The sequence below is a fragment of the Sphingobacterium sp. HJSM2_6 genome (assembly GCF_049316305.1).
Lineage (GTDB): Bacteria > Bacteroidota > Bacteroidia > Sphingobacteriales > Sphingobacteriaceae > Sphingobacterium.
This window is the reverse complement of record NZ_JBMOXB010000013.1, coordinates 57,672-115,342: the sequence shown is the minus strand read 5'-3', so window position 1 is coordinate 115,342 and position 57,671 is coordinate 57,672. Positions and strand designations below refer to the sequence as shown.

General features: G+C 37.5%; 52 protein-coding genes and 1 tRNA gene (1 of these 53 only partly in view). 33 read left to right on the top strand and 20 right to left on the bottom strand.

Translation table 11 applies throughout. The features are described from left to right. Positions 1-28: 28 nt before the first annotated feature. Positions 29-1,273, bottom strand: a complete 1,245-nt coding sequence (locus tag ACFRAE_RS12510; RefSeq protein ID WP_422797500.1) for a glycosyltransferase family 4 protein — start codon at positions 1,271-1,273, stop codon at positions 29-31. Positions 1,274-1,353: 80 nt separating this feature from the next. On the opposite strand from ACFRAE_RS12510, the gene ACFRAE_RS12505 reads away from it, so the two are divergent. The 5 genes from ACFRAE_RS12505 to ACFRAE_RS12485 all read left to right on the top strand — a co-directional run bounded on the left by ACFRAE_RS12505 (position 1,354) and on the right by ACFRAE_RS12485 (position 6,423). Beyond that, positions 1,354-1,935: a tRNA-(ms[2]io[6]A)-hydroxylase gene (locus ACFRAE_RS12505; RefSeq protein ID WP_422797499.1), complete on the top strand. Its 582-nt coding sequence runs from the start codon at positions 1,354-1,356 to the stop codon at positions 1,933-1,935. Positions 1,936-2,010: 75 nt separating this feature from the next. After that, positions 2,011-3,048, top strand: a complete 1,038-nt coding sequence (locus ACFRAE_RS12500) for an LLM class flavin-dependent oxidoreductase (RefSeq protein WP_422797498.1) — start codon at positions 2,011-2,013, stop codon at positions 3,046-3,048. A 109-nt stretch (positions 3,049-3,157) separates the two neighbouring features. After that, positions 3,158-4,036, top strand: a complete 879-nt coding sequence (locus ACFRAE_RS12495; RefSeq protein ID WP_422797497.1) for a DUF4349 domain-containing protein — start codon at positions 3,158-3,160, stop codon at positions 4,034-4,036. A 101-nt stretch (positions 4,037-4,137) separates the two neighbouring features. Next, positions 4,138-5,202 carry a 23S rRNA (adenine(2503)-C(2))-methyltransferase RlmN gene (gene rlmN, locus ACFRAE_RS12490; RefSeq protein ID WP_422797496.1) on the top strand — a complete coding sequence of 355 codons (1,065 nt, stop codon included), beginning with the start codon at positions 4,138-4,140 and terminating at the stop codon, positions 5,200-5,202. A gap of 522 nt (positions 5,203-5,724) precedes the next feature. Further along, positions 5,725-6,423: a ComF family protein gene (locus ACFRAE_RS12485; RefSeq protein WP_422797495.1), complete on the top strand. Its 699-nt coding sequence runs from the start codon at positions 5,725-5,727 to the stop codon at positions 6,421-6,423. Positions 6,424-6,541: 118 nt separating this feature from the next. On the opposite strand, the gene ACFRAE_RS12480 is transcribed toward ACFRAE_RS12485, so the two are convergent. Then, positions 6,542-6,928, bottom strand: a complete 387-nt coding sequence (locus ACFRAE_RS12480; protein ID WP_422797494.1) for a VanZ family protein — start codon at positions 6,926-6,928, stop codon at positions 6,542-6,544. Positions 6,929-7,118: 190 nt separating this feature from the next. On the opposite strand from ACFRAE_RS12480, the gene ACFRAE_RS12475 reads away from it, so the two are divergent. The 4 genes from ACFRAE_RS12475 (at position 7,119) to ACFRAE_RS12460 (ending at position 12,498) form a co-directional block, all read left to right on the top strand. Then, positions 7,119-7,460 (top strand): PadR family transcriptional regulator, encoded by a 342-nt coding sequence (locus ACFRAE_RS12475; RefSeq protein ID WP_422797493.1) that lies wholly within the window; start codon positions 7,119-7,121, stop codon positions 7,458-7,460. 22 nt (positions 7,461-7,482) lie between these two features. Continuing rightward, complete coding sequence (locus tag ACFRAE_RS12470) at positions 7,483-9,216, top strand: PspC domain-containing protein (protein WP_422797492.1); 1,734 nt, start codon at positions 7,483-7,485, stop codon at positions 9,214-9,216. A 75-nt stretch (positions 9,217-9,291) separates the two neighbouring features. Continuing rightward, positions 9,292-11,712, top strand: a complete 2,421-nt coding sequence (locus ACFRAE_RS12465) for an outer membrane beta-barrel family protein (protein WP_422797491.1) — start codon at positions 9,292-9,294, stop codon at positions 11,710-11,712. Between the two features lie 198 nt (positions 11,713-11,910). Then, positions 11,911-12,498 (top strand): TIGR00730 family Rossman fold protein, encoded by a 588-nt coding sequence (locus ACFRAE_RS12460; RefSeq protein ID WP_422797490.1) that lies wholly within the window; start codon positions 11,911-11,913, stop codon positions 12,496-12,498. Positions 12,499-12,503: 5 nt separating this feature from the next. Here the strand turns inward: ACFRAE_RS12460 and uxaC are convergent, their stop codons facing one another. Continuing rightward, positions 12,504-13,907 carry a glucuronate isomerase gene (uxaC, locus tag ACFRAE_RS12455; protein WP_422797489.1) on the bottom strand — a complete coding sequence of 468 codons (1,404 nt, stop codon included), beginning with the start codon at positions 13,905-13,907 and terminating at the stop codon, positions 12,504-12,506. A gap of 132 nt (positions 13,908-14,039) precedes the next feature. On the opposite strand from uxaC, the gene ACFRAE_RS12450 reads away from it, so the two are divergent. Then, a complete protein-coding gene (locus tag ACFRAE_RS12450) occupies positions 14,040-14,861 on the top strand; it encodes an SMP-30/gluconolactonase/LRE family protein (protein WP_422797488.1) in 822 nt (273 codons plus the stop codon). A 109-nt stretch (positions 14,862-14,970) separates the two neighbouring features. Here ACFRAE_RS12450 and ACFRAE_RS12445 read toward each other — a convergent pair whose 3' ends face one another. Continuing rightward, entirely contained in the window at positions 14,971-15,636 is a 666-nt protein-coding gene (locus tag ACFRAE_RS12445; protein WP_422797487.1) for a peroxiredoxin family protein, read from the bottom strand. Positions 15,637-15,899: 263 nt separating this feature from the next. On the opposite strand from ACFRAE_RS12445, the gene nagB reads away from it, so the two are divergent. Together nagB and ACFRAE_RS12435 are read left to right on the top strand one after the other, a co-directional pair. Then, a complete protein-coding gene (gene nagB, locus ACFRAE_RS12440) occupies positions 15,900-17,822 on the top strand; it encodes a glucosamine-6-phosphate deaminase (RefSeq protein WP_422797486.1) in 1,923 nt (640 codons plus the stop codon). A gap of 241 nt (positions 17,823-18,063) precedes the next feature. After that, entirely contained in the window at positions 18,064-20,481 is a 2,418-nt protein-coding gene (locus ACFRAE_RS12435; RefSeq protein ID WP_422797485.1) for a TonB-dependent siderophore receptor, read from the top strand. 109 nt (positions 20,482-20,590) lie between these two features. Here the strand turns inward: ACFRAE_RS12435 and ACFRAE_RS12430 are convergent, their stop codons facing one another. Together ACFRAE_RS12430 and truA are read right to left on the bottom strand one after the other, a co-directional pair. Next, complete coding sequence (locus tag ACFRAE_RS12430; RefSeq protein ID WP_422797484.1) at positions 20,591-22,354, bottom strand: ABC transporter ATP-binding protein; 1,764 nt, start codon at positions 22,352-22,354, stop codon at positions 20,591-20,593. A 4-nt stretch (positions 22,355-22,358) separates the two neighbouring features. Continuing rightward, positions 22,359-23,120: a tRNA pseudouridine(38-40) synthase TruA gene (gene truA, locus ACFRAE_RS12425; protein WP_422797530.1), complete on the bottom strand. Its 762-nt coding sequence runs from the start codon at positions 23,118-23,120 to the stop codon at positions 22,359-22,361. A 184-nt stretch (positions 23,121-23,304) separates the two neighbouring features. On the opposite strand from truA, the gene ACFRAE_RS12420 reads away from it, so the two are divergent. Next, positions 23,305-23,778, top strand: a complete 474-nt coding sequence (locus tag ACFRAE_RS12420; protein ID WP_422797483.1) for a DUF4293 domain-containing protein — start codon at positions 23,305-23,307, stop codon at positions 23,776-23,778. Positions 23,779-23,788: 10 nt separating this feature from the next. Further along, positions 23,789-24,259: a hypothetical protein gene (locus ACFRAE_RS12415; protein ID WP_422797482.1), complete on the top strand. Its 471-nt coding sequence runs from the start codon at positions 23,789-23,791 to the stop codon at positions 24,257-24,259. A 76-nt stretch (positions 24,260-24,335) separates the two neighbouring features. Here the strand turns inward: ACFRAE_RS12415 and ACFRAE_RS12410 are convergent, their stop codons facing one another. Then, the gene (locus ACFRAE_RS12410) at positions 24,336-24,743 is read right to left on the bottom strand and encodes a hypothetical protein (protein WP_422797481.1); all 408 of its coding nucleotides are present in this window, start codon (positions 24,741-24,743) and stop codon (positions 24,336-24,338) included. A gap of 222 nt (positions 24,744-24,965) precedes the next feature. Between ACFRAE_RS12410 and ACFRAE_RS12405 the strand changes: the two genes are divergently transcribed. Beyond that, positions 24,966-26,018 carry a sugar phosphate isomerase/epimerase family protein gene (locus tag ACFRAE_RS12405; RefSeq protein WP_422797480.1) on the top strand — a complete coding sequence of 351 codons (1,053 nt, stop codon included), beginning with the start codon at positions 24,966-24,968 and terminating at the stop codon, positions 26,016-26,018. A 94-nt stretch (positions 26,019-26,112) separates the two neighbouring features. On the opposite strand, the gene ACFRAE_RS12400 is transcribed toward ACFRAE_RS12405, so the two are convergent. Further along, on the bottom strand, positions 26,113-26,652 hold the full coding sequence (locus ACFRAE_RS12400; protein WP_422797479.1) for a DUF2892 domain-containing protein: 540 nt from the start codon (positions 26,650-26,652) through the stop codon (positions 26,113-26,115). A 96-nt stretch (positions 26,653-26,748) separates the two neighbouring features. Here ACFRAE_RS12400 and ung point away from each other — a divergent pair, with 96 nt between their 5' ends. Continuing rightward, positions 26,749-27,420: a uracil-DNA glycosylase gene (ung, locus tag ACFRAE_RS12395; protein ID WP_422797478.1), complete on the top strand. Its 672-nt coding sequence runs from the start codon at positions 26,749-26,751 to the stop codon at positions 27,418-27,420. Here the strand turns inward: ung and ACFRAE_RS12390 are convergent. Both ACFRAE_RS12390 and ACFRAE_RS12385 read right to left on the bottom strand, forming a co-directional pair. Next, positions 27,417-28,481 (bottom strand): DUF6695 family protein, encoded by a 1,065-nt coding sequence (locus ACFRAE_RS12390; protein ID WP_422797477.1) that lies wholly within the window; start codon positions 28,479-28,481, stop codon positions 27,417-27,419. The two genes, ung and ACFRAE_RS12390, sit on opposite strands and share 4 nt — an antisense overlap. 7 nt (positions 28,482-28,488) lie before the next feature. Beyond that, a complete protein-coding gene (locus ACFRAE_RS12385; protein ID WP_422797476.1) occupies positions 28,489-28,959 on the bottom strand; it encodes an Lrp/AsnC family transcriptional regulator in 471 nt (156 codons plus the stop codon). Positions 28,960-29,288: 329 nt separating this feature from the next. On the opposite strand from ACFRAE_RS12385, the gene sufB reads away from it, so the two are divergent. From sufB to ACFRAE_RS12365, 4 genes are all read left to right on the top strand, one after another. Then, a complete protein-coding gene (sufB, locus tag ACFRAE_RS12380; RefSeq protein ID WP_422797475.1) occupies positions 29,289-30,740 on the top strand; it encodes a Fe-S cluster assembly protein SufB in 1,452 nt (483 codons plus the stop codon). Between the two features lie 67 nt (positions 30,741-30,807). Further along, complete coding sequence (sufC, locus tag ACFRAE_RS12375; RefSeq protein WP_422797474.1) at positions 30,808-31,566, top strand: Fe-S cluster assembly ATPase SufC; 759 nt, start codon at positions 30,808-30,810, stop codon at positions 31,564-31,566. Positions 31,567-31,611: 45 nt separating this feature from the next. Beyond that, positions 31,612-32,919, top strand: a complete 1,308-nt coding sequence (gene sufD / locus ACFRAE_RS12370; RefSeq protein ID WP_422797473.1) for a Fe-S cluster assembly protein SufD — start codon at positions 31,612-31,614, stop codon at positions 32,917-32,919. A gap of 263 nt (positions 32,920-33,182) precedes the next feature. Continuing rightward, a complete protein-coding gene (locus ACFRAE_RS12365) occupies positions 33,183-34,400 on the top strand; it encodes an MFS transporter (RefSeq protein ID WP_422797472.1) in 1,218 nt (405 codons plus the stop codon). 41 nt (positions 34,401-34,441) lie between these two features. On the opposite strand, the gene ACFRAE_RS12360 is transcribed toward ACFRAE_RS12365, so the two are convergent. The 3 genes from ACFRAE_RS12360 to ACFRAE_RS12350 form a co-directional block, all read right to left on the bottom strand. Continuing rightward, complete coding sequence (locus ACFRAE_RS12360; RefSeq protein WP_422797471.1) at positions 34,442-34,879, bottom strand: PH domain-containing protein; 438 nt, start codon at positions 34,877-34,879, stop codon at positions 34,442-34,444. A 43-nt stretch (positions 34,880-34,922) separates the two neighbouring features. Then, positions 34,923-34,995: transfer RNA gene (locus ACFRAE_RS12355), tRNA-Gly, on the bottom strand. An 88-nt stretch (positions 34,996-35,083) separates the two neighbouring features. Continuing rightward, positions 35,084-36,625 (bottom strand): NAD(P)/FAD-dependent oxidoreductase, encoded by a 1,542-nt coding sequence (locus ACFRAE_RS12350; RefSeq protein WP_422797470.1) that lies wholly within the window; start codon positions 36,623-36,625, stop codon positions 35,084-35,086. Between the two features lie 147 nt (positions 36,626-36,772). On the opposite strand from ACFRAE_RS12350, the gene ACFRAE_RS12345 reads away from it, so the two are divergent. From ACFRAE_RS12345 to ACFRAE_RS12330, 4 genes are all read left to right on the top strand, one after another. Beyond that, positions 36,773-37,351: a LemA family protein gene (locus ACFRAE_RS12345; protein WP_422797469.1), complete on the top strand. Its 579-nt coding sequence runs from the start codon at positions 36,773-36,775 to the stop codon at positions 37,349-37,351. 80 nt (positions 37,352-37,431) lie between these two features. Next, positions 37,432-37,866 carry a TPM domain-containing protein gene (locus tag ACFRAE_RS12340; protein WP_422797468.1) on the top strand — a complete coding sequence of 145 codons (435 nt, stop codon included), beginning with the start codon at positions 37,432-37,434 and terminating at the stop codon, positions 37,864-37,866. Positions 37,867-37,870: 4 nt separating this feature from the next. Further along, positions 37,871-38,701 (top strand): TPM domain-containing protein, encoded by an 831-nt coding sequence (locus ACFRAE_RS12335; protein ID WP_422797467.1) that lies wholly within the window; start codon positions 37,871-37,873, stop codon positions 38,699-38,701. Positions 38,702-38,749: 48 nt separating this feature from the next. Continuing rightward, positions 38,750-39,877, top strand: coding sequence for a redoxin domain-containing protein (locus ACFRAE_RS12330; RefSeq protein WP_422797466.1), 1,128 nt, complete (start codon positions 38,750-38,752; stop codon positions 39,875-39,877). 68 nt (positions 39,878-39,945) lie between these two features. On the opposite strand, the gene radA is transcribed toward ACFRAE_RS12330, so the two are convergent. Beyond that, complete coding sequence (gene radA, locus ACFRAE_RS12325; protein ID WP_422797465.1) at positions 39,946-41,334, bottom strand: DNA repair protein RadA; 1,389 nt, start codon at positions 41,332-41,334, stop codon at positions 39,946-39,948. 69 nt (positions 41,335-41,403) lie between these two features. Between radA and ACFRAE_RS12320 the strand changes: the two genes are divergently transcribed. Together ACFRAE_RS12320 and ACFRAE_RS12315 are read left to right on the top strand one after the other, a co-directional pair. After that, entirely contained in the window at positions 41,404-41,910 is a 507-nt protein-coding gene (locus ACFRAE_RS12320; protein WP_422797464.1) for an RNA polymerase sigma factor, read from the top strand. After that, positions 41,910-42,560 (top strand): hypothetical protein, encoded by a 651-nt coding sequence (locus tag ACFRAE_RS12315; protein WP_422797463.1) that lies wholly within the window; start codon positions 41,910-41,912, stop codon positions 42,558-42,560. The genes ACFRAE_RS12320 and ACFRAE_RS12315 overlap by 1 nt, the downstream gene beginning before the upstream one ends. 434 nt (positions 42,561-42,994) lie before the next feature. Here the strand turns inward: ACFRAE_RS12315 and ACFRAE_RS12310 are convergent, their stop codons facing one another. After that, positions 42,995-45,124 (bottom strand): M3 family metallopeptidase, encoded by a 2,130-nt coding sequence (locus ACFRAE_RS12310; RefSeq protein WP_422797462.1) that lies wholly within the window; start codon positions 45,122-45,124, stop codon positions 42,995-42,997. Between the two features lie 158 nt (positions 45,125-45,282). Between ACFRAE_RS12310 and ACFRAE_RS12305 the strand changes: the two genes are divergently transcribed. The 6 genes from ACFRAE_RS12305 to ACFRAE_RS12280 all read left to right on the top strand — a co-directional run bounded on the left by ACFRAE_RS12305 (position 45,283) and on the right by ACFRAE_RS12280 (position 51,639). Further along, on the top strand, positions 45,283-46,371 hold the full coding sequence (locus tag ACFRAE_RS12305) for a DUF4407 domain-containing protein (protein WP_422797461.1): 1,089 nt from the start codon (positions 45,283-45,285) through the stop codon (positions 46,369-46,371). A gap of 50 nt (positions 46,372-46,421) precedes the next feature. Next, positions 46,422-47,600 (top strand): P1 family peptidase, encoded by a 1,179-nt coding sequence (locus ACFRAE_RS12300; protein ID WP_422797460.1) that lies wholly within the window; start codon positions 46,422-46,424, stop codon positions 47,598-47,600. Then, on the top strand, positions 47,569-48,717 hold the full coding sequence (locus ACFRAE_RS12295) for a serine hydrolase domain-containing protein (protein ID WP_422797459.1): 1,149 nt from the start codon (positions 47,569-47,571) through the stop codon (positions 48,715-48,717). Before ACFRAE_RS12300 ends, ACFRAE_RS12295 begins: the two co-directional genes overlap by 32 nt. 13 nt (positions 48,718-48,730) lie before the next feature. Further along, entirely contained in the window at positions 48,731-49,480 is a 750-nt protein-coding gene (locus ACFRAE_RS12290; RefSeq protein ID WP_422797458.1) for an aspartate/glutamate racemase family protein, read from the top strand. Positions 49,481-49,636: 156 nt separating this feature from the next. Beyond that, positions 49,637-50,137 (top strand): ecotin family protein, encoded by a 501-nt coding sequence (locus tag ACFRAE_RS12285; RefSeq protein WP_422797457.1) that lies wholly within the window; start codon positions 49,637-49,639, stop codon positions 50,135-50,137. Between the two features lie 92 nt (positions 50,138-50,229). Further along, complete coding sequence (locus ACFRAE_RS12280) at positions 50,230-51,639, top strand: aldehyde dehydrogenase family protein (protein WP_422797456.1); 1,410 nt, start codon at positions 50,230-50,232, stop codon at positions 51,637-51,639. Here the strand turns inward: ACFRAE_RS12280 and ACFRAE_RS12275 are convergent. The 4 genes from ACFRAE_RS12275 to ACFRAE_RS12260 all read right to left on the bottom strand — a co-directional run bounded on the left by ACFRAE_RS12275 (position 51,636) and on the right by ACFRAE_RS12260 (position 55,849). After that, positions 51,636-51,980 carry a Rieske (2Fe-2S) protein gene (locus ACFRAE_RS12275; RefSeq protein WP_422797455.1) on the bottom strand — a complete coding sequence of 115 codons (345 nt, stop codon included), beginning with the start codon at positions 51,978-51,980 and terminating at the stop codon, positions 51,636-51,638. The genes ACFRAE_RS12280 and ACFRAE_RS12275 overlap by 4 nt on opposite strands. Before the next feature lie 101 nt (positions 51,981-52,081). Beyond that, complete coding sequence (gene typA / locus ACFRAE_RS12270) at positions 52,082-53,887, bottom strand: translational GTPase TypA (RefSeq protein ID WP_422797454.1); 1,806 nt, start codon at positions 53,885-53,887, stop codon at positions 52,082-52,084. Between the two features lie 126 nt (positions 53,888-54,013). Next, the gene (gene kbl, locus ACFRAE_RS12265) at positions 54,014-55,204 is read right to left on the bottom strand and encodes a glycine C-acetyltransferase (protein ID WP_422797453.1); all 1,191 of its coding nucleotides are present in this window, start codon (positions 55,202-55,204) and stop codon (positions 54,014-54,016) included. A gap of 234 nt (positions 55,205-55,438) precedes the next feature. Further along, a complete protein-coding gene (locus tag ACFRAE_RS12260) occupies positions 55,439-55,849 on the bottom strand; it encodes a DUF2147 domain-containing protein (protein WP_422797452.1) in 411 nt (136 codons plus the stop codon). A gap of 150 nt (positions 55,850-55,999) precedes the next feature. Between ACFRAE_RS12260 and ACFRAE_RS12255 the strand changes: the two genes are divergently transcribed. Beyond that, positions 56,000-56,347 (top strand): phage holin family protein, encoded by a 348-nt coding sequence (locus tag ACFRAE_RS12255; protein ID WP_422797451.1) that lies wholly within the window; start codon positions 56,000-56,002, stop codon positions 56,345-56,347. 122 nt (positions 56,348-56,469) lie between these two features. Here the strand turns inward: ACFRAE_RS12255 and ACFRAE_RS12250 are convergent, their stop codons facing one another. Beyond that, positions 56,470-57,671, bottom strand: partial view of a PepSY domain-containing protein gene (locus tag ACFRAE_RS12250; protein WP_422797450.1) — the 3' portion only. Its footprint extends 301 nt past the window's final position; 1,202 of the gene's 1,503 nt are visible here — the last part of the coding sequence; its start codon lies beyond the right edge, outside the window — the gene reads right to left on this strand; the stop codon is at positions 56,470-56,472.

The following is a 57,671-nucleotide window of genomic DNA, read 5'->3' as shown; positions in this document are numbered from 1 at the left end:
GACTGAAAAACCTATCCCTAACCCACACCTATCCCCTCGCATCATCATTAGATTTATTTTTCTCCTCAATCCATTGAGACATATATTTTGTGGCTAAGAATTGATTGGACCACAATATTTGGCCAGTAAAATTTAGATTTCGATGGGCTCCCAATTCCTGCCTTACAGCATCCAATTGATCGATAAACGCGCTACCCCAATCGTCATGAAGAAGGTCCATTAATAGCTTCTTCCCTAGGGTGACCTGCTCATTCCAAACGACAGGTTCTAGGTAAAGCTCGCAGGCTTTTTCGACAATCTCCTCCTCATTTTCCACAATAAACCCTTGCCATTCGGCCCGATTATTTAGCATTCCTTCAGCACCTATTTTGCTCGTTACAGAAGGTGTTTGTGCATACAGGGCATCAATAAACTTCCCCTTCAATCCAGCGCCAAAAGGAATCGGCGCCAATAATACCCTATATTTGGATAAAGTTTCCACCGCATGTTCTGCGCGACCCTTAATTATAAATCCTTCATTCGGTTTATTCAGCTCCCAAACTTTCTGACTTGGATAGGCTCCATAAATATGTACTTCTGCCTTCGGAATCTGTTGCCTAATCTTAGGCCAAAGGCGCTTAATTTCTAATACTGTGCGCCAATTAGGCTCATGCAAGAAGTTACCTATAAAGACAAAATCCTTTCTATCTTCAAAATCTAGAAAATTCGAATATAAATTATCCTTTGACACATGAAAACTCAATAAGGTTAAAATATGCGCTGGAATATGAAACTGCTTAGTTAGTATTTCCCATTCTACTTGAGAAATTATGAGCGAGAGATCTGAACGATAAATGGCTGCCAGTTCACGCTTTGCCATAGCTGAATAATACAACTCATCCTTCCATGGTCCTTGCTTTTTAAAGGCTTCCTGTCTTGCCTGCCTAACAAAATGCAGGTCTTCTGTATCTAAAACTCGGATCGCATTCGGACAAACTTGAGCCACTCGCCAACTGTATTGCTCTTCAATCATAAAACGATCAAACAGCACGACTTCTGGCATCAAATCTTCCAGATACGAATCAAAAGAACTATCGTTTAATTGAATTTGTACTTCTTGGATTCCCATCCCTTGCAAATCAACTGAGTAAGCCGATTTACTAGCTGCAGAAGCAAATGAAATGAGGTAGCCCTCCTCTTTAAAAAGAGCAAGGAGTTGCAACATACGCCAGCCAGCAGCTGATGAGCTTGGCTCTGGCCAAACTAAACCTATCACAAGTAAATGCTTTCCCATGCTACAAAAGTGCACAATTTAACTATATTCCATCACATGCTTTTGATTTGTTACCTTTGTATAAAATTCATTGATTAACTATGTTAGGTTTAAAATTATTAACAGATCCCCGTTGGGCAAATATTGCAGAATCAAATTTAGAAGAGATTTTAACAGACCATGCTTGGTGTGAACAAAAAGCAGCATCTAATGCGATTTCGTTGATTACTCAAAATTCAGAACATGAAGATTTAGTACATGAACTTACTGCCATAGCCATTGAGGAAATGGAACATTTTAAAATGGTCATTGATATTATTCAACAACGTGGATATACTCTTGGACGTGAGCGAAAGGATGACTATGTAGGCCAATTAATGAAATTTTCCAAAAAAGACGGCTCTAGAAACCAAGCATTTATTGATCGTCTATTATTTGCCGCGATGATCGAAGCGAGAAGTTGTGAACGATTTCGTGTTCTTTCGCAAAATATAAAAGACGACACATTGGCTCAATTTTATCATGATCTCATGGTATCAGAAGCCAATCATTATACAACCTTCCTAAACTTCGCTCGTAAATTTGCACAAGATGTGGATGTGGACAAACGATGGAAAGAATGGTTAGCCTTCGAGGGAGAACTTATTCAGTCCTATGGAAATAAAGAATATATTCACGGATAAGGACATTCTTATCATACATCAATAAATGAGTAATTCTTCCAACTTACCTTTGTGCTAAATAAAAAAGGAAATATTATGATGGAATTAGGTATAGGAATGTTTGGAGATTTACAAATTGATCCTCAAACTGGTAAAATTCAATCCAATCAACAACGCATCCAAGAGATCATCGAAGAGATTAAATTGATGGATGAAGTTGGGGTTGATTTCTTTGGAATGGGCGAGCATCATCGCGAAGATTATGCGGTTGCATCCCCAGAAATTATCTTAGCCGCTGCTGCAACAGTAACCAAACGTATTAAATTAGGAAGTGCTGTTTCTGTATTGAGTTCAGCAGATCCCGTAAAACTATATCAAGATTTCGCTACGGTAGATTTGTTGTCCAATGGTCGTGCAGAAATCATGGCTGGACGTGGTTCATTTATTGAATCATTCCCATTATTTGGCTACGATTTAAAAGATTATAGCACTTTGTTTGAAGAAAAATTAGATTTATTAATCCGATTAAATACGGCAACCACTGTTAACTGGACAGGAAAACACCGGGCTAGTTTAATCAATCAAAACATATATCCTCGCCCTGAATCGGGCAGCATGCCTATTTGGATTGCGGTAGGTGGTACCACAGAATCCGTTATACGTGCAGGAAAATTGGGTCTTCCAGTGATGTTTGCTATTATCGGTGGATCCCCAATAAACTTTAAACCTTTGTTTGAAGTATATGAGCAAGCCTATACCGATCATGGGCACGATTTGAGTAAATTTCAAGTGGGTGTACACATGCATTCCTTCTTTGGTCAGAATAGCAAAGAAATTGCAGATTGGTATTATCCATTTTACTCCAACCAAATGAATCGTATTGGAGCATCAAGAGGATGGCCTCCATACCAACGCACACAATATGATTATGGCCAATCTAGACATGGGCATTTAGTCATTGGGGATGTCAATGAATCGGTAGACAAAATCTTGCAAATACAAGAAACATTTGGTTTAACCCGTTTCTCCGCTCATATGGACGTTGGAAGTCCTGACCACAGCAAAATGATGAAAGCCATCGAGCTTTATGGCAATGAAATCATTCCACAAGTGAAAAAAGCATTACAAAAATAAAAAAGGGACTTAAGTCCCTTTTTTATTGCACTAAATTTCCAAAAACAAAAGTAGTCCAACCCTTATGGAATTATTAAGATTCAAGCATCATGCAATAAATTGATATCATATGAAAAGAAGATCCATCCTTTATGCTTTATTACTTTTGTCGTTAGTTTCTTGCAGTTCATCAAATACCTCCAAAGACTCCAACGCTTTATCAGCAGAACAAGCTGCCGATGCAGCATCTCCAGTTCATCTGAATGACTATTCGGAATCATCGGCGCAAGAGACCAAAACTGCGGCTCAGGAAGCCCCACAACCACAACAGAACCCATTAAAAATTATTAAACAAGGGAACTTATCCATCGAGTCTAAAGACATCAAAAAAAGTAAGCATGCCCTCGACAAAACCGTTCAAGAATATCAAGCCTATTATCAGGAAGAGTCTTCTAGTAATCATGAAGGCTTTACCTCTTATCAGCTGACGATCAGAATTCCGTCCAATAAATTTGAACCATTTATTAAGCAACTCGAACAATGGACTGACAAACTCACCGAAAAAAGTATTCGAGCAGAAGATGTTTCTATTCAATATTACGATGTGGAATCCCGACTAGCGAGTAAACGCGCATACTTGACGCGCTATCAGCAAATGGTTAAGGATGCCAAATCTGTAAAAGATTTGCTAGAAATCCAGGAACAAATCAGAACCCTTCAAGAAGAAATTGATAGCAACGAAGGGGTCTTAAAAAATTTAAGTGGACAAGTAAACTACAGTACACTAAGCATCAATTTATTTGAATACCAATCAAATGATCGTATGGGAAGCAATCCATTTTGGGTTCGAGCCAAGGAATCCATTGGCTTAGGCTGGACCATGGTAGAGCATATTTGCTTAGTACTTATTGGCCTATGGCCAGCATGGATCATGCTTGGTTTAGGAATCTATCTTGTCAAAAAAATTAGAACGTTTAGAAGAAAACGAAACTCGAAAGAGCGTAACTAAGTAGGTTTTACTTCCTCCCATTTGGCCCTTCGAGATCCGTTTTCGAAGGGCCTTTTTTCAAAACTAATGGAAGCTAATTTTTTTTGCTGTATCTTTGCCCTGTGGAAAAAGCAATAAAATTGGTCGATATCAGGAGTTTGAGTTTAGCTCAATTGAAAGATGCATTGGTTGAAATGGGTGAGCAAGGATTTCGTGCTAAACAAATTTTCGAATGGTTGTGGCAGAAATCTTGTACGAGTTTTGATGAAATGAGCAACTTGAGTAAACCCCTTAGAGATACATTAAAAGCTCGTTTCACGATCAATGCGGTCCAAGTTAGGCAATCCCAAATCAGTAATGATAAAACTATAAAAAGCAGCTTTACCTTATATGATGGAAATGTGATTGAGGGGGTATTAATTCCTGCCGATGATCGCATGACTGCCTGTGTGAGTTCTCAAGTTGGCTGTAGTTTGACTTGTAAATTTTGTGCAACGGGATATATGGATCGTAAACGCAATTTAAATGCGGATGAAATTTATGATCAAGTGGTCTTAATTGCCAAGCAAGCAGAAGAAAAATATGGCCATCCCCTCACCAATATTGTCTATATGGGTATGGGTGAGCCCTTATTGAACTACAGTAATATGATGAAATCGGTAGAACGTATTACGGCAGCTGACGGTCTAAACATGGCAGCAAAACGTATTACGGTTTCCACTGCAGGTATTGCAAAAATGATCAAAAAATTAGGCGATGATGAAGTTCGTTTTAACCTAGCCTTATCTTTGCATGCGGCCAATGATAAAAAACGCAATGAAATCATGCCCATCAATGAGCAGAATACGCTATCTGCTTTAGCCGATGCTCTAAAATATTTTTATGCCAAAACTAAAAGTCCGATTACCTTTGAATATATCGTCTTCCATAATTTTAATGATGAGCTAGAAGATGCCAAGGAATTAGCCAAGTTCTGTAAACATGTTCCTTGTAAAGTAAATATCATCGAATACAACCCCATTTCCTTAGCGGATTTTATTAATGCAGACGCCGATAAAATCGAACAATTTGCAGAATACCTTCGTAAACAAGGAATAATTACCAATGTTCGTCGTAGTCGTGGTAAAGATATTGATGCCGCTTGTGGACAATTAGCAATTAAAGAGGAAGAAAGCAGCAGTCTTTAATTTTCATTCTACATTTTTATCGCCAGCTAAGAGCCTGATGAACAGACAACTGCGAATCAAGGGCTTCGAATAGCTTGCTATCCCAACAGCTGCTTTAAGTGGATTGAATAATCCGTACCTGTTTATCTGATCCTCGTTAAAAAATACCCGCTCAAAAAATAGCCCTTCATTCCATTTGATATTAAATATCGAGTGCTAAGTCTCTTCCAACTTCACTGGATTTAACACGGATCTTGTTCGGATTTCTTCGAAACATTTCCAAATGAAATCCGAACAAGATCCAAAGAAGATCCAAATCAATGGCTTTGGAAACTAAAGCGCAGGAATTAAATTCCGTTGAATAAATCCTCCTAAACTATCCTTCAAATTATTAAGCAGCAAGTCAGCCTATCCTACGTTTAAACCGCTGAACCATCCTTGGCAAATTACGTAGAAATACAGCCGCTATTTTAACTATTTAATAACAGGATCGCAGGTTCTAGGACATAGACATTTACTTAATTAGGGTACAAATCATTTGGCATGTACTGGATCAGCCTTTTATGGAAAAATATACCGCAATTGATTTATCCCGCATTGTGTATGGGTTGCGGACAAATTCTTTTTCAGCAGGAAGAAATGATCTGCTTATCCTGCATTTATCATCTTCCATTTACAGATCATTTGAAAAATTCCAACAATGAGCTTTGTCAACAATTAAAAGGAAAAGTAGCATTTCAATATGCGGCAGCATGGTTGACTTTAGTTCCCTCGGGCCGGGTAGAACAAATGATTTACCAATTAAAATATAACAATAAGCCAGCAGTAGGTTTATTTTTAGGGCGCCAGTTTGCGAAACATATGCTAGAGGCTGCTCAATTTCAAGACTGTGATTATATTGTTCCCATTCCCTTACACCGGCGCAGAAAATCAACACGAGGGTATAACCAAAGTGAGTGCATAGCTAGAGGAATTTCCGAAATACTGCTTATTCCGGTATTAAGCAATCTATTGGTTCGAAATACCCATACCATCACCCAGACGAATTTATCGAGAATGGAAAGGCTAGAAAATGTTGGCGGTATTTTTTCATGTAAGCCACTTCCAGATGCTGTGGGTAAACATTTCTTAGTATTGGATGATGTTTTAACCACCGGAGCTACCATATGTTCAGCTGCGGAAAAAATATTGGAATCTTTTCCAGCAGCAAAGGTTTCTATTGCTGCGATTGCAAGGGCTTAACGTTTCACTTTTCCATTATGCACAGATGGGCAATCACAGTTGCCCGCAAATATAGCGCAAGAATTTGTACTGAACAGTAACAGCACTGCAAGAAACAGGTAAACTATTTTGTTTTTTTTCATTTGTATACCGCTCTTCTATTATAAAGTAAAAGATAACTGAATAAAGCCATACCTATCCCCACATAATCCGCGAAAATATCCCACCAATCCCCTTGCCTATCATTGGTAAAATACATTTGAGCGGCCTCGGTAAGAAAAGCAAAAACAGAAGATATGATAAGTGCTACGAAAAAAGTCTTGGCTTTAGTCGCTCTTCTTTTCGTATCGATGACACGTCCAAAAAGAATCAAGGTGGTCAATAGGTAAAAGCATCCGGTATGGACTAACTTGTCAAATCCCTCAAAAAAATTTCCAGAAGGTAAATCTGAAGGCGGTATTAGTAACAGTACCAACATGGCGATGGCCCACAACATGGCCCAAGCATAATTTATTATCCAATTCATCTTCAATAAAAATCGGATTAATATCTTGAAATAAAAAGCTTTTAGTCTTTTATTTCAAGATATAAAATAATAAATATATTTGTGTAATAATTTTATTCTACTGTATATCAATGAGTTAAAATAAAACTTAAAAAAAATATAGTACTATGTATTGCAAAGTACCATCCAAAGGATATATCTTTGTATTATCATGTTAGCAGAAAACACACAAACCCAAATGAGGAAAGGAATACTGGAATACTGTATTCTGTCTATAATTTCTCGGGGAGAAATATATGCCTCAGATATCATTAGCGAGCTGAAACAAGCGGAGCTATTGGTCGTGGAAGGAACGCTATATCCCTTGCTTACTAGGCTAAAAAACAATGGGCTATTAAGCTATAGTTGGCAAGAATCGACTTCAGGGCCTCCACGCAAATATTATCAAATCACTCCTGAAGGAACAGAGGTATTACAGAAATTGGATATTACCTGGAAGGAGTTAGAATTTGCAGTGAAAATATCAATTGGTAACAGAGAAAACAACATTTAACTAAACTATTAACTACAATAAAATGAACAAGACCATAATCATCAATATCAATAGCATTGTCTTCCATATAGAAGAAGATGCCTATGAAACACTTCGGTCTTATATGATTGAGATCAAGCGACATTTTGGAAAATCTGAAGATAGCAAGGAAATTCTTGAGGACATCGAGAATAGAATTGCAGAGATGTTTTCAGACCGTATCAAAACGGGTCGTAAAGAAGTGATCAACATGACCGATGTGAATGAGGTGATTGGACAGATGGGGCGCGTAAGTGATTTTGAAACCGAAATCGCAGAAGAGGAAAAAGTAGAACGACAAGACTTCTCATTCAACAACGAGGAAGAACCTGCAATGCCAGAAGACAAAACAGAAGAGCCTAAACAAACGGAGCCGAATTTTACACAGTTACATACCACCAAGAAATTAATGCGTGATATGGATGACCGTGTTATTGGAGGGGTATGTAGTGGTTTAGGGGTATATTTTGGGATAGATTCTAAATGGATAAGAGTCATCTTTATTTTATTCTTTTTGTTTGGCGGATCTGGGGTTTTATTATATGTGGTATTATGGGCAGTCATGCCTAAAGCATTAACACGTACCGATAAAATGGCGATGCGTGGAGAAGAAGCAAACTTGCAAAATTTCAAAAAATCGTTCGATGAAGAGATGAAAGGTATTCAGGACAATTTTTCTGAAGCTGGTGAACGCATCCACAGGAGTGCCGGTTCAATAGGCAATCTATTCTCCCGTATAGTTTCCATTTTCGGAAAAATACTGGCCTTCAGCATGTTGATCTTTGCTGGATTAAGTGTTATTGGAATATTTATCTTCTTTGTATTTAATGTATTAAACATTATGGGATACCGCAATGACATGGTATTTCCACCATTGGAATACTTAGATGCATCGCATGCTTTTTTTGCTATTCTTGCAGGTTCCTTGGCCGTGGGAATTCCATTTTTAGCTTTATTCTTTATGATGCTTAGAATCATTTTGAAATCGAAGCCAATGAATAATTACGCGACTTTAACCTTGTTTGCTATTTGGATCGTATCGATCATTATGGTGCTGTATTTTGTGGTCGTGACGAATCAGGAATTTATCGAAGAAAGTACCATAAGTATTGAAAAACCATTGGATAAAAAAGATTTGTATTTATTGAGTGAGCATGACGTGCGTGTCATTAGAGCTTCGGATGAAGATTTAAATAATACAAATTTTAATATCAGTAAGGAAAAAGAACGATTAGGCGATTATTTCAGAAGCGATATAGGCGTTCGGTTTGAACCCATTGACTCACTGAAAGCACCTTACATGCAATACAACTATCATGCAAAAGGTAAAAATTACCGTGATGCGTCCACAAGAGCTTCTAAAATAGCCTATCAGGTTAAGCAAACTGGAGAAAAAATTGTATTTGACAGTCACTTTTCGATCTCAGAAAATCAACTTATCCGCGATCAAGGTGTCAATATGATTTTGTTTTTACCGGTAGGCACTAAAATAAAAGTAGAGCATAATTTGGACAATAAACTTCGTGTGGATTGGGAGAATCTATGCCAAGGTAACCAAGAGAGCCCAAGCTCGGAATGGATCATGACCAATCAAGGCTTGAAATGTATCAAAAAATTGGAAGAAGACGCTATCAATGCTGCAGAAAAGGCTAAAGAAAAAAAAGAAGAGAAAAAAAATAATGTTGATGTAACTATTGAAGGAGAAGAGACGACTAATAATAATGATGAAGCTGTTTAATTGGCTATCTATTCTTAGATGGCGCTTAAAGTAAACATCAGAACATATACATTATTATTAGAATAGATACTCAACATGACAAGGACAATAACGTTAATGGTCATCTTCATGATTAGCATGGTTGTGAAAACCATAGCAAGTACGCAAGACGCAGATGTAACCGGAAAGGTAGTTAACACCAATCAAGAACCAATAGTCGGTGCATCCGTTTATTTAATGACTTCATCTAGTCATATTTTAATTAAAACGGCTGTTACAGATACGCAGGGAAAATACAGCATCCTTAAAGCGCCAAAAGGAAATTATTACATACAAGTAAGCTCTGTTGGTTACGCCAACATCCAATCGGATCCTTTTGATTTAGACGATCAACTGGTGCAGGTTCCTGATCTTATTTTAAGTGCGAAAAGCCAAGAAATCGAAGCCGTAACAGTGACAGGCCAAGTTCCTTTAGTTCAAAATGTAAATGGTAAACTCATATTAAATGTAGAAAACTCTACCGTTGCTGCTGGAAATAATGCTTTAGAAATTGTCAAGAGGGCGCCAGGAGTCAGTGTAGATAAAGATGAAAACCTACAATTGATGGGTCGATCCGGAGTAAATGTTACTATAGACGGAAGACAAACATTCATGACAGGAGAACAGTTGAGTAATTTTCTAAAAACAACCGACGGCAGCCAAATAAAAAGTATCGAAGTCAGCACAAGCCGATCAGCAAAAGACGATGCAGAAGGTGCCGTTGGAACGATTAACATCGTTATGAAAAAAGTCAAATTAGAAGGCTTCAATGGATCTTTTATAGCGAGTGGCGGCTCCGGTAAACATCTTCAAGGAAATTCATCGTTCAACCTTAATTACAAAAAAAATAACAGTACTGTTTTTGGTTCATATTCCTATGCAAATAATAAAAAGCAATTTGATTTATTATTAGATAGAACCATTAGTAATGGAAATCAAACCACGGTGTTCGATCAGGATGCTTATTTAATTGAGCATGAAAAAAATCATAATTACCGATTTGGTATAGAACAAAAAACATCGGCTAAAAACACCATGTTGTTACAATTTACAGGTAATAACAGTATTGAAGATGGAAATAATCGCAGTCAGTCGAATATTGGTCCGCGCATAGGTGAAGCAGACACCATTTTATTATCCAACACCTTAAGCCAGGTCCGTTTCAATCGCTATTCAACCAATTTCAACAATGAGCTCTTGTTAGATACGGTAGGCAGTAAACTTATTTTAGATTTGGATTGGAGTAAGTTTAAAACCAACAATGAAGCTAATTATAGGTACAGAACAGAAAATCTAACTGGGGGATTATTTTATCCGGAAGAACGCGAACGCAATATTATGCCTGTAGGCATAGCTATCTACGTGGCGAAATTAGATTGGCAACAACAATTAAAGAAAGGTAAATTAGAAACAGGGCTTAAATATAGCAATGTAAAATCTGACAACAATTTACAATTTGATTCCTTGAATTCAAGTGGCAATTGGGTTGATTTTAGCAGTCGCTCCAATCATTTTATTTACACGGAGCAAATCGCTGCTGCCTATGCCGATTATAGCATTACGTATGGTAAATGGTCGCTAAAAGCAGGAGTTCGTGCAGAATACACTTTTTCAGATGGGAATTCCATCAGCAAAAATAACCAGGTGAAACGGAACTATTTAGATTGGTTCCCTTCGGCAAACATTACGTATTTGGCCAGTGAGAACCATGTGTTCAACCTAGCCTATAGCCGAAAAATAAGTCGCCCAAACTACCGTTATTTAAACCCATTCCGGTATTACATTGATAAGTTTACTTTTCAAGAAGGAAATCCTTACCTAAAACCGGAATATACGAATGGCATCACGTTAAATTATACCTTGATGCAGATGTTCAATATCACCTTAGGTACAGACCTCACTACCGATGCTATGGTTGAAAGTATGGGGCAGGATTCTATAACCAATGAAGGTTGGATTGTGCGCGATAACCTAGGCAAGTCTATGACTAGTTATTTAAATCTGAATATTCCATACCAAATTGGAAAAGTATGGACGATGAACAACAATGTCACAGGAATTTACATGCACTTTAAAGGGCCAATAGCCGGCTATCAAGCAGATTTAGGATCTTTCTTTGTACAGGGAACCAGCAACCACAATTTTAAACTGAGCAAACAATTAAGTTCAGAATTGATCTTTAAAGGCAATACACCTTTTCTATACAATGTGTATAAGATCCATGCCAGTTGGGGAATTGATCTAGGAGTAAACTATAACTTTAAAGACAACCGCAGCTCTTTAAAACTTGCTGCTACAGATATTTTTCGCACCAATTTAAATAGAGTAAGTACAGATTTTCATGTATTTAACACCAACATTAATCAGTACAATGATAATCGAACGATTCGGTTGACTTATAGTTTCAAGTTTGGAAATTTAAAACAACAATTTCGTAAGAAGGAATCCGGAAATGAGGAATCCGAGCGAGCGAATTAAGAGAATATTTGTTTCAATGTTTAGTTAAGTTAAGGTCATAGGTCCCCAACCTATGGCCTTTCTATTGTAGTTAAGCATTGTTTCAAGACCTTAGCTTCAGAAGTCTGAAAACCATTAGAAAACGATCTTTGCTCAAAACATATTAATTATTTAACCTATCTTCCTATTCATTTTAATTTAGTTTCTCTAATTTTAACTATGAAAATGAAAAAAATTGTGGTGTTTTGTGCATCCAGTTCAGGACATGGAAATACCTATATCCAAGAAACACAAAAAGTAGGGCAGGTCTTTGCTCAACAGGGCATACAATTAATTTATGGGGGTGGTCGAGTAGGCTTAATGGGGGTAGTGGCAGATACTGTAATGGAACATGGTGGAACCGTGATTGGTATCATCCCACGGTTTTTAAATAGTAAGGAGATTGGACACACGGAAATAACGGAACTCATTGAAGTAGAAACTATGCATGAACGGAAAGCCATGATGAACCTATTAAGCGATGGGGTTATTGCATTACCTGGTGGCTTTGGAACCTTAGAAGAACTCTTTGAGATGATTACCTGGGCTCAACTGGGTCTACATAAAAAACCCATAGGGATTCTCAATGTGGATGGCTTTTACAATCATTTGATCGCGCTTATCCAACATATGGTGGATGCAGGATTACTGAAAAAAGAAAATCAAGACATGGTGTTAATCGCAGAATCCATTGAGTCTCTGCTAGAGAAAATGGAACAATATGAAGCTCCAGCAGTACCTAAATGGTTAAATATGAGCAAATCCTAACTCCATTATTTAAATGGGAAGTAAGATTTGGCATTGTAATAACAGATATCTTGAATCAGTTTTCCGATCCAAGGCAAATCATGTGGAAGTTCTCCATTGTTAACATCCACAGCGAAAATATTACATAAAATTCTTCTAAAATATTCATGCCGAGGGAATGAAAGGAAGCTCCTTGAATCGGTCAACATACCGACAAAGCGACTGATCAAACCAATATTTGAGAGGGTATTGATCTGCTTGGTCATTCCCTCCTTTTGGTCATGGTACCACCATGCAGAACCATATTGCATCTTCCCAGCGACAGAACCATCGTTGAAATTACCAATCATCGCTGCAAAAAGGTCATTGTCTGCTGGATTAAGGTTATAAATAATCGTCTTCGTGAGTTGATCCCGACCAGCCATGCGATCTAAAAACTTCACCAACGACTCCCCTTGTTTATAATCTCCAATACTATCAAATCCAGTATCGGGACCAAGCAGGGCTAAGGAACGGGTATTGGTATTCCTAAAAGCACCAACGTGAAATTGTTGCACCCAGCCTTTCTCATGATCCCAAGCGGCAAAATACTGCAACATGGCAGACTTAAATTTCGCTATTTCCGTTTCCGTTATTGCCTGTTGATTTCTTATTTTATCAAAAATGGTTGAAACTTCTGCTTCTGTAAAGTCCTCCGCATACAAATGGGAAAGTCCATGATCCGATATACAACAACCCTTTTCTGCAAAAAAATCATGTCGGGATTTCAAGGCATCGATGTAGGATTGAAAATTTGAAATATCTAGATCTACGATTGCTGCGAGTTTATCCACATACGCATTGAAAGCAGTTGCATTTTCGGGACTCATCGCCTTATCCGGACGAAATGCGGGAAACATCTGGAAAGAAGAGGAGTTCTTTGCATAGGATTGATGGTACTCCAATGAATCAATAGGATCATCTGTCGTACAAATCACTTCCACCTTCATCTGGTTCAATAGGCCCTGCACCTGAAATTGAGAATCTTGCAACTGTTCTGAACATGCGGCATAAATTTTTTCAGCGTTATTTTCATTCAGTAATTCGTGAATTCCAAAATAGCGCTGCAATTCCAAATGCGTCCAATGGTAAAGTGGGTTTCGCATGGTAAAGGGCACTGTTGCTGCCCAGGCTTTAAATTTATCCTTATCGGAGGCATTTCCTGTAATTAACTGTTCCGAAATACCATTGGCCCTCATGGCTCTCCATTTATAATGATCTCCCTGCAACCATACTTCCGTCAAATTCTTAAATTGATAATTATTTGCAACCTGATCAGGAGGCAAATGATTGTGGTAATCAATAATGGGAAGGTCTTTGGCATACACATGATATAATTCTTCAGCAACAGCACTTTGCAACAGAAAATTATCATCTAGAAATGATTTCATAATTTAAGTGGATAAGGATAAAAAATAATCTATAAACTATTGAAATTAATACTTTTTCATGAAATTAAGCGGTTGAATTTCAATTTATTGCTTCGAAAATGATTAACTTAGTGAAAATAAAAGCATTAACTTATGAAAGCATTATCCCTCAGTATTACCTTACTAGTAAGTACATTATCCAGTTTTGCTCAAGAGAATTTAAGTAAATTATGGGAATCAAAAGAACAATTACCTGTACCAGAATCGGTACTATATGTTCCAGAACGCAAGGAATTATTCGTGTCCTTAATCGATGGTGATGGCTCGGCAATAGATGGAAAAGGGGGAATAGCCCTTTTGAATCTAGACGGTAGTTTAAAAAATGCGACCTGGATACAAGGCTTAAATGCCCCTAAAGGAATGGCCTTATACCGGGATCAACTGTATGTAGCAGATATCAATGAGGTTGTTGTGATCGATATCATTACTGGAAACGTGATTAATCAAATTAAAGTACCAGGTTCTGTATTCTTGAATGATGTGACAGTAGATAAAAGTGGGATAGTATACGTTTCTGATACACGTGAGGGCAAGATTTTCCAACTTCAAAACCATAAGCCTAGTTTATTTATGAGTGATGTACCCAATGTCAATGGATTACGCGTGATAAAAGATCATCTGTATGCAATGGCTGGACCAGAACTTTGGAAAATTGACAGTAAAAAGAATAAAACGGTAATCGCTAAAGGATTAGCGTTAGGAGGAGATGGGCTAGAGCCAACGCTAGACGGAGGTTACATCGTAACGTGCTGGGGTGGATTAATCTATTACATCGCTGCCAATGGCACTGTTAAGGAATTACTCGATGTACGTGGCACTTTGAACACCGCAGATCTAGGATACAATGCCAAAGATAAAATACTCTATGTACCTACCTTCAGTTCGAATAGTGTTATTGCTTATCAACTAAAATAAGATAATTGATAATCTTGGATCTAATTAACGCTTAAGTATTCCATGAAAATCATAAAAAATCCCCTGATAAAGTTAGTATCAGGGGATTTTTTATGCTATCGAGCATTAATTACTTCAAAAGCTCTGCAAGTTTTTGCTCTAATTTATCTCCATGCAAGTTACGGCCAATGATAATTCCTTGTGGATCTACCAATATATTTTGTGGAATGGCTTTAACACCATAGGTTTGTCCAGCAGCATTATTCCAATGCTGTAAATCAGAAACATGTTTCCACGTTAATTGATCATCCTTTATCGCTTTCACCCAACTATCATATTCCCGGTCAAAGGAAACACCTAAAATTTCAAAATTTTGATCTTTAAATTTGGAATACAGCTTTACCAAAGAAGGATTTTGTCGACGGCAATCAGGACACCAAGCAGCCCAAAAATCGATCAGTACAAATTTTCCTTTTAAATCTGTCAAGGAATAGGGCTCGCCATTTAAGTCCAATTGAGTAATACTTGGAGCTTTTTTCCCTATTTGAGTGTTTTTTAAAGCTTCCAAATACCGTTCAAACAGTTTACCATCGTTGGATTTTTTCACTTTCTTATCCAAGGATTTAAACAAATTATTCAATTCCTTATAATCCGGTTCATAGCCACCTATCTTTTGAATGATTCGCAGCGTGCTTACTTCTTTGGGATTATCTTTTACTTGCTTCAGCAATTCCTCTTTTGACTGCGCAAAACAAAAAATCGGCAAAGCGAAAATCAGTATAAGTATCTTTTTCATGGTTCCAAATTTTACGTTCAAATGTAAAGATATCCTACTGTTTTAGTGGATTATTTTTGTAAAATTTTAATTTGAAATGATAAATTAGGATATAATTCATAGTCAATGTATTAAGAACAAACGATTGAACGATATCGATAAGCAAGTTATTGGCAGGAATGAATAATAAAATAGAAGAAATCTAAAAAACTTCTTAGAAAAAGTGCTTTGTAGGTCATTTAAATTAGTAAATTTGAAACTCACTAAGGTATTTTTGAATTTAAATGGCAAGATTAAATTTATTAGAGGAAACACGGTTTGAGAAGGTACCTGTTTCGGTATTTCCATCTCAAAATGATGCGTCTATCCAAGTTGCTCAACGCATTGCTGCTATCATAAAAAATAAGCAAGCACGAGGCGAGAAAGCTGTTCTTGGTTTAGCTACAGGTGCTACACCAGTAAAAGTCTACAAAGAACTAGTTCGACTACACAAAGAAGAGGGATTAAGCTTCCAAAATGTGGTCACCTTTAACTTAGATGAGTATTACCCAATGCTCCCTACAGCGGAACAAAGTTATGTAGCCTTCATGAACAAACATTTGTTTAGTCATGTTGATATTCCAACAGAAAACATCAATATTCCAGATGGAACACTTGCGCCTGATCAAGTACAATCCTTTTGTATTGCCTACGAACAAAAGATTTCAAATTTAGGCGGATTAGACATTCAACTATTAGGTATTGGCCGTACGGGTCATATCGGCTTTAACGAGCCTGGATCTGCACCTAACTCAGGAACTCGCTTAGTAACCTTAGATGACCTTACTCGTAGAGATGCTTCACGCGATTTCGGAGGAAAGGAAAATGTACCTACGAAAGCAATTACAATGGGTGTTGGTACGATTTTCAAAGCTAAAGAAATCGTCTTGATGGCTTGGAATGAGAAGAAGGCAGAAATTATTAAGAAAGCGGTAGAGGGAGAAATTTCTTCGGATATTCCGGCGACCTATTTACAGATGTCGGATAATGTGGAGTTTATTCTAGATTCAGATGCAGCCTCTTCTTTGACGAGATTCAACCTTCCTTGGTTAGCACATGATGTGGTTTGGGAATCAAAATTGGTTAAAAAAGCCGTAGTTTGGTTATCCTTACATCTAGATAAAGCGATTTTAAAATTAACGGATGATGATTATAATAACAACGGTATGGCTCAACTTATTACAGAGCAAGGACCTGCTTATAGCATCAATATCCGAATTTTTAATGACCTTCAACGCACTATCACAGGCTGGCCAGGTGGTAAACCAGGCGTAGATGATTCCAATAGACCAGAGCGTGCGGAACCTGCACGTAAGAATGTCATCTTGTTTTCTCCACACCCGGATGATGATGTGATTTCTATGGGTGGAACATTTATCCGTTTGGCCGATCAAGGACACAATGTACATGTTGCGTATCAAACATCCGGAAACACCGCCGTATGGGATGATGATGTATTACGTTATTTAGAGTTTGTTCAAGATTTTGCTGTTGCTGTAGATGATGACAATGGTGTAACCAGAAACATCTATCAAGATGCTAGAGCGTTCTTTAAAATTAAACAACCTAATCAAGTAGATCCTGAAATTATCAGAACCATTAAAGGCCTAATTCGTAAAGGAGAAGCCATAGCTGGAGCGAGATTTGTTGGATTGCCTGATGAAAATATTCACTTCCAAGATTTACCTTTTTACGATCGTGGTAAGTTTTCTAAAGAAATTAATTTTGAAGATGATATTCTTCAAACCATGGAATTGCTTCGCCAGGTAAAACCTGAGCAAGTTTTTGCTGCAGGTGATTTCGCCGATCCACATGGTACACATAAAGTATGTTTTGACATTATCTTACAAGCGTTAATCCGTTTACGTGAAACGGATGAGTGGACCAAGGATTGTTGGTTATGGCTTTACCGTGGAGCGTGGCACGAATATCCAATTCATGAAATTGAAATGGCGATCCCTCTTTCACCTCAAGAGGTTAAACGTAAAAGATTGGGCATATTCAAACATCAATCTCAAAAAGATTTGCCTGTATTCCCTGGAGATGATCCAAGAGAGTTTTGGGTACGTGCCGAAGATCGCACTAGCGAAACTGCTGCACTATACCATCTTTTAGGATTGGCAAACTACGAAGCAATTGAAGCATTCGTACGTTGGAAATTTGATTAAGATTCTAGTAAAATAGAAGAATGGAAGGTGTCTCTTAAAAAGAGACACCTTTTTTGTTTTAGCTCGGATACTAGCTGAGAAAAGAGCTGTAGAGTACTAATATTTTCTATCAACTTTATTTACTTTACTTAAAATAATTGTAAATAAATTTCCGATTATTAAAGTTTTTGTCTGATTCTTTATTTTTTCAGTATGAGATAGGTCTTACTTTTGTTTGCTATTTAGAATTAGTACAAATAACATGAAGCCACTTAATACAATCCTCCTACTCACCGCCTCCTCGCTTATATCTGTTGCGCAAGCGCAGACTACAGTGAAAGGAAAAGTTACAAACCAAGAAGGAACCGAACTTGCGAACATTACGATTAAAGCGCATGGCCTTTCCACAAAAACAGATCTCAGTGGAAATTTTGAACTCTACATCCCTCAAGCGGGTGAGCTTAGCCTAGATATTTCAGCGATGGGTTATTTAGAACAACATATACGCATTAAACAAGCTGGAAAGATCACTGAGATTTCAGCCATCAGGTTAAAGAATAGGCATCAAGAAATTCAGGAAGTAGCTGTTTTAGGGTATAATTCTGTTAATAACAAATCATTAGCTATCAGTAAATCTGGCATTCTGGATCGAGATTTACCACAGGCTGTTCAAGTGATTAATAGCGAAGTTATTGCTGATCAGCAAATCAATAGATTAAGTGATGCCTTAAAAAATGCGAACGGAATCGCATTAGGATCCAATCGTGGTGGATCAAACGAGAATTTTTTCTCTAGAGGATATAGCCTAGGTTCCAATAATATTTTCAAAAATGGTTCACGAACAAACAATGGAGGTTCCATAGAAGCGAGTACTTTAGAATCTGTGCAAATCTTGAAAGGTAGTGCAGCACTATTGTATGGAGGAGTTACTGGCGGTGCGGTCGTCAATATGATAACCAAAAAGCCCAAATTTACGTATGGTGCGGAAGTTGCTTTGCGCTATGGATCCTACAACCAATATAAACCCTTATTGGATGTATATGGTCCAATCAGTAAAAAACTGGCTTTCAGACTAGTGGGCACTGGGGAAACTAGCGATAGCTACCGAGATTATGTAGAAAGTAAACGGATATATGTGAACCCTTCTATTCTTTACCAGATTTCAGACCGTTCCTCCTTGAACATCATGTTCGATTACTTAAAGAGCAATTACACTCCCGATTTTGGTATAGGTACTGTCGATGGTAAATTGAACCAAGAAGTCGGTCGAGGAGCATTTATTAATACATTATGGGCTATTAATAACACAAATTCCAAGAATACTCAAGCAGATTACCAGTTGAAATTTGCGGAGAATTGGAATCTTCAAGTGATTGCCAATCTTCAGCAATATGATCGCGATTATTATGGATCTGAACGAATTGCCGCAGATGCCCTAGGAATAGCCAACAGAACCTTAAATAAAACGGAACAAGCGGAAAGAACGTTAAATCAACAAGTAAATATTACCGGTCAAATGCGAACAGGCCAAATCGAGCACCAAGTATTGATAGGAGCAGATGCGGATCAATCCCATGTTAAAAATTATGCGTTTAACATCTTCGCAAATGCTGACAGCAAGGAACCTTCGACGGCCTATGATAAAATCAATGTATTTAATCCTTATGATGGAACACTCCGGTCTGATATGCCCACCAGCACTTACAAAACTAGAACATCCACCAATGTACAACGCTATGGCGTATTCATTCAAGATTTAATTTCACTAACGAAGCAATTCAAAGTTTTAGCAGGCCTACGCTATACCTATTTCAATACCAACCGTTCTAATGTATTTGACTATGCGACACAAACAAGCAAAGTAACGGAGAATCCAGGCAAGGATAAAGTAGATATGGGCGATAAAATAGATAAAGCTTGGTCACCAAAAATAGCGTTGATCTATCAACCGCTAGAAAGGACCAGTATTTACGTAACATATGCGAACAATTTCACCTCAAACTCGGGTTATGACAAAGCATATGTCCCTATGAGTCCATCAAGTATAGACCAATATGAGGCTGGAATAAAGAATGATTTTTTCCAAGGTCGATTATCGAGCAACATCACGGTATATCGAATTCAAAATAATCGATTTGCGCAATCAATCGTAGGAGAAGATGGTAAAATAGCTGATCCGAACATGAAGGAATTCTCTGGTAAAACAGCATCCGACGGTGTTGAGCTGGATATCACAGGTGAATTAGCCAAAGGCTTAAACTTATTGGCAGGCTATAGTTATAATTTCATGCGATACTTGGAAACCAGTTCTACTGGTTCTATTGAAGATATTCGATTAGTTGGAACCACCGCACATACGGCCAATGGCACCTTATTCTACACCTTACAATCGGGAAAACTAGCGGGATTAAAATTGGGAGTATCGACATTTTATACCGGTAAACGGAATGCCGGTTGGAATAACAGCAAAGTAAATATCGCTGAAGGTATCAATCGACTCATTTCCGTGGACCCTTTTACAACTGTGGACATCTCTGCAGGCTATCGATTTAAAAACTGGAGTATTTTAGGTAAGCTTAGCAACATAGGCAATGTATTCAACTATTATATTCATGAAAATTATAGCGTAAATCCGATTCCTCCTCGAAGTTTTACGACAACGTTAAGCTATAAATTCTAAGGTTTTCCAAATAAGGCTTAGGTAAAAACACATAATCAAAAAAAACCATCGAATTCAAACATTCGATGGTTTTTTAGCCTATTAGGCTATTAGGAATAAACCTTCCGGATTATATTCCGGCAGAATTAAATTGTAAGTCGTATAATTTACGGTAATAACCATCCATTTCCAACAATTGATGATGTGATCCGATTTCCTTAATCTCACCCTTATCCAAAACTATTATTTTGTCAGCTTTTTGAATGGTGGAAAGTCGATGCGCAATAACTATGGAAGTGCGATTATCCATCAAATTCTCAATAGCATGCTGAATCAATAGCTCAGTTTCAGTATCTATTGACGAGGTCGCTTCATCCAAAATTAATATCTTAGGATTATTGACTAAAGCCCTAATAAAAGAGATTAATTGTCCTTGACCTGCAGAAAGTGTGGCGCCTCGCTCTTGAACTTGATAGTTAAAGTCGCCCGGTAAACGCATAATAAAATCATAAGCTCCGACTTTTTTAGCGGCATCAATCACTGTCTCCATGGCTATTTCAGGATTGTTTAAGGTGATATTATTAATCACAGAATCGGAGAACAAGAATACATCCTGCAGCACAGTAGATATATTTCTTCTTAAATAGGAAAGTTCGTATGATCGAATATCCATTCCGTCCAGTAAAATTTCTCCTTTTTGAATCTCATAGAAACGACTTAATATATTGATAACAGAGGATTTCCCAGCCCCAGTAGCGCCAACTAATGCGAGTGTTTCACCGGGTTTAACATGAAAACTAACATCCCTTAATACCCAATTCTCATCATTGTAGGCAAACCATACATTTTTAAAAATAATCTCTCCACGAATATGCTCAGGCGCTAAGGTTCCTTCATTGGCGGTGAATTCTTTCGTATCTAGCACATCAAAGATTCGCTCTGCAGATACCATCCCCATTTGAAGGGTATTAAACTTATCGATAAGCTCCCGTATTGGTCGAAAGATCATGTTGATATACATGAGGAAGGCAACAACCACCCCTGGAGAAATAACATCTGCCAATATTTGTTTAGCGCCATACCAAACTAATAAACCTGTGGCAATGGCGATAATAATTTCTAATACAGGAAAGAAAATGGAGAAATACCAATTTGCTCGAATATTAGCATTCCGATGTTCTGCATTAATCGCCTTAAATTTGGCGATCTCCTGTTGCTCTCTTGAAAAATATTGGATAATACTCATCCCTGTGATATGTTCTTGCAGGAAGGTATTTAAATTAGAAACCCATAATCGTACACTTTGAAACGCAGATTTCATAGCCTCTTTAAAGACATATGTCGCAGCAATCATGAGTGGCATGGGAATTAATACGACCAGCGTTAATCGCCAATCGGTATAAAACATAACAGCCAAAATGACCAGCAATTGTAGTAAATCGCCAATAATCTGAATCAATCCTTCGGAAAAGATATTCGCTATGGTTTCTAAATCAGATATCGTTCGTGTAATTAAACGACCTATAGGTGTATTGTCAAAATACTTAAGCCTTAAATTGGTGATGTGGTTGAAAACTTGGATACGAATATCACGGATCACTGACTGACCCAACGTATTCGTGGTAAGGGTATGAAAATACCGAATAACGGTTTGCAGAATTAATAAGGCAAACATGAGCATAAGCATCATGCTTAGACCATCGGAAGAGGCCGATAAAATATAATGATCTAAGGTGTACTCAATGAGCAATGGTAATGCAGGAGCTACTGCGGCTAATAAAATAGTAAGAATGACCGATAACCAAAATATACCCTTGTAAGGACTAATATAGTTAGCCAGTCTGCTTAACAATTTACTGTCGTATGCCCTTCCTGTTATTGGTTCCTTTTCCAAGCTATTATTTCTTTTCGATGTAAGGATAAAAAATTTGCGTGAGGTACAGGCCGCATGCAGGTACTGAAGTTCCTGCTTTACCTCGATCTTTACTTGCAATTACTTCTTCAATGTAACTTACTGGTTTTTTACCTAATCCAATTTCCATCAGTGTTCCTACAATGGCTCTCACCATATTGCGCAAAAATCGATCGGCAGAAATATGGAACACCAACTTACCATCTTGTTCAATCCATTCGGCACGTTTAATATCGCAAATATTTGTAAAAACCTGGGTATTAGATTTACTAAAACATGAAAAATCGTTCTTCCCTAACAAATAAGTTGCGGCTTCATTCATACGCTCCACAACTGGGTAATCTCTTAAAAACCATGAATATTGATGTAAAAACGGATTCTTTTCGAAATGCACATGGTATTCATAACTACGCAGAGTGGCATCAAATCGAGCATGTGCATTTGTTGCTACAGGAACGATCGCTTTACCGGCGATATCAAAAGGTAATAAAGCATTTAAGGAATGTAGGAATCGGTCAGGATGCGCTAATATAGGCGCTGTAGACTCAAAATGAACATACAGTTGAGTTGCATGTACACCGGTATCGGTACGCCCTGCTCCGGTCGTTTCTACCCCATGCCTGAGTAAGATTGCCAATGCTTCGTTCAACTTTTGCTGAACAGATACGGCATTTTCTTGCACTTGCCAGCCATGATAAGCAGTCCCATCATAAGCAATTTCTAAAAAGTATCGGGTAGTATGTTCAATCACTTTGCAAATGTAAAGATTTCAGCGAAAGATAGTAGCATTCTAATAGTAAAGGAGGATTCAATGACAATTGATCTGGAATACTTAGGCTATGAATATCGGATGGCAATGATTTGAATGGGAGAAACCAGCAAGTTTTTGACTTGTTTCTATTATATTTGTGTTATCTAAATAATTTAATACTATGTTACAACGCATTCAATCCATTTGGTTATTCCTTTCGAGTACTATTTTATTGGGTTTATTCTTATTCCCCTATTTGAATTTTACGAATCCTGCAGGAACAGGTAAGAATGTATTTGTTTCTGGTGTTTTTTCAACGGTAAACGGCATAGAGACCAAAGAAAGTAGTTTTCTCTTTTTATTGATTGGAATCATCGTGCTGATATTATTTCCTTTATATATCATTTTTCAGTTTAGAAATAGAAAACTTCAACTTAAACTGATCTTTGTACAGGTGATTTTATTGTGTATTTATGCGATTTGGATGTGGGTTTCTGCAAGTAATATATGGGATTTGAATGCGCAAGACATCAAAGCAAGCAATATTGGTGTAGGGTACTTCATCCTGCCAATATCTATTTTATTTTTAGCTTTTGCTATTAAAGGAATTCGAAACGACGAAAAGCTAATTAAATCTGCCGATAGACTTCGCTAAGCATATAATCATGAAGAATTTAATTAGTTTTTTGAGTATTTCTATCGTCTACTTGCTAAGTAACTTTGCGCTAGCGCAAAGTGAAAGTGAACGTGAACGTATACCCCTGGTTGTAGATGAAATCCAATTTGATTTAAAGGCAGTTAGTCTCGCAAAAGACACCTTGAAAATCGATCTATTTGCCATTTCTTATGAGAAAAACCCTAGAGACTTTCGATTAAATGTTTTTGGTATCCAAATCATCGACAGCCAGGATAGCGCACATATGGTTACTAGTGTACAAATGGATCGGGTGTTAGTGCCTTTGTCTAAGCGTCAAAATTACCTCAACTACTTATTAAAGCAAGATGTCCCTGTACCTATCTATTTACGAATTAGTCCCTTGACAGAGGAATTAAAAAACGTAAAATTGGTCCGACTAATCTTCGAATCGTTGGAGGAAGATGGCAAATTTATCCCTGTTGAAATCCCTTTAAAATAGCTATACTGTAGAGGTATAATACTAAAAAGGGCTGAATTTTTCAACTCAGCCCTAGTTCTCCTATTTAAGTTGTCATTTATCTTCGCTTAAAAGTATAGGTTGTTGTCTTTCCATTTGTGGTGTTTTCCATACTAAAAGACAATAAGGTTTGTAAAATATTCTCCTTTATAGTATACAAAGACCCATCAAAGTTCATGGATTTACTGGTTGGCATATCGTATTTAATGGATTTCGTTCCTCCTTCTCCATCAAACACATACGCAAAACCATCTTTATTGAAATCCAAATAGTGTCCTACCTGATTACCTACGATTGTATCTTTCAATACAATATCATTGCCCACTTTCTCTATTTTCACGACATCATACCACTTATTCGAACGAATAATATTTAATGCCGAATCTTTTCCAATGCTATCTATTGTTTCTTTACTGCATGATGCTAATCCAAGAAGAACAAAAGCAAAAACCATTAAATTTTTCATATTGTAATCGTTACACGTGTAATAAATAATCATTCCTGTCCAAGTATTTCAAGGACTATGCCAATAAATGTTAAATGCGCTATTATAGGGTAAGCGAAAGCACGCAATCCAATACATCTATTTGGAGAAAAACCAACAAAAACAAGTAATAATTTGGCTTTAAAAGGCTGTTACTAGCCTTATGATGAGTAAAATTTACTATATTTAGAAAACGTTAAAATTATGAAGACTTTAAAAGGACCGGGCATCTTTCTAGCCCAATTTATTTCAGATACTGCCCCATACAATAGTCTAGAAAATATTGGAAGATGGGCTCAATCTATAGGTTACAAAGGGGTGCAAGTTCCGACTAGCGATCCTTCTTATTTTGATTTGCAGTTAGCTGCTGAATCAAAAACCTATGCAGATGAAATCAGTGGCAAACTAAAAGAAATTGGTTTAGAAATTACCGAGTTATCCACTCATTTACAAGGTCAGTTAATTGCTGTTCATCCAGCATATGATCAGTTATTTGATGGATTCGCTCCTGAAAAGGTTCGTCAGAATCCAAAGGCAAGAACAGAATGGGCTACCCAACAATTGTTATATGCGGCAAAAGCTTCTTCCAATTTAGGATTAAAAGCACATGCAACATTTAGTGGATCCTTGTTATGGCACATGGTTTACCCTTGGCCTCAAAGACCTGCTGGATTAGTAGAAACTGGCTTTCAGGAATTGGCGAAACGATGGACACCTATCTTAAATGAATTTGATAAATATGGGGTAGACTTATGTTATGAAATTCATCCAGGTGAAGATCTACATGATGGTGTTAGCTATGAGCGGTTTTTAGAAGCTTGTAACCAACATCCAAGAGCTTGTTTATTATATGACCCTTCGCATTTATTGTTGCAAGGTATGGATTACTTAAGTTACATCGATCATTACCATGAGCGCATTAAAATGTTTCATGTTAAGGATGCAGAATTCAATCCAAATGGTAAACAAGGCGTTTATGGTGGTTATTCCGGTTGGGTAGAGCGTGCTGGAAGATTCCGTTCATTAGGCGATGGTCAAGTAGACTTCAAATCAATCTTCAGTAAACTAGCAGCTTATGACTTTGAAGGCTGGGCAGTATTAGAATGGGAATGTGCATTGAAGAACAGCTTAGATGGTGCAATTGAAGGAGCAGAATTTATTAAAAACCATATTATCCCTGTAACTGACAAAGCCTTTGATGATTTTGTATCTACAGGAACTGATGAAGATTTTAATAAAAAGATATTAGGTATATAACCTATCAACAGCGGAATACGCTAGGTATACTCCATTAAAAAAGGTCTTTCTATCGAAATAGAAAGACCTTTTTTTTATAATAGGGTTAAATGTATTATCTGGAATAGCGAAACTGCTGCTTATCCATCATACCCATTTGTGTTTTCATCATTTTTATTTGCTCTTCCAATAATTTGTTTTTATCGGCTTTTTTAGCTTCCGCTAACAATTTCTCGGCTTCTCTTTTATTACGTCTAGCCATGGCAATGCCCGCTAAGCTTAATTTCGCTAATGCGACATTGTGATCCATATGTAAGCCTAGAGACAAGGCTTTTTTAAAGAATTTTTCAGATTGCAATGGAGCACGTTGAGATTCAATTAATCCAAGTAACATGTGGTAATACCCATGTTGTGCACTGATCAATTCCTTTTCGTAATTGTTGATTTTGCTTAACCATACTTCAGCTTTATCCATACGTTCTTTACGCAAAAACCACTGTGCAACAAGCATTTTCTCATTAAAGAAAACAGTAACCCAAGCTAAAATGGTTATTAAAATTGCTAATATACCCCAGCCCCAGAAACCGAACCAAAACAATGCTACTGTTCCAACTACCAATAAACTACAAATGATTATTCTGACTAAATTTGACATAATTCTCTTCAATACTGTAAGTTTGCAAATATCCATTAATTTAGCGTGTTATGCAACTTGTTTGCAGCGAAATAAAATAAAATTACATTTATCAGCATGTCGATACCATACGATCCAAGTTGGGAAACCATCCTAAAGCCATTATTGGAAACAACGAATATGAGCAGATTGTTCCAATTCATTCAAGAGGAACGTCTTCAAAAAGAAATATTCCCAGCACAAGAACTCGTATTTAATGCATTTAATTTAACAGCACTGTCCAAACTAAAGGTGGTGATTTTAGGTCAAGATCCCTATCATAACATTGGTCAAGCGCACGGCCTATCTTTCTCTGTACCCAAAGGAATTGCCATTCCCCCAAGTTTAAAAAACATTTACACCGAATTGTCCACCGATATCCCTGGCTTTCAGCAGCCTAATCATGGAGATTTAACCACCTGGGCTACCCAAGGAGTTTTACTATTGAATGCAACATTAACGGTTCGTGCCCATGAGCCGGGATCACACCAGAAAAAAGGATGGGAACAATTTACAGATCAGATCATCCAACAGCTATCAGATCAATGTCCACATATCGTATTTTTATTATGGGGTAATTATGCCATCAAAAAATCCGTTTTAATAAATCAACAGAAACATTTAATCCTTACTTCAGTACACCCTTCACCATTATCTGTATACAGAGGATTCTTTGGAAGTAAACCCTTTTCAAAAACAAATGCTTTCTTGGTAAAAAACCATCTTGAGCCGATTGATTGGCAAGTTTAGGCTAAGCGCTCTAATAAATTAATATACTTGTAATCGGCAATAGGTAACTGTTTAATGTGATTGATTTTTATTTTGGTATTGCCTTGAATAATATGTGTAAATAGCAAATGGCTATCATAAGCAATATCCCAAGGATCTTGCAGATTTATAGGACTAGAAGGCTTACCAATGACCACATATTCTAATATCCCTTGGCTAGAAAAACGGCTTATTTCAAACTGATTGTCTGTTCTTGGATGTACATAATACCATGCGCCATCCCCTACTCCACCTAAATATTTGGCTTGTTTAGGAACTGTAATGGGCTTAGAGGTGTATAGCACTGCCCCAATAATTTTATCATTAGGAAGGAAACTTGCTTTAGACTTCACCATATTATCCCCAATTTGTTTCACCAAAAATAAAAAGGATTGCCAACGGTTCATTTTAAAACTTTGAATACCCTGTTCAGGCACATAACTATAAACTTGCCTATTGTTATTCACATTAACAATATTACTTATAGGACTTGCTTTGATGGTTTCTGGAAAATTGATGGAGTGCCAGTAGGTATATTTCACACTAGACTTCATCAACATCCTGGTAATAAATCGAGAGCAGTTATTGTTATTTTTAGCCACTGCGCCATAAGGGTAGGTTCCTTGCGTTACACAGGCATCCCCATACGCTTTTGCTAATCCAAAATTTATATGGTTCACTACATTAAAAAACACCCTCCCTTCACCATACATCACCGACTTCATGTCTTCAAAATGTTGTAAAATCTCTACTAAATTTTCTATTTTGTCTTCTTGAATTTGCGCTTTTAATTGGATTTGCAATAAAGGATCCGAGTCTTGAGACCTTGCTCTACCATATCCTCTGGGCGTGATATACCTCCCAAAATCATAAAATAGCATTTCTCCACTTGTCCTTTTAATAATTACTACGGCTGTATGACCAACCTTAAAATTTAAGTTTTTGACTAATCCTATTTTCTTGAAAAACATCATCCATTTTTCATCACCCCGAATCAATGCATCAGGCCAAGTAAGTATGATTGCTAAGTCATTGTAAGCCATATGGAAATTAATATTCTAAAGGTACAATAGGTTCTTTCTTACTGGTCGACATGATCATCATCGTCTGAAAGGTTTTCACAAATGGGATTTTTGAAATTTTCTCCATGATCACTCCTTCATATGCCTTAATATCTTTCACATAAACTTTAAGAATAAAATCGCAGTTACCCGTCACGTGATGACATTCGGTTACTTCAGGGATTGCTCTCACAGCTTCCACAAATTCAGGAATTGCATTGTGTGTATGAAAATCTAAAGAAACCTGAATAAAAGACTTTATCCCTAATCCTAATTTCTCCTCATCCACAAACGCATGATAACTTTTAATGAAACCAGAGTTTTCTAATTTACGCACACGTTCAAGCGTTGGTGCCGGTGAGAGCCCAATATTTGAAGCTAATTGCAAATTAGTGATCCTGCCATTCTCTTGGAGAAGTTTTAGAATTTTTAGATCTGTTTTATCAGGTTGGTAAGACATAGGAGTTCAAATAAATTAAAGAATCATAAATATACAAAATTTAATTTGGTAAAATTATAATATCATACTTAGGATAAATTAATTACATCATCATATAAGTTTCATCGATTACGTATAACTAAATATATCAACAAAAACTATTAAGATCATGCTATTGTAAAATTGTAATTCTTACAAATCGCTTGAATTGGCAAATAAGTGACATTTGTCATTTTTTTTATCCTTATACCGTATGAAAGGTCATGAAATTGACGTTTATGTGCAATTTAAGTCGTAACTTTGCAAATCAAATAGAATAGGTGTTTACCTATATTTAAAGTGAACGTGATATGAGCACCAAGGACGACGATTTATTAAAAGAGTTAGAGCTCGAAGAATATAAATACGGATTTACGACGGAAATTGAAATGGATATAGCTCCAAAAGGGCTAAATGAAGATACCGTTCGTTTAATATCTAGTAAGAAAAATGAGCCTGAATGGTTATTAGAGTGGCGGTTGAAAGCTTTCCGTCATTTTATGTCCATGAGTATGCCTTCCTGGCAAAACTTCAAAAATCCAGATGTAGATTTTCAAGAATTATCCTATTATGCTGCACCCAAAGCGAAGAAGCAATTGGACAGTATAGACGAGGTAGATCCTGAATTATTAGCTACGTTTGAAAAATTAGGCATTCCTTTGGATGAGCAGAAGATTTTAGCAGGCGTAGTTGCCGTAGATGCTGTATTTGACTCGGTTTCTGTTAAAACTACCTTCCGCGAGAAACTGAAAGAGAAAGGCGTAATATTTTGTTCATTCGGAGAAGCTGTTCAAGAGCATCCTGAATTAATTAAAGAATATTTAGGAACTGTGGTTCCTCAAACAGATAATATCTACGCCGCATTAAACTCTGCTGTATTTTCGGATGGATCTTTCGTATTTATTCCAAAAGGCGTTCGTTGCCCAATGGAATTATCTACCTACTTCCGTATAAATGCTCAGAATACCGGCCAATTTGAGCGTACATTAATTATTGCAGAAGAAGACTCTTATGTTTCTTATTTAGAAGGATGTACAGCACCTATGCGTGATGAAAATCAATTACATGCGGCGGTCGTAGAATTGGTTGCTTTACGCAATGCGGAAATTAAATATTCTACCGTTCAGAACTGGTATCCAGGAGATAAAGATGGAAAAGGTGGTATTTTCAACTTCGTAACAAAACGAGGAATATGTAAAGGCGATTATTCTAAAATCTCATGGACTCAAGTAGAAACCGGTTCAGCGATTACATGGAAATATCCTGGAGTTATTTTGAAAGGTGATCATTCTGTAGGAGAGTTTTATTCCGTGGCAATGACACGTAATAAGCAGGTAGCCGACACCGGTACAAAAATGATTCATTTAGGAAAGAATACCCGTTCTAAAATTATTTCTAAAGGAATCTCTGCTGGAACTAGCCACAACAGCTACCGCGGCTTAGTAAAAATAGGTCCAAATGCCGACAATTCAAGAAACTTTACACAATGTGATAGTTTGTTAATTGGCGATCGTTGTGGAGCGCATACCTTCCCATACATTGAAAACAAAAACAAATCAGCAAAATTAGAGCACGAAGCAACCACTTCTAAAATTGGAGAGGATCAAGTGTTTTATTTAAATCAACGAGGTATAGATTCGGAGAAAGCCGTAGGACTTATTGTCAATGGTTACGCCAAAGAGGTTTTGAATCAATTACCAATGGAATTTGCTGTTGAAGCACAAAAATTATTAGCGATCTCATTAGAAGGATCTGTAGGATAAGAATAATATAGTTTACGCGCTGGTAAGCAGAAACAATTGAAAACCAACGCATACTCAAGAAAAAGATATGTTAAGCATAAAAAATTTGCATGCGTCTATTGAAGACAAAGAAATATTAAAAGGATTAAATTTAGAAGTTAAAGCTGGGGAAGTTCATGCTATTATGGGGCCTAATGGAGCAGGTAAAAGCACCTTGGGTAATGTATTGGCAGGTAGAGATGCCTACGAGGTAACTTCAGGTTCAGCACTATTGGATGGCGTAGATTTATTGGATTTATCCCCAGAAGATCGTGCTAGAGAGGGTTTATTCTTAGCATTCCAATATCCAGTAGAAATCCCTGGTGTTTCAAACATCAACTTTTTGAAAACTGCCGTTAATGATATCCGCGAATACAAAGGCCTTCCACCTATGGAAGCTAAAGAATTCTTGCAAATGGTTAAAGACAAGCAAAAGCTTGTTGAATTCTCCGCTAACCTAGCGAATCGTTCATTAAATGAAGGTTTCTCTGGTGGAGAAAAGAAACGTAATGAAATATTTCAATTGGCTATGTTAAATCCAAAGCTTTCTATTTTGGATGAAACAGATTCAGGTTTAGATATTGATGCATTAAGAATTGTAGCAAATGGTGTAAATCAATTGCGTTCTGAAGGCAATGCTTTTGTAGTTATTACACACTACCAACGTTTATTAGATTATATTGTTCCTGACTTTGTGCATGTATTGTACAACGGAAGAATTGTTAAATCAGGTCCTAAAGAATTAGCATTAGAACTTGAAGAAAAAGGTTACGATTGGTTAAAAGAACTAGATGCGCAGAACGCCTAAGGCATTAATAGAGAATAGGTAATGAGCGGATTGACAACAAATAACATGAGTACATTAGTAGCAAATTCCTTATTTCAACAGTTGGTTTCAACTTTTGGAGATTTGGACCATAGTAATGATACGCCTTCAGTAAACACCCAAAGAAGGGAAGCTTTTGAGCGTTTTCAAACATTAGGATTCCCTACTGTTAAAAATGAAGATTGGAAATATACCAATATCCATCAATTAGTAAACAAAACTTACTTATTGAATGAAGATGTTGATGTAGCAAATCTTGATTTAAGTAGAGCTGATATTCCAGGCTTAGATGCACACCGCATCGTACTTGTTAATGGGCAATACATTTTAGCGTTTTCATCCTTAGAAGATGAAGTTGGATTGGTATTAAAGCCAATTGAAGAAGCTCAAGAGGAAGTTAACTTTAAAAAACATTTCGCAAAACATGCGGATAAAACAGACTCAGCGCTAGTTGCACTAAATACTGCCTTGCATACTTCAGGTATTTACTTGGAAATCCCTAAAAACAAAGTTGTATCCAAGCCTATTCAAATTATCCATGTTTCTTCTGGAAAACAAGATTTCTTTACACAAACTAGAAACTTGTATGTCTTAGAAACTAATGCGGAGGCTGAAATTATTGAAACATTTATTACAGTAGGTGAAGCTGTTCCTAATTTAAATAATAAAGTTGCTGAAATTGTTCTTCAAGAGAATGCCAAGCTGCAACACTATTATTTACAATTGGCATCCAACCAAAGTAGTTATATCAATCATACAGAAGTATACCAAACAAAACATAGCTTATACAACAATTACAATTGTAATTTCCCAGGCGTTAGTTTTGTTAGAAATGATATTAACGTCAGATTAGATGATGAAAACGTTGAATCTCATTTATACGGTATCAATTTATTAGCAGACAAGCAATTTGTAGATAACCATACGGTAGTAGATCATATGAAACCGCATTGTGAATCTTACGAATGGTATAAAAATATTCCTCAAGATAATTCGGTTGCTGTATTTAACGGAAAAATATTTGTTCGTGAAGATGCACAAAAGACCAATGCATTTCAACAAAATAACAATATGTTAATTGGTGATCATGCAACGGTTTATACCAAACCTCAATTAGAAATATTTGCCGACGATGTAAAATGTTCTCACGGTTGTACCATGGGACAGTTTGACGATGAAGCTTTGTTTTATTTACGCGCTAGAGGTATTGGCGAAGAAAGTGCCCGAATATTATTAGTCCATGCATTTGCATTTGATGTAACTTCTCGATTCTCGAATGAAGTTGTTAGAACCTTCGTCGAAGAATTAGTAGCAAAAGGACTAGAAAGAAATTAGTAGTGTAGTTTTAGTAATAAAGCGTTTAGGCCTGAGCTTAAACGCTTTTTTTATGCATTAGCCTGAACCATCAAAAAGTGTTCCGGTACAGCAATTTTTAATTGTTCTCATTTTAACTAATTTTACCCTTTGGAAAATTTATTGACGAACCATCAAGCTTAGAGATTAAAATATTCCAAGGGTAAATAATTAAGATTTAATTTACCACAGCACAACATTCACTTAACGAAAAAAGCAATAATTTAGCTGTACAGCTCACATTCATGGAAAAGAAACATTGGTTCCGAACCTATATTTTCATCTGGACAGGACAATTCATCTCCTTATTAAGCAGTTCAGCTGTAAATTTCGCTATTATCATCTGGCTAAGTATTGAATACAAATCTGCAGAAGTATTAGCCTTTTCAGCAATCGCTGGTTTATTGCCACAAGGGCTTATAGGTCCATTTGCTGGAGTATACATCGATCGATGGAACCGAAAGAAGGTCATGATATTTGCAGATTTATTTATTGCCTGCTGTACCATTCTCATGACGTTTGCCATCAAGGATGGCCATGTTTCTTTACACCTACTCTATTTATTGATGGCCTGCAGATCCATAGGTTCCGCTTTTCATTCCCCAGCTATGCAAGCCATAGCACCCTTATTAGTACCCGAAGATCAATTACTACGTGTAGCAGGGATCAATCAAATGTTACAGTCCATCAGTAGCATTGCTGGCCCCGCATTAGGCACCTTGGCAATTGCCAGCCTACCCATCAATAAAGTTATCTACCTGGATGTGATAGGCGCTGCCATGGCAATCTGTAGCTTATTATTTGTACACATACCACACCTTCGTGTCCATACAAAAGGATCCATAAAACAAGTGATAAGCGATTTAAGAATTGGACTAGCGGCTATTTACAGGCACCGTGGCATTCGAATGATGTTCTTGTATTCCATGATAGCAACCATGGCGATCTTACCAATAGCAATCCTCTTTCCATTGTTAACCATAGATCATTTTGGAGGCAAGGAATTTGAAATGAGTGTCATCGAAGTCATTTGGGGTATTGGAATGCTTATTGGGGGTTCCTTGCTAAGCATTTTTAAAATTAAACTCTCCAAGATTATCCTTTTAAATGCCATGCACATCCTGCTTGGACTTACCTTTGTCCTATCAGGAATCTTCCCCTCCAATTGGTTCCCAGCATTTGTCTTAGTTACCGGTTTTGGAGGCTTAGCGATGTCTATCTTTTCCGCAACATTTATGACTATCATTCAAGAAAGAGTACCCCCAGAAATGTTAGGAAGGGTATTTTCGTTATATTTTAGTTTTGCTATTATTCCCAGTTTGGTTGGATTATTATTTGCTGGTTCCATTGCCGACATATTAGGCGTTGCCAATGCCTTTATTATCGCTGGTATAGCGCTTATGCTCGTCGGAGTGATGTCTTATTTAACTCCTTCCTTAATGAATATGACGAAGGATAACTAAGCGCGCCAATCGCGCAGAAAATTCACTGTACATCATTCTAATCATCCGGATGATGTGTAGTTCACAGAAATATCCGGATTGATTTCCAATAAGGCATCAACCATCTCTTGATTACTTTGAGGCGAAAAATAAATTTCATCGTATCTATTATAGTATACGATGATTCCATGCTCCGCAGTGGCAGGTTTCATTCCTACCCATAGCGTTCTGCCTACCTCTATTTTATGAATATCTTTAATCCGAATAGATCCAAAAAGAAAAAAACTGCGGTAATAAATCTTCCCTTCAAACAGGCGGTACCTTGTCGTCCATTGAATTATCAAGAAAACTAGCGTGATTATACCGTATTGGATCAGCAAAAACTGTATTGATTTCCAAAAATCTCTTTCTAGCGCAAGGAACAAGAAAAACAATGGAGAAATCCATAAATAAACCTTGCCGTAGGACTTAAAATCTAACTTTGGTTTAAATATTTGCATAGTCTAAAATAAAAAAAACTTCCCTGATTAGGAAGTTTTTCTGAGCGAAAGACGAGATTCGAACTCGCGACCCCAACCTTGGCAAGGTTGTGCTCTACCAACTGAGCTACTTTCGCTTTTGCTGCCTCAAAAATACAACAATAGACAGGTTTTATCAATATTTTAAGGTATTTTTTTCTTACCGTAATTGCTATAATTTGTGAATTAGACCGTTATGGCATCAATACAATTCATCCCATCGATCGCTGCAGAAACAATCCCACCTGCATAACCTGCCCCCTCTGCACATGGATACAATCCTTGAACATCTGGATGCTGCAAGGTATCTTTATCTCTTGGAATTCGAATAGGCGAAGAAGTTCTTGATTCCACGCCTACCAAGATCGCTTCGTTTGTGTAATAGCCTTTCATTTTTTTACCAAAAATAGGTAAAGCCCCCTGCAATGCCCGATAGACAAAGGATGGCAATACCTCTCTTAAGTCTACCGATCGCGTTCCTGGTTTATACGAATTATCGGGCAAGTCTAGGGATACTTTATGCTGAACAAAATCGACCATACGTTGCGCTGGAGCCACTAAATTTCCCCCACCCAATGTAAAAGCCCGCTGTTCAATCTCGCGTTGAAAATTCAATAGTGCAAAAGGGTCTTCAGCGGCATTAGCAACATCTTCCAAATTTATTTGAATAACAGTTCCCGAATTTGCGTGAGGATTATTGCGTTTGGAGGGAGACCATCCATTCACCACAATTTCAGAATGATCCGTCGCACATGGGGCTATTATTCCTCCAGGGCACATACAAAATGAAAATACACCCCGTTCATCAACTTGTTCTACTAAACTATAATAAGCTGGTGGTAGATTTTCTGGACGTACCGAACAATGGTATTGTGCTTGATCAATAATGGCCTGAGGATGTTCGATGCGAACCCCTAATGCAAAAGGTTTCGCTTCCAGTTGCCAGCCTTTGCTACGGAACAATTCGAAGATATCCCGAGCAGAGTGTCCTGTTGCTAATACAACATGTGCAGCTTTTAACCATTCCCCATTTTCCAATTTAACACCAGTCACTTTTCCAAAACTAGCGGTTATATCGATGGCTTTCGCGTCAAAATGAACTTCTCCGCCACATTCGATGATGCGTTGACGCATACTTTCAATAATATGAGGCAATTTGTTCGTCCCAATATGAGGTCGTGCATCTACCAAAATATCTTCCGTAGCTCCATGTTCCACAAAAATAGACAGCACTTTCTGCACATCACCACGCTTGTTAGATCGGGTATATAGTTTGCCATCAGAATAAGTTCCAGCGCCTCCTTCACCATAACAATAGTTAGATTCCGGATTTACGATTCCTTCCCTATTTATTTTCGCCAAGTCCCTTCGACGATCCTGAACAGCCTTCCCTCGCTCGATAACAATAGGCTTCAATCCACGCTCAATACAACGATACGCGGCAAATAAGCCTGCGGGGCCCGCTCCAATTATTATAACAGCTGTTGCATCCTGCACCGATTGTAAAGCGGAGATATGCTTCGGCAATTCTACGGGTTCATCAATAAAATACACAACCCTTAGTCTAAAAAGCACTTGCTTAGCACGCGCATCAATAGACCTTTTGCGGATATGGAAACCTTGAATACGTTCAAGAGTGACTTTTAACTTCTTTGAACCCATCTGTAGAATACGATCGGGAGCATCGAGTTCTTCGGGATTAAGGGCAATTTCAATTTCTTTTTGCATAATATGGTTGGGGATTTAGCCCAAAAGCATACAAAGTTACCAATTCCTGCCATATTTTCCTTTATGTTCAGGATTGGTATATGGTTTGTTATTGCATATATTAAAAACTATTTCTTAATTTTAAAAAATACAAGTAAAAAATTACACATGAAAAGATTATTAATTGCAGTCGTAGGTTTATTTACAGCACTTTCATTCAGTTCTTGCGGATACAATACCATGGTTTCCCAAGATGAAAATGTAAAAGGAAAATGGGCTCAAGTTGAAAACGCATATCAACGCCGAGCAGATTTAATTCCTAATCTTGTAAACACCGTAAAAGGAGCTGCTCAGCATGAGCAAGGTACTTTAACTGCGGTTACAGAAGCTCGCGCTAAAGCTACCTCTGTATCTGTAGATCCAGCTAATTTGAGTGAAGAAGCTATAGCTAATTACCAACAAAACCAAGATGCACTAACGCAGTCTTTGGGTCGTTTATTAGTCAGTGTAGAAGCTTACCCTGATTTGAAAGCAAATTCGAATTTCCAAGAATTACAGGCGCAATTAGAAGGTACAGAAAATCGTATCTCTGTAGAACGTAGAGCATTTAATGAAGCGGTACAAGAGTACAATACCACCGTACGTAGTTTCCCGAACAATATTATGTCGGGTATCTTTGGTTTCAAACAAAAAGGTACATTCAAAGCTACTGAAGGTTCGGATAAAGCTCCAACCGTTCAATTTTAATAAATAATCATATTTATGAAACGTAAAGATGAGTGTTGCGACCATAGGCTACAGCATTCATCTTTTCTATTTTTGGGAAGATGGAGATTTTAAATCAAGAAGAGCAAGAGAAAGTAGTTCAGGCCATCAGCTTAGCTGAAAATCAAACCTCCGGGGAGATTAGACTGGTCATGGAAAGAAGATTAAAGGGGGATGATGTCTATAAAAAGGCGACCTCCTATTTTGAAAAATTGAACATGCACAAAACCAACCAACGGAACGGTGTATTGATTTATTTAGCTACCGATGATCACCAATTTGCCATTATTGGCGATATAGGGATTAATCAAAAAGTACCTGCTGATTTTTGGGAAATCACCAAGGAAGAAATGTTAAATTTCTTTCGTAAAGGAGATTTTACAAATGGATTAATTAGTGGTATTCAAATGGCCGGACAACAACTATCAACCTATTTCCCTAGAAAGGAAGATGACATTAATGAACTACCTAACGACATATATTTTGGTAAATCATAAACCTATGAACAGAACTGTTCAATTCTTATCGAAATCCTCGAAATTTATTTATGCGACCTTTCTTTTAATAAGCATATCTATTATCACTTTTGCACAGGATTTCCCTGCCGTACCTAACAAACTTGTCACCGATTACACCAATACCCTTACCGCTTCAGAATTACAACAATTAGAGCAGAAGCTTTTGTCTTTTGAAGACTCTACTACTTCTCAAATTGCGGTGGTCGTTATGAATTCGACCGGGGATTATGATATTGCAGATTATGGCGATCGACTAGCCCAAAAATGGGGTATTGGCGATAAAAAATATAACAATGGTATATTATTATTAGTTGCCTTAGGCGATCGTGCGATGACTATTCGTACTGGATATGGCATGGAAGGCGCTATTCCAGATATCATAGCCTATCGTATTATTGAAAATGAAATAAAGCCTGCATTCCGACAAGGCGCATATTACGCTGGGATTGATCGCGGAGTTAATGCCTTGATTTCCTATAGCAAAGGTGAATACAAAGCAGACCCTAATGAGCATAAATTATCGACAGAAGGTGGTCGTGGCATCCCAATCATATTCGTTATCATTGTTGTATTTATCGTCATTAGTGTAATATCCAAACGCGGCGGTGGTGGTAATAACGGTGGCGGTAAAGTGATGGGTGGTAAAGGTGCTTCTGATTTATTTTGGTGGACATTACTTAACTCCTTAGGCCGTGGCGGAAATGATGATGATGATGGTGGTGGATTTGGTGGTGGCGGCTTCGGTGGAGGTGGCGGTTTCGGTGGATTTGGTGGTGGTGGATTTGGCGGTGGCGGAGCTAGCGGCAGGTGGTAAATTGCAATGATATTTGTACATTTACTTCATAATTTATACTAATTGAAGATGAAGAGATTAATTTTAAGCACATTAGCAGCGGTACCAGCCCTGTTATTTGCACAAGAAGACTTTACCTTAAAAGGTAAGATTGAAAATGTAGATAGTCCCGCAAAAGTCTATCTAATGTATGCGAATGATGGCCAACGTATGTTGGATTCAGCATCAGTTTCCAAGGGTGAATTTACGTTTAATGGAACGGTAAGTATCCCGACAGAAGCACGTTTGACCTTATCACCAGAAGGAAAGGCTTTACGAGAATTGAAACAACCTGACTATGTAACCTTGTACTTATCAAAAGGTGTAATTCAGCTGAAAGGTGCTAAACTAGCCGATGCTGCAATCTCCGGAACGGATATCAATAAAGATTACCTAGCTTACAAAGAATTATCAAAAGATTTTACAACCTCATTTGCTGCTCTAAATAAAGAATTTGAACAGGCTTCTGATGAGCAGAAGAAAGATCAAACTTTTATCGCGAGCCTACAAGAACGTGCAGGTAAGCTTTATGAGAATCAAGAAAAAATCAATCTGGACTACATTGCTAATAATCTTAAAAGTTTTGTCGCATTAAATCTTTTAGAACAAGCTGTTTCTGCAGAAAATTTAAATGATTTTATCATTCCCACTTTTGATAAATTTGATCCAACATTAAAAAGCTCAAAAAAAGGTCAAAGCATCAGCGCTAAAATTGAAAAGCTAAAAGCAGTTTCCATAGGTAGCATCGCTCCTGAATTTGCATTGCCAGACACCTCAGGAAATGTATTAGCTTTATCTTCGCTACGAGGAAAATATGTATTAATAGATTTCTGGGCTAGTTGGTGTGGACCATGTCGTCAAGAAAACCCAACTGTCGTTGCGGCTTTTAATAAATTTAAAGACAAAAATTTCACCGTTTTAGGGGTGTCATTAGATCGTGAGAATGCCAAAGATGCTTGGTTAAAAGCAATTAAGGATGACAAGCTGGAGCAATGGCCTCATGTTTCTGATTTGAAATTCTGGCAATCTATTGTCGTACCTATGTATGCAATCCAAGGAATTCCTCAAAACTTTTTAATTGACCCAAGTGGGAAAATCATCGCTTCAAATTTAAGAGGCCCTGCTTTGGAAGCTAAATTAACCGAACTAATAAAATAATTCTGCTCATGCAGCATAACATAATAGGGCCATATGATTCATATGGCCCTATTGTTTTTCAAGAACAGCTAACCAAATAGATTCCTAAAGATGTCTTCTAGGGTAGCCACAGGCCTTACCAAGATCTGGTATTTCTTTACATCCAGCCCCTTACTGTTATATTTAGAGATAAATATTTGTTCAAATCCTAACTTCTCTGCTTCCTGTATGCGTTGTTCGATGCGATTTACTGCTCTTATTTCCCCAGACAAACCCACTTCTCCTGCAAACGTAATCGTTGAAGGCAATGCGATATCCTGTTGAGAAGATATTAAGGAGGCTATTACCGCCAAATCAATGGCTGGGTCTTCAACCCGAAGTCCGCCGGCAATATTAAGAAAAACATCCTGAGCACTTAATCGAAACCCAAAGCGTTTCTCCAACACGGCCAATAACATATTTAAACGTTTGGTATCAAATCCGGTAGAACTCCGCTGTGGCGTTCCAAATGCAGAATTGGACACTAAAGCCTGTACTTCAATCATCAATGGACGAATTCCTTCCAACATAGCCGCAACAGCCACTCCACTGACAGGTTCCTCGCGCTGCGACAGCATGATCTCTGAGGGATTAGAAACCTCCCGAAGACCGGATCCTTGCATTTCATAAATCCCTAATTCGGAAGAAGACCCAAATCGATTTTTAACCGCTCTCAAAATCCGGTATACATGGTGACGATCGCCTTCAAATTGCAGAACCGTATCCACCATATGTTCCAAAACTTTGGGCCCAGCAATGGAACCATCTTTCGTAATATGACCCACTATAAAAACCGGTGTATTTGTCTCTTTAGCAAACCTCAATAACTCCGCAGTACATTCTCGAACTTGAGATACCGAACCAGGAGCTGATTCGATTTGAGCTGTATGTAATGTTTGGATGGAATCGATCACCACCACGTTTGGCTCCACCTGATCTATCTGCTTAAAGATGTTCTGCATAGACGTTTCCGTCAAAATAAAACAGTTGGCATTGGAATGCTGAGATAAGCGTTCAGCCCTCATTTTTATTTGCTGTTCACTTTCTTCGCCAGAGATGTATAACGTTTTCACTTTGGGTAGTCCCAAAGCCAATTGCAGCATCAAGGTCGATTTTCCAATTCCTGGTTCTCCACCGATCAAGACCAAAGAACCTGGCACTATTCCTCCTCCTAACACCCGATTGAATTCACGATCTAGCGTTTCTAAACGCTGTTCTTCGCTATAAACAATCTCATGAATTATCGCAGCCTTATTCGTGCGCTTACTCGCTCCTACAGGACTAGCACTGCTACGCCACTCGGGGACTCGAGAAGATGCTTTCTCGACGACCTCCTCGACAAAACTATTCCACTGCTTGCAGGATGGACATTGGCCCAACCATTTGGGCGATTCATAGCCACAAGATTGACAGAAATATGCTGATTTTGACTTTGCCATTCAGCGAATTTAAAAAATTGTACGCAGGTATTGTAACAAAACACTACTATTGTAGACAAATAACCGTACATGAATACCAACCTGGAACAAGAGTTCGTCGTGTTATTGGAAAATAATCAAAATATTCTCCACAAAATCTGCAAACTATATACTGCAGATTTAGATGCACATCAGGATTTGTTCCAAGAAATGGTGATTCAACTTTGGAAATCATATCCAAAATTTAAAGGAGACGCTAAGTTTTCTACTTGGGCTTATCGAGTTTCTTTAAATACAGCAATTTCTCTTTATCGGGGAAAACGAACCAAAATAACCTTGGTAGAATGGGATCAATCCTTCGCCAACATCCGTTATGAAGAATACAATGCCGATGAAGAGGAGCAACTCAAACACTTGTATGATGCCGTGAGGCAATTGAATGATATTGACAAAGCGCTGGTATACATGTATTTGGAAGATAAAGATTATGCAGAAATTTCTGAAACACTTGGGATTAGCGAAGTAAATGCAAGAGTGAAAATGAACCGCATCAAAAGTAAATTAAAAGTTATGTTAGCTAAGAAAGGAGTTGTCTAATGGATGGGTTAGATTTATTAAAAAAACACTGGCAAAAAAATGAAGAATTTCCTCAAATCAATAAAGAGGAAATCCGTGGAATGTTGCATAAAAACTCTTCTTCCATTGTGAAATGGATATTTTATATAAGTGTCATTGAACTATTTTTAGGATTAGCGCTTAATATTGCCTATTTATTCTATGATAAAGAGCCGAATACGGAACACATCTTTTTCCGTGTGATGAATGACTTTGTTGATATTGCGACTTACCTTATCATTGTTTATTTTGTGTATATTTTTTTCAGTCAATATAAAAACATTAAAAACACCAAAAACACCAAGGAACTACTAAATAGTATCTTAAAAACACGAAAAACCGTTAATTACTACATAAAATTTAATATCTATTTTATTATTTATGCCGTCACCTGTTCCAGTATCTCCGTGCTTTATGATCGGTACCAAGAAAATAACCATGTTGGGGAAATCATTTTTGTATCCATCATCGTTATCCTATTGATGAGCCTTTTTGCATGGCTATTTATTTTTATCGTCAAGGGTTACTACCGCATTATTTACCTCAGGTTAGTAAAAAAACTAGATAAGAATTATGAACAATTATTGGAATTAGACGCTGATGAAATAGAAACCCCGCTAAAAACGGAATAAGCTTTTTTCATCATTAAATAAATCCCATTGCTCATAAAATGGGATTTCGCGATGTTGTATCTACCTATCCCAGCAACATTGAATGCGCGAAGACTTGATAAGCGAATCACCTCACAGCATTAAACCCAAAAATTAAAAATCATAGTGGGCATTTAAAACAAAAAGACTTGCTCTCTTACGGATCTCCTTCGGATCTTAGTCGGAAATGCATTGAAACAGCATCGTAAATTTCCGAAGGAGATGCGACAGAAACCCAATGAAAAACCAGTCTAGTTTAGCACTAGATTGCAGAATAAATAAGCGCCATATCGCTTATGGTATTGGAGATTGACTAATTAATCTTAAGTATAAAAAAGCGAGATAAAATAGACCTTCAATAAAAAGGGCCTGTATCCATGCAGATACAAGCCCTTTTCAATTATACTGGAAGAAAATTAATTTAATCCTCTTTTATTCATTAAGTGAATTGGATCAGGGTCTGTACCACGAAACTTACGGTACATTTCTGCTGGGTTTCCAGTACCTCCACGCTCTAAGATATTGCTACGGAAAGACGCTGCTGTAGCAGGGTCGTACAATCCTTTTTCTTTAAACGCAGCAAAAGCATCGCTATCTAATACTTCCGACCAGATGTAACTATAATATCCTGCAGAATAACCACCTTCAAAAATATGTTTGAAATTGGTACTACGGTATCTTGGAATAATCGCATCAATCAATCCAATTTTTTGCATAGCTGCTTTTTCAAACGCATTGCTATTTTCTGCTGTAATGGCCGATGTAGCACTGTGGTAATTCATATCCAATATAGAAGCTGCCAAATATTCTACCGTCGCAAAACCTTGATCAAAAGTTCCTGCTTTTTGCAATTTTTCTATTAATGCATCAGGAATCGCTTCTTTGGTTTGGAAATGCTTCGCATAACTTTTTAACACTTCAGGATCAGAAGCCCAGTTTTCCATTATTTGTGATGGAAGTTCCACAAAATCACGTGGAACGGATGTACCCGCCAAACTTCTATATTTCACATTTGAAAACAATCCATGTAAAGCATGACCAAACTCATGGAATAAGGTACTTGCTTCATCAAAGGTTAATAAAGCTGGATTTTTACCTACTGGTTTTGTGAAATTGCACACGATAGAAATAACTGGTGCAATGCGTTTACCATCTTTTTTACGTTGACTTCTATAGGAAGTCATCCAAGCTCCCGATTGTTTTGAATCCCGAGGAAAGAAATCGGCATATAATAAGCCTAAATGTGAACCATCTTTATCACGTACTTCGTAAACTTCCACTTCTGGATGATAAACAGGTACATTATTCAAAGCAATAAAGGTAATGCCCCATAATTTATTTGCAGTTGCAAATGCACCTTCACGCACATCCGCTAAACTGAAATAAGGTTTAATTTCCTCTTCGTTTAATGCATACCTTTTTTGACGAATTTTCTCTTGATAATAACGCCAATCATAAGGTGCTACCTTAAACGTATCCTTAGCAGCAACAATTTCTTTTTGAATATCAGCGGCTTCTACCTTTGCTTTTTTCAACGCTGGAGTCCATAATTTATTCAATAAGCTATTTACATTCGCAGGATTTTCTGCCATGGAGTTTTCCAAAACATAGGCCGCATGTGAATCATATCCCAACAATTTGGCTTTTTCAAGACGCTTATTCGCAATATCAATTAAGATCTTATTGTTATCTTGTTCATTACCTTGATTACCACGTAACTGATATGCATTCCAAATTTTCTTACGCAATTCGCGATTATCTGCATATTGTAAGAATGGCATTACAGATGGGTTTTGTAGGGTAAATACCCATTTGCCATCTTTTCCTTTTTCTTTAGCTACTGCAGCTGCCGCTTCTTTTAATGCCTCGGGTAAACCGGCAAGATCAGCCTCCTTATCGACTACTAACTCAAAAGCATTTGTTTCTGCTAAAGAATTTTGCTTAAATTTTTTGGTTAATACCGAAATATCTGCATTGATTTTCTTCAACTTTTCTTTATCGGTATCATTTAAATTAGCTCCTGAACGAACAAAACGCTTATAGGTCTCCTCCAATAGTTTTAAATCTTCTGCATCTAAACCTAAGGCTGCCTGCTGCTCATAGACCGATTTTACACGACCAAATAACTTTGGGTTCATCGAAATCTCATCGTAATGTGCAGATAAAATTGGGGCAAGATCTAAATCAATTGCACCTAAAGAATCGTTGGTATTGGCACTGTTTAAGTTTAAAAAAACAATGTTTACTTTATTTAATAGTTCGCCTGCATTTTCTAGGGCAACGATTGTATTTAAAAATGAAGATGCTTCTTCATTATTTACAATCGAATCGATTTCTAAATTGTGCTGTTCTATTGCTTCTTTAAAAGCGGGTCTGAAGTGTTCATCTTTGATTAAATCAAATGGTGGAACCTCAAAATTGGTTTCATAGTTGGCTATTAGTGGATTTTTCAAATGTGCGGCTTCCTCCTTTTTAGCTTCGTTGTTACACCCTACCATCATACTGGCCAAGACCACGCAGTAGGGTAAAAAACTCTTTTTAGTCATTCTAAGATCTTTTAATTCAAATTTTTGTGCAAAGGTAAAGATAATTTAAAATTATTAACAAGCATTTCCAAGACTTATCTCATCACATTGTTAAATTATTAATAATTTAAATGTAACATATATTTGATTTATTCGTCTAATAGACAAACTATTAAAACATGAAAGATTTCTTTTGGTGGTGTGCAGGTATTCATAAAGCCAGTTTATTGAAATATCCTGAAGAGCATAATAAATACCTAAGCATAGGGGCTACAATTTTCTTCACTGGATTGTTTGCCGCTCTGGCAGGTGGCTATGCGCTATATTTTGTGTTTAGTGGGAGTGATTTTGCGATATTATACGCATTACTATTTGGTACTATTTGGGGCTTAGCCATTTTCAACTTAGACCGCTATATCGTTTTGAGTATTGATAAAAGTAAAAGTGGGGGCATGCAGTTCTTACAAGCCTTACCTCGAATTTTATTGGCAATTCTGATCGGTTTGATTATCTCCCGTCCTTTGGAATTAAAAATATTTGATAAGGAGATAAAAGAATACCTTCGTGCGGAATACCTTGTACAGCAAAATGCAAAAATTGACACCTTAAACAAAACCTTTGAGAATAAATATCGGGTTGAATATGGTCAAATGAATGCTTTAAAAATCCAAGCAGATTCTATGGATGCAAGTATTAAAACGGCTAGGCAACAAATGAATCATGAAATATTTGGAACTAAAACCCAAGAGACTTCGGGAGTTATGGGCTATGGCCCTTATGCTAAAATGAAAGAAGCGGAACTCAAAAAGCAAGAAGTTTATTTGGATAGTTTACGATCGCGCATTAACCTTAAGGAGTCCGAATTATTAAATAGGAAAACTGCCGAAGGATTGATGAGTCAGCGGATCCTTTCGGATAGAACATTGGATAGTGCGATTCAAGTGGCAGGCTTTGCCGATCGAAATGCAGCATTGAGTAATCTCCATAAGAAACCCGATGGAACCGTAAACCAATCTACTGAATATGCCGTTATTTTCATTGCCTTACTCTTTATATTCTTCGAATGTTTACCTGTATTTGTCAAATTAATGAGTGGTCGCGATGCTTATGATAATGCGTTGAAAAATCAAAAAGAAATTCACTATTATGAATCTGACACGGAAGTCCGTGTAGAGAAAACGGCGATAGACAAAATAGATGATTTTCGAATAGAAGCTTCCATAAAGCGACGAATGGATAATTTAGAGCAAGAATTTACGGAAAATTAGAATGGCTTTCTTCGGAAATCAGTATACTTGTTCTTCATCTAAAAGTCAACATGAAGAATAAGCGATTTTCGATTATGGCGCTAGCCCTAATTGCGCTAGTAAATAGCGCCCATGCACAAGAAAAGAGAGGTAGAATCCGAGATTTTGGAATCCAAATCGGAATTTTGACACCAGGAAAAAACAATGCCATAACGGATGTGGCAGGCGTAAAAGTTGGCCATCAAACCCTAATAGCGGGAGATCATATTCGAACTGGTGTAACGGCAATACTTCCTCATGATGGGAATCTATTTCAAGAAAAAGTGGCTGCTGCAGTCTATGTAGGCAATGGCTTCGGAAAAATGATGGGCATTTCCCAAATTCAAGAATTGGGAAATATAGAAACTCCTATCCTACTGACGAACACCTTAAATGCAGCTAAAGTAGCTGATGGCTTAATTGATTACATGCTGGCATTAGCAGGGAATGAGCGAGTACGATCTGTAAATACAGTGGTAGGGGAAACTAACGATGGCGGACTGAACGATATTCGTGGTCGTCATGTTGAGGCAAAAGATGTCTTAAATGCTATTGAAAAAGCGAGTTCTGGACCGGTTCAGGAGGGAAACGTTGGGGCAGGTACGGGTACCGAATGCCTGGGGTATAAAGGTGGTATCGGGACTGCTTCTCGAAAACTTCCGGCTTCTAAAGGAGGCTATACCGTTGGCGTATTGGTTCAAAGTAATTTTGGCGGCATTCTGCAGATTAATGGTGCACCCGTAGGTCGAGAAATGCATAATTTCTATATGCAGCAACCTAAGGAAACTCACAAAGTAGACGGTTCTTGTATGATTGTCATTGCGACTGATGCTCCACTATCCCCTAGAAACTTAGAACGATTGGCAAAGCGTTCTTACATCGCCTTTGGGAATGTAGGTTCCTTTTCTTCCAATGGCAGTGGGGATTATTCCATTGCTTTCAGCACCAACCCCAGCAATCGTGTTTCACATGAAATGAAAAACATAAGTCTTGAAACGGAGGAAATGGGAAATGATTTTATGTCCCCATTGTTTTTAGCTGTTTGGGAAGCAACGGAAGAAGCAATCTTAAACTCTATGTTTATGGCTGAAGATATGAAGGGTATAAACGGTAGAACAGTCAGTGCCATCCCAATTAATGAGACTTTGAAAATTTTGAAAAAATACAACGCCTTAAATCATGATACTTTACCAAAAGCTATTCGTCAATAAAATCTGGTTTATAGCAACTTGTTATATTTTAACCTGCTTTTCAAATTTTACCTATGGCCAAACAAGTCCATTAACAGAACCTAAGGACAACCATAGCCTAAAGTGGAAGGAGGTTTATCAATTGCTACAACGAGATAGTATTCCTGGTATCTCTTATGCTTATCATCAAAATGGCACTTTCAGTTATACAGGACTAGGGTTTAAAAAAAGCAAAGAACTTGACCATGTAGACTACCATACCGTATTTCAAGCAGCTTCCTTAACCAAAGTATTGGCCGCATACGTGTTCTTTCGGTACATGGACAAGGGTTTGATCAGCTTAGACAAACCATTGTGGGACTATTATCAATACGATCGATTAAAGAATCATCCCTATAAACATCTGATTACCGCTAGAATGGTTTTAACGCATCGTACCGGACTTTTGAACTGGGAAGGCAATGTTCCGTCAGAGGCTTGGAGAAATACGCCCTTGACGGCTCAATTCACTCCTGGTGCAGATTATATGTATTCGGGTGAGGGGTTTTATTTTCTCCAAAAAACATTGGAACACATCAGTAAAAAATCGTTTAAAAAATTAGTAGAGCAAGAAATCTTCAAACCATTTGGTATGAAAGATTCGGAAATAGTTTGGAAGAACAAATTGAAAAAAAATGCGGCTATAGGCCATTATTCTGGAGCAAAACCTCGCAAACTAGGAAAATACCACAAAAGTAATGCGGCATATACCTTATATACGACCGCTTTGGACTATACTAAATTTATCGAAAAGGCTATTTTCAAAGGTTTCGGCTTACAGCCCAGCACGCATCACCTGATGTTGGAAAAAGCAGCTGAAGCGAAAAAAGGAAAAGAAGTAAGCATGGAAGATCAGCATGTACCCTGTGCATTAGGTCTACGCATGCAAATCAATGAGGTTGGAACTGCTTATTGGCATACTGGATCCAACCCTGGCTTTCGTTGCTTTTTTATTGCCTATCCGGAAACTCAAGAAATTTTAACAGTTTTTACAAATTCAGAGGATGGTTTCAAGATAATACCAGACATGTTGGCGTTATTTTTGAATAATAATCAAACATTCTGGATGTACACTTGGCGCCAGGGTGAATTAGATTAAGAAAGGAATTGATATGATAGGTATAGTAGGTGGTGTCGGCCCATTGGCTGGGGTAGACATTGTTAAAAAAATAATTGAAGAAACTATTGCTTCACGGGATCAGGATCATCTTCCGGTCTTATTATCCTCTCAACCTCATCGGATAGCCGACCGTACAGCCTATTTATTGGGTAATACGGTGACCAATCCTGGGTTTGCATTGGCAGATATCGCTTTGGAATTAGGCCATGCTGGAGCAACCATTGTTGCTATTCCATGCAATACAGCACATTCGCCACGCATATTTGATCTGGTGAAGGAGGAACTTTTATTGAAGAATGCTTCCCTTCGTTTAATGAATATGCTGGATGAAACGACCCTGTTTATAAAAGAACATTTTGCAAATAGTACCGTTGCTGTCTTATCAACTACAGGCACCCGGAATACGGCCTTGTACAAAACTAGCCTTGAAAAGCAGGGATTAACTTGCATTGAACCCAATGACTTATGGCAAGAAAAGGTTCAACAGGCGATTTATGATGAATCGTATGGCATTAAAGCGTTTTCATCGCCAGTCACTCGAAGGGCGCATGATGAGCTAGTGGCTGCTATTCAGGAACTGAAAAGCCAGGGGGCACAAGTCATTATCTTAGGTTGTACGGAGCTACCTCTAGCACTTCGGGAGAAATCTTATGACGGATTGCCCGTTATTGATCCTAACCGAATATTGGCTAGGGCATTGATTAAAGAATTTGATCCGACTAAACTATTGCCTTTTGAATAACAACAGACAATAGTTTAAGGTTATAAAACAGGAGGAATATCTAATCATGGAGTCCGAATTGGAGCTTCTTAAATTAAACCTTTTTTTGTTTATAGATTCCAATGAATAATACCCCTCCAATAGGATTGGAGTCTATTTTAAATAAATTTGAAAAATATGAATATGAAATTCTTTACACTTACCCTTTCCCTCTTGCTAGGTTTATTTATGGCATCGAATGCGCAGGAAATGGTTTTAAAAGTAGATCCTGCTCTATTTCCACAGCCTGATAAGGGTTATAAGAAAATGATTATTGAAGTCCCTTACTCATCGAATGATGCGCTTAAGAAGATCGAATTTCTAGTTGGTAAAACAATGGAAGTGGATGGCTGTAATCACTTTGCTCTGCAAGGAACCTTAGAGAAAAAAGATTTGCAGGGTTGGGGTTATGAGTATTATGTTTTCCAGACAAAAGGTGAAGTCATAGCGACACAAATGGGTTGCCCAGATGCCCCAAAGCGACAATTATTTGTTGCAGCTCAACCAACACTAGTGCGTTATAATGGAAAAATGCCGATTGTAATCTATGTTCCTGAGGAATATGATGTGCAATTTAAAATTTACCAAACGGATAAAGAAGTGTATCGGGCGGCTGAAGCTAAGAAATCAAAAAATTAGATGCGTTAAATTTTTACTATATTGTTGAACCTAGGCCATTGAAAAGGTCTAGGTTTTTTTAAATGCTATAGCATTTCATTTAATATTATATTATGCCTTATCAAACTATACAAGAAATTGATCAAATCTATACGCTTCAATGGAAGTATAAGAATGAAATTAAGCATAGCAGTGCCCAACAACGTAAAACCATGTTGAAAAATCTTCTTGAAAAAATTATTCAAGAAGAGAAAGCCATAGAGGAAGCTCTTTACTTAGATTTCCATAAGTCCAGTATGGAAACAGATATTACAGAGATCTTGGCAGTACAGTTCGAAATACGGCATCTATTAAAAAAATTATCGTCATGGATGAAGGACAAGTCGGCAGGATGGTTCTGGATGTTCCCAAATGTATCGGCCTCTTTACACTATGAACCTAAAGGCAATACGTTAATCATTACTCCTTGGAATTATCCTTTTCAGCTTCCTATGGTGCATTTAGCCTCAAGTATTGCTGCAGGGAATACCGCAATATTGAAATTATCGGAATTTTCTCCACATATCAATCAAGTCATTCGTCGCATTATTGAAGCCGTGTTTCCTCAGAAACATATTGCCGTAATCGAAGGCGCTGTGGAAGAGACTACGCATTTATTAAGTCTTCCGTTTGACCATATCCACTTTACAGGTTCGCCTAAGGTAGGTAAAATTGTGATGGCGGCCGCAAGTAAGCATCTTACGGACATCACCTTAGAATTGGGTGGGAAATCTCCGGCTGTAATCGACAAAAATGTTTCGATTCGCTCGGTAGTCAAAAACATCATCTGGGCAAAGTTTGTCAATGCAGGCCAAACCTGTATTGCACCAGACTATTTGTTGGTGAATAAGAAAATCAAAGCCGAACTGGAAAGCACGTTTAAAGAGGAAATGCTTGAAGCTTTTGGTCCTAATCCACAACATTCGCCTGATTATGCTAGAATAATTAATGATGATCAGTTCAAACGATTAGCACAGCAGTTGGAAGAAGCGAAAGTTTTGGGAGCTCAAATTATTGCGGGAGGTAAAATGGACGAAAAAGATCGATATATAGCCCCAACAGTCATTACTCAGGTAGCAAATACCAATAAATTGATGCAAGAAGAGATATTTGGCCCTATTCTTCCAATTGTTTACTATCAGCAAATTGATGAGGCTATTCAATTGATCAATAGCAAAGAAAAACCATTGGCATTATATGTTTTTAGCAAAGATCCCATTTTCAATAAACATATCATCCGACATACCAGTGCAGGTTCTACCTGCATCAACGATGCGATGATTCAAATTTTACATCCGAATCTTCCTTTTGCTGGAGTAAACCATTCTGGTATTGGGCAATCAATGGGATGGTATGGTTTCAAATCTTTTTCACACGAAAGAGCTATAGCTAAATCAAACTTTTTTCCGATGTCCTCTTTATTTTGGTTTCCATACACGGAGAAAACAAATAAGATTCTGAAAACGATCAAGCGATTTCTTTAACCGAAGATCTTATCCCATAAGGATTTTTTTATCCCTACGTAGTACTCTCCATCTTCTTTTTTCAATGGATACATTCGGATATAATTGCCTTGGCGCTCATCTCCTTTTCCAGTAACGATGTCAAATCGATGGCGATGAAAAGGACAAATCAATTTACCATCTTCACACCAACCATGTGTTAGATCTGCTCCAGCATGCGGACATCGGCTTGAGGTTACTGACATAACCCCGTTTTCTCTAATGATACAGAGCTTTTTACCGGCCACATGCAATGCTTTAACATAATCCCTACTTTCATCTATTTTGCTAGGCACTTTATGCCAAACTAATTCATCATCCATAGTTGTGTTTTGTAATCCAAAAATAAAGATAAGCTTTCCTGAAAAAAATAAAGGCTATCCAATAAATTGGATAGCCTTTATGATATCATTTCGTATACTGCTTATACGAATTTCTTAGCGTTGATTTTACGCTCGTTTTCTGTCAAGTAGATTTTACGTAAACGAATACTTTGAGGAGTAACCTCGATGTATTCATCACCTTGGATATATTCCATACATTCTTCTAATGAGAATTTAATGGCTGGTGCAATACGAACGTTGTCATCAGATCCTGAAGCACGCATGTTCGTTAATTGCTTTCCTTTCGTAACATTAATCGTTAAATCATTATCACGGATATGCTCTCCCAATACTTGTCCTTCATAAATATCAACACCTGGATCTACAAAGAAACGTCCACGATCTTGTAATTTATCAATAGAATAAGCGGTAGTTGATCCTGTATCTAAGGAGATCAATACCCCAGCTAAACGTCCAGGGATATTTCCTTTCCAAGGTTCGAAACCTTTCAAACGGTGCGCCATTACAGCTTCCCCAGCTGTAGCAGTCAATACGTTATTACGTAAACCAATGATACCACGAGAAGGAATAGAGAATTCTAAGTGTTGCATATCGCCTTTAGATTCCATCACCAATAACTCACCTTTACGTTGTGTTACCAATTCAATCACTTTACCGGAAACCTCCGCAGGAACATCAACTACCAATTCTTCAATTGGCTCATTCTTTTGTCCATTGATTTCTTTCACGATAACCTGAGGTTGTCCTACTTGTAATTCGTATCCTTCACGACGCATCGTCTCAATCAATACGGATAAATGTAGAATACCACGACCATATACTAACCAAGCATCCGGAGAATCCGTAGGAACAACGCGCAATGCTAAGTTTTTCTCTAATTCTTTTTGTAAACGATCATAAATATGACGAGAAGTAACGAATTTACCTTCTTTACCAAAGAACGGTGAGTTGTTAATCGTAAACAACATGTTCATTGTAGGTTCATCGATGTGCATAACTTCCAATTGCTCAGGATTTTCGAAATCTGCAATAGTATCACCAATTTCAAAACCTTCAATACCAACTACGGCACAGATATCACCTGCATGTACTTCAGTCACTTTCACACGACCTAATCCTTCAAATATTTGAAGTTCTTTTACACGTGATTTAACCACCTTACCATCACGTTTCACTAATGAAATAGGTTGGTTTTCTCTGATGGTACCACGAGCTACACGACCAATCGCAATACGACCCACAAAAGTCGAATAATCTAATGAAGTAACTTGCATTTGCAATGTTCCTTCAGATATTGCTGGTGCAGGAATATATTTAATAATTGCTTCTAATAGGTCGGTAAAATCTGTGGTCGGTTTTTTCCAGTCAGTAGACATCCATCCTTGTTTAGATGAACCGTATAATACTGGAAAGTCCAACTGTTCTTCCGTAGCACCTAAGTTAAAGAACAAGTCAAATACGTTCTCATAAACTTCGTCAGGGCGACAGTTTTCTTTATCTACTTTATTAACAACAACGATAGGTTTAATTCCTAATGCCAAAGCTTTACCAGTAACAAAACGAGTTTGAGGCATTGGGCCTTCAAAAGCATCCACCAAAAGCACTACACCATCAGCCATTTTCAATACACGCTCTACTTCACCTCCGAAATCGGCGTGACCAGGTGTATCTATGATGTTGATTTTAGTTTCTTGATATTTTACTGATACGTTTTTCGATACGATGGTAATTCCACGTTCACGCTCCAAGTCATTGTTATCCAGGATCAATTCTCCCGCTTCCTCGTTGTCTCTGAACTGATTTGTAAAGTACAAGATTTTATCTACAAGGGTAGTTTTACCGTGGTCAACGTGCGCTATAATCGCAATGTTTCTGATGTTCTGCATTGAGCAATAATGTGTTATATAAAAATAAGAGGTGCAAAGATAAATATTTTGCACCTCAATTTTAACATTTTACTGTTATTATTTTATTAGCTTTTATTTAAACTGCCTAAAGAGCTGTTTAAACGCTTATTTAATCACTCCCAAAGACTTACCAACTTTCGTAAAAGCAGCAATTGCTTTGTCTAAATGTTCCATTTCATGACCTGCAGAGATTTGAACTCGGATCCTTGCTTTGCCCTGAGGGACAACAGGATAATAGAATCCAATCACGTAAATACCCTCTTCAAGCATCATTGCAGCGAATTCCTGTGCTAATTTAGCATCATATAACATCACTGGAACTATTGGGTGGAATCCTGGTTTAATATCAAATCCTGCATCCGTCATTTTTTCACGGAAATATTTTGTGTTATTTTCTAGCTTATCTCGCAAAGAAGTTGTTTCACTTAACATATCAATCACTGCAACAGATGCTCCAGCAATTGAAGGCGCTAAAGTATTTGAGAAAAGGTAAGGACGAGAGCGTTGACGTAGCATATCAATAATTTCTTTTTTACCAGCAGTAAAACCTCCAGAAGCACCACCCAAAGCTTTACCTAGAGTTCCAGTAATGATATCCACACGATCAATCACTTGAAACAACTCATGCGTACCACGGCCTGTTTTACCAATAAAACCAGTACAATGAGACTCATCAATCATCACCAATGCTTCATATTTATCCGCTAAATCACAGATTTTATCTAAAGGAGCTACCGAACCATCCATAGAGAAGGCGCCATCTGTGACGATTATTTTATGTCGAGCAGCAGACGCTGCTTTTAGTTGTGCTTCTAAATCCTCCATATCACAGTTTTTATAGCGGAAGCGTTGAGCTTTACACAAACGCACCCCATCGATGATGGAAGCATGATTTAATTCATCGGATATAATTGCGTCCTCAGGACCTAACAAAGGCTCAAAAACACCGCCATTGGCGTCAAATGCTGCTGCATATAATATCGTATCCTCAGTACCAAGGAATTGGGAGATCTTAGCTTCTAATTCTTTATGAACATCCTGTGTGCCACAGATAAAACGTACAGAAGACATCCCATATCCATGCGTATCAATAGCTGCTTTTGCTGCTTCGATTACTTTTGGATGTGAGGATAACCCCAAGTAATTATTCGCACAGAAGTTGATTACCTCCTGGCCAGTACTTACTTTGATATCAGCACCTTGGGGAGTAACAATAATTCGTTCTTGTTTATACAAACCAGCATCTTTAATAGCTGCTAATTCTTTTTCTAAAGCGGGCTTTAAGGTTTTGTACATAATACGTTTATTTTTCTGCGATAAAGATAGTTTATTTTTAGAACACCATTCTACGAAAACGGTTGCTTCATTTTCACTTTTAATGCTAGCAACATAAAATTTTAATTAAAAATTTAGATATCCTACTGTAGACCATCCCCACAGCTCTATAATTATCATATTATTTCAAAAGACAAAAAAAAGAAAGAACCGATTTACCGATTCTTTCTTCCTATTAAAAGTATACCTATAATCTTATTTTATCTTCTTCCAAGTTTCAGTTCTCCCCAAAATACTCAATCCAACAAAACCACGAATATCCAATCGATCCGCACCTTTTAAAGTCATTTTACAACTATAGGTTTTTCCAGATTTTGGATCATAAATCTCACCACCTTCAAAAGATGAGCCTTTTTTGCTAAAGTTGGTTAATATTTCCGTTCCTTGAATCAATCTATTTTGTAACTTTTCGTCGGGGTTTTTACTATCCTTTTTACTTGCATCCTTAATCCAGTACAATTTCCCAAAATATTTATCCCCTTTTTTATAAATTTCTATTCGTCCTTCAGCACTCGGGTTTTCCCATTTACCCAGTATAGGATCGGTTTGTGCAAATACAATAGCTGTAAACCATAAAGCACATAGTGTTAAAATAATGTGTCTCATAACCATCTCGTTTTAAATTGTTTAGTGAATATACCACTATTTTTCTATGTTAGCATAATATTATTTTTGTTACTTTACAACCTAAGTTTCAACAAACGTTTGCATTGGCATTAATTTTGAAGAAATTATTAAATTCAAAAATAATTAGTTATGAGATTCATTCTTAGTCTTTTGATCACTGGATTAGTTGTTGCCATTGCCGCAGGAATACTACCAGGAGTACAAGTAAGCAGTTTTTGGTGGGCCATTATCACGGGTTTGGTAATAGGCTTTGTAAATGCTGTAGTTGGGGGCATATTAAGGTTATTTACTTTTCCATTGAATTGGCTAACATTTGGCCTTGTATCATTTATTATTACGGTCTTGATGATTATGTTATCCGACAAAATCATGGGAAGTAAATTTGAAGTCGATGGATTCTGGCAAGCCTGTTTATTTGCCATTATTGTTGCCGTGATCGAAATGATTATTGGCAAACTACGATCAGAAGAAAAATAAGCATACACATTTCCAAGTATAGCCTATTGGAAAATGAACATCTAGCATAAAAAAAAGAGGGTTTGAAAATTTCAAACCCTCTTTTTTTATGCTATTAAAATGAATAGGTATATCCAAAAATACTATTTAACCTTTTTAGGTTTCTTTTTCATTTTATTGATCCATATCATCACTCCAGTCACTGGTAGAGACGTTGCAATTAAACATGCAATAAAATAAAGCAATTTACTAAATGGCCCATAGATATCCCCGACATGCAATGCTTTAACAGAAGCAGAAGCACGCTCATTAAACGGTTTATCTCTAAAAATATCCTTTTCCAAAACTTCAGCAGAATATTGATCAAGCGTTAATTTATCACCAGCTGATGGCGCAAAAAATCCAACCCTATTTTTACTGATGGAAATTGTTCCCGTACTGTCTTTTGCAAAATTAATGGTAATATCCCCTTCATACGGCAAAGCTTTGTTTACCGCAGCGATCGTTTCTTCTATACTGATTGGTTTGGCATCCGCAGCAAGAATAGTGGACATAATCACTTTCTTTTCCACCTTAGGCGCATCTGCTGCTTGATAGGTTCCCCAAGTTTTCTGCCAACCAGAACGATACCAGTCGAAAGACCAAAAAGGGCCAGTTACGGACATTAAAAACAAAAGAATGCAGCTGTAAAATCCTAAGGTATTGTGCAAATCATGATTCACCCTTTTCCAATTGGCTGACCATCTAATATTAAGTCCATTCTTCCAAGACCGTATCTTATTTGGAAACCATATTACCATTCCTGTGATAACCCCCAGCAAAAACAATAAAGTCGCAGTTCCGGAAATCCAAGATCCTAATTTACGATTTTCAATACCTTCGAAAATAGGTTCTTCAATCTCATTTAATAATAACCAACGATGTAAACCAAACATTTTTTGCATAAACTCTGCCGTTTTAGATTTAACATCCGATGCATCACCTATGATTTCCGCTGTATATGGGTTTACCGACATCTGATTCGCACGAGGACCACGACCTCCAGGGCTAGCAGGCCCTGCAGCAGGTGCTTTCGTTGCAGCTTCTCGTTTAAGCTCAGGAGCAGTAGGTGCAGCTGCTAATTCCTTGTTTCCTTCAGGAGCAGATTTAGTCTCAGCCTCCTTTTGTCCCGCTTTCGCAGGATCCTTTACTTCATTCGTAGAATCCGAAGAGTGTTTATGCCCTTTTTCATTTGCATGATCATGCGCTGTATGAGCATGTCCATCTTTCCTATCTCCTTTTACTGGAGTATCCGCTGCTGCTGCAGTTTTCTCTCTTCCTTTACCCTCTTCTTTTTTTGTATATA

Excerpts from the sequence above, each read along its gene's own strand:
- ACFRAE_RS12350 (WP_422797470.1), bottom strand. The coding sequence starts at position 36,625 with ATGCAAAAAGAAATTGAAATTGCCCTTAATCCCGAAGAACTCGATGCT.
- ACFRAE_RS12485 (WP_422797495.1), top strand. The coding sequence starts at position 5,725 with ATGTACTGGATCAGCCTTTTATGGAAAAATATACCGCAATTGATTTAT.
- ACFRAE_RS12510 (WP_422797500.1), bottom strand. The coding sequence starts at position 1,273 with ATGGGAAAGCATTTACTTGTGATAGGTTTAGTTTGGCCAGAGCCAAGC.
- ACFRAE_RS12315 (WP_422797463.1), top strand. The coding sequence starts at position 41,910 with ATGGATGGGTTAGATTTATTAAAAAAACACTGGCAAAAAAATGAAGAA.
- ACFRAE_RS12320 (WP_422797464.1), top strand. The coding sequence starts at position 41,404 with ATGAATACCAACCTGGAACAAGAGTTCGTCGTGTTATTGGAAAATAAT.
- ACFRAE_RS12475 (WP_422797493.1), top strand. The coding sequence starts at position 7,119 with ATGTTAGCAGAAAACACACAAACCCAAATGAGGAAAGGAATACTGGAA.
- ACFRAE_RS12505 (WP_422797499.1), top strand. The coding sequence starts at position 1,354 with ATGTTAGGTTTAAAATTATTAACAGATCCCCGTTGGGCAAATATTGCA.
- ACFRAE_RS12345 (WP_422797469.1), top strand. The coding sequence starts at position 36,773 with ATGAAAAGATTATTAATTGCAGTCGTAGGTTTATTTACAGCACTTTCA.
- ACFRAE_RS12285 (WP_422797457.1), top strand. The coding sequence starts at position 49,637 with ATGAATATGAAATTCTTTACACTTACCCTTTCCCTCTTGCTAGGTTTA.
- ACFRAE_RS12435 (WP_422797485.1), top strand. The coding sequence starts at position 18,064 with ATGAAGCCACTTAATACAATCCTCCTACTCACCGCCTCCTCGCTTATA.
- ACFRAE_RS12330 (WP_422797466.1), top strand. The coding sequence starts at position 38,750 with ATGAAGAGATTAATTTTAAGCACATTAGCAGCGGTACCAGCCCTGTTA.
- radA (WP_422797465.1), bottom strand. The coding sequence starts at position 41,334 with ATGGCAAAGTCAAAATCAGCATATTTCTGTCAATCTTGTGGCTATGAA.
- sufC (WP_422797474.1), top strand. The coding sequence starts at position 30,808 with ATGTTAAGCATAAAAAATTTGCATGCGTCTATTGAAGACAAAGAAATA.
- ACFRAE_RS12495 (WP_422797497.1), top strand. The coding sequence starts at position 3,158 with ATGAAAAGAAGATCCATCCTTTATGCTTTATTACTTTTGTCGTTAGTT.
- ACFRAE_RS12275 (WP_422797455.1), bottom strand. The coding sequence starts at position 51,980 with ATGGATGATGAATTAGTTTGGCATAAAGTGCCTAGCAAAATAGATGAA.
- ACFRAE_RS12420 (WP_422797483.1), top strand. The coding sequence starts at position 23,305 with ATGTTACAACGCATTCAATCCATTTGGTTATTCCTTTCGAGTACTATT.
- ACFRAE_RS12410 (WP_422797481.1), bottom strand. The coding sequence starts at position 24,743 with ATGAAAAATTTAATGGTTTTTGCTTTTGTTCTTCTTGGATTAGCATCA.
- ACFRAE_RS12390 (WP_422797477.1), bottom strand. The coding sequence starts at position 28,481 with ATGGCTTACAATGACTTAGCAATCATACTTACTTGGCCTGATGCATTG.
- ACFRAE_RS12500 (WP_422797498.1), top strand. The coding sequence starts at position 2,011 with ATGATGGAATTAGGTATAGGAATGTTTGGAGATTTACAAATTGATCCT.
- ACFRAE_RS12260 (WP_422797452.1), bottom strand. The coding sequence starts at position 55,849 with ATGAGACACATTATTTTAACACTATGTGCTTTATGGTTTACAGCTATT.
- ACFRAE_RS12310 (WP_422797462.1), bottom strand. The coding sequence starts at position 45,124 with ATGACTAAAAAGAGTTTTTTACCCTACTGCGTGGTCTTGGCCAGTATG.
- ACFRAE_RS12280 (WP_422797456.1), top strand. The coding sequence starts at position 50,230 with ATGCCTTATCAAACTATACAAGAAATTGATCAAATCTATACGCTTCAA.
- ACFRAE_RS12340 (WP_422797468.1), top strand. The coding sequence starts at position 37,432 with ATGGAGATTTTAAATCAAGAAGAGCAAGAGAAAGTAGTTCAGGCCATC.
- ACFRAE_RS12305 (WP_422797461.1), top strand. The coding sequence starts at position 45,283 with ATGAAAGATTTCTTTTGGTGGTGTGCAGGTATTCATAAAGCCAGTTTA.
- ACFRAE_RS12405 (WP_422797480.1), top strand. The coding sequence starts at position 24,966 with ATGAAGACTTTAAAAGGACCGGGCATCTTTCTAGCCCAATTTATTTCA.
- ACFRAE_RS12255 (WP_422797451.1), top strand. The coding sequence starts at position 56,000 with ATGAGATTCATTCTTAGTCTTTTGATCACTGGATTAGTTGTTGCCATT.
- ACFRAE_RS12400 (WP_422797479.1), bottom strand. The coding sequence starts at position 26,652 with ATGTCAAATTTAGTCAGAATAATCATTTGTAGTTTATTGGTAGTTGGA.
- nagB (WP_422797486.1), top strand. The coding sequence starts at position 15,900 with ATGGCAAGATTAAATTTATTAGAGGAAACACGGTTTGAGAAGGTACCT.
- ACFRAE_RS12445 (WP_422797487.1), bottom strand. The coding sequence starts at position 15,636 with ATGAAAAAGATACTTATACTGATTTTCGCTTTGCCGATTTTTTGTTTT.
- sufD (WP_422797473.1), top strand. The coding sequence starts at position 31,612 with ATGAGTACATTAGTAGCAAATTCCTTATTTCAACAGTTGGTTTCAACT.
- ACFRAE_RS12295 (WP_422797459.1), top strand. The coding sequence starts at position 47,569 with ATGATACTTTACCAAAAGCTATTCGTCAATAAAATCTGGTTTATAGCA.
- ung (WP_422797478.1), top strand. The coding sequence starts at position 26,749 with ATGTCGATACCATACGATCCAAGTTGGGAAACCATCCTAAAGCCATTA.
- ACFRAE_RS12360 (WP_422797471.1), bottom strand. The coding sequence starts at position 34,879 with ATGCAAATATTTAAACCAAAGTTAGATTTTAAGTCCTACGGCAAGGTT.
- ACFRAE_RS12470 (WP_422797492.1), top strand. The coding sequence starts at position 7,483 with ATGAACAAGACCATAATCATCAATATCAATAGCATTGTCTTCCATATA.
- ACFRAE_RS12335 (WP_422797467.1), top strand. The coding sequence starts at position 37,871 with ATGAACAGAACTGTTCAATTCTTATCGAAATCCTCGAAATTTATTTAT.
- ACFRAE_RS12450 (WP_422797488.1), top strand. The coding sequence starts at position 14,040 with ATGAAAGCATTATCCCTCAGTATTACCTTACTAGTAAGTACATTATCC.
- ACFRAE_RS12460 (WP_422797490.1), top strand. The coding sequence starts at position 11,911 with ATGAAAATGAAAAAAATTGTGGTGTTTTGTGCATCCAGTTCAGGACAT.
- ACFRAE_RS12465 (WP_422797491.1), top strand. The coding sequence starts at position 9,292 with ATGACAAGGACAATAACGTTAATGGTCATCTTCATGATTAGCATGGTT.
- ACFRAE_RS12290 (WP_422797458.1), top strand. The coding sequence starts at position 48,731 with ATGATAGGTATAGTAGGTGGTGTCGGCCCATTGGCTGGGGTAGACATT.
- ACFRAE_RS12415 (WP_422797482.1), top strand. The coding sequence starts at position 23,789 with ATGAAGAATTTAATTAGTTTTTTGAGTATTTCTATCGTCTACTTGCTA.
- uxaC (WP_422797489.1), bottom strand. The coding sequence starts at position 13,907 with ATGAAATCATTTCTAGATGATAATTTTCTGTTGCAAAGTGCTGTTGCT.
- ACFRAE_RS12480 (WP_422797494.1), bottom strand. The coding sequence starts at position 6,928 with ATGAATTGGATAATAAATTATGCTTGGGCCATGTTGTGGGCCATCGCC.
- ACFRAE_RS12385 (WP_422797476.1), bottom strand. The coding sequence starts at position 28,959 with ATGTCTTACCAACCTGATAAAACAGATCTAAAAATTCTAAAACTTCTC.
- typA (WP_422797454.1), bottom strand. The coding sequence starts at position 53,887 with ATGCAGAACATCAGAAACATTGCGATTATAGCGCACGTTGACCACGGT.
- ACFRAE_RS12365 (WP_422797472.1), top strand. The coding sequence starts at position 33,183 with ATGGAAAAGAAACATTGGTTCCGAACCTATATTTTCATCTGGACAGGA.
- sufB (WP_422797475.1), top strand. The coding sequence starts at position 29,289 with ATGAGCACCAAGGACGACGATTTATTAAAAGAGTTAGAGCTCGAAGAA.
- kbl (WP_422797453.1), bottom strand. The coding sequence starts at position 55,204 with ATGTACAAAACCTTAAAGCCCGCTTTAGAAAAAGAATTAGCAGCTATT.
- ACFRAE_RS12300 (WP_422797460.1), top strand. The coding sequence starts at position 46,422 with ATGAAGAATAAGCGATTTTCGATTATGGCGCTAGCCCTAATTGCGCTA.